Genomic DNA, 56966 nt, shown 5'->3' with positions numbered 1-56966 from the left:
GTCTCGAGCAGGCCCAGGGTGGCGCGGGGATCGTTGTCGGCGGTTCGGGCGGCCAGCCAGCCCAGCGCGTTGAGGGCTTCGCGGCGCGCGGCTTCGCGCAGTGGTTCGACCCACGTGTCGGTGAGGTCGGTGGCCAAGACAGTGGTCGCGAGACCGGCGATCCGCTCGCACGCGGCGACCTGGTCCTCCTCGCCGCCGGCGCGGCGGCGTTCGGCCACGGCCGCGGTGAACTCCCAATAGTCGACGGTGATCGCCAAGGGTGAGAGCCGGTAGTGCATGTGGTCATCGGCCAGCGGCGCGGTGACCTGGCCGCCGGTCGCGGTGGTGATACCGGTGCGCACGCGGCTCAAGGTGTTGGCCAGCGCGGCGGTGAGCTTGGCCGGAGGGTGCTCGCCCCAGAGCACATCGATCAGCTCTGTCCTACTCAGCCCGTCGGGATGCAGGGCGAGCACAGCTAGAACCTCCCGGCTGCGTGGCCGCAGCTGGCCCGTGATCTCCACACTCTCACCGCCTTCGGGTGCGCGCCACAGGATCCGGGTCGGCCCGAACAGCCGGATCGCCAGGACCGGTTCCTCGATACCTGGCGGCGAGCCGGTCGACGCCAGCGACGGCGGCTCAGGCCGGGATCTGGGATCGGGGGCGCGGACCTCGCCGCGGCGGCCATCCTCCTCGACAGCGTCGCTTACGCCGGGACGCGAGTCGGACGGCACCGGGACCGGCACGGGGCGGGGTTGTGTGTGGGCGGCAGCAGTATCCGGTTGCGAGCGCGCGGGTGTGGGCGTGGGTGTGGTGGTGGCTGGGTCGAGCCGGTACACCGTGGGCGGCGGGGCCGAGCGACGGCGAGCGACGGCGGCGGGGCGGGTCGGCGGGCGAGTGCGCCGTTGCTGGCCAATCGTGGCCGGTCGCGTCGGACGGAGCTGCTCGCGCACGGCCGCCGCGATGGTGCGGGCGGCCGGGAGCAGACGAGGACCGCGACGCGGCTGGCGAGTCCCGTGCACCAGCGCAGCGGCCGAGGCCCGCGCGGCGGGCAGGACTCCCAACACCGGTAGGGCGAGGGCGGTGGCGAAGTCGTTGTGCGGGGTCTGTCCGATGAGCAGCACTCCACGGTGACGGCACCCCTCGGTGAGCGCCAGGATGCGGCGGGCGGCGCGTGCGGGGTCGATGTAGTCGGCGCGCACGACGACCAGGCAGGCGTCGGCGGCGGCCAGGGCCGGGGCCAGAGCCGAATCCGGCTCGGGGGCACCGCAATCGGCGAACACGCTCGCCCCGAGGGCTCGCCAGCTCGCGTGCGCACCGGCCAGCAACGAGGCGGTCAACCCCGCGCGCGTCGCGTCTGGGCCTGGTGGTGCGGCCAATAGTGGCACGCCGTTGGGTAGGAACTGCACGTGCTCGAGCACTCGGTCGGCCTGCACGGGTGCGTTCGGGTCGATGGTGCGAGCCAGGCTCGCCAACCCCAGATACGGGTCACCGCCCACTAATTCGGCCAGCTGCCCGCCTGCGGGGTCGGCCTCCACCACCAGCGCAGGCTCGCGACCGGGCCAGGCTCGGGCCAGAGCCACCGCCGTGGTCGTGGCCCCGGCACGCGGCCCCAGACCCGCGACCGCGATCAGCAGCGGCGCCTGCGAGCCCGAGGCCGCCGGTGTCGCCGTCACGAGGACACGCTCGTGCCCGCCGCGACAGACAGTGTCGGATGGCGCTCAAAGTTCCGACGTAGCGGGCGGATTCGGCGGGCAGGGTTCTGTGCTGGTGTCGTTGTCATCCCTCCCCCTGGACGTTGCTGATCAGCAGTCGACCGCCCTCACCGGGGCGGGTGTTGATGACCTGGAGATAGTCCACTCGTTGGCGGTCCGGGTGCAGCTCGACTACGTGCACGTTCGCGGTCGTCTCCGAAATCGGGGTAATCGCCACGCAATGGGTGCTGCCTATCGGGATCGAGGCGATCCCAGCGGCGAGCCCCTCGGTGGTGATCCCGGACTCCGGTGCCAGCAGCCGCATCGCCGCCTCGGCGCTGCGATCGATGTAGTAGGCCGCCTCGAACGCCGCAATCACTCCGGAAACGGTCGCGGTGGTGTCTGCGGGGCGGTCGGTGACCACGGTGCCCGACAATCCGGTGCACGCCCCCTCCGCCGCCGCTGTCGCGCTCGGCGCCACCGCCGTGACACCCACCGGATCACCGTTCTCGCGTGCGTCGTCAGCCCATAGGGCCACCACGCCGATCATCACGGCCACAGTGGCCGCCAGCGCGGCCCACACACACCCCGGCACCCGATACCCGCCCCGGTTCCACAGTGGCCGTGCTATCTCTGTGTCTGCCGCGTCCCGAGTCTGCGGCAACGCCACCAGCCAGCGGCCCTGCTGCGGGGATGGTTCCGGACTCGCCTCGACCCCGGTCTCGGAATCGAGATCGGGGTCGGGGTCGGACACGAGGTACAGGGCCGGTGCCATTCGCGGCTGCTCGAGCAAGGCCCATGGGTCGGCCTCACTGGGCTTGGGCTTCTTGCGGAGGATCATTCACCTCGCCTCATTGGGAGTTGTTCTCGGAGTGGTTGATTCGCCGGGCCTGCCCGCACCCCAGGAGGGGGTGTTCGGGGTGCGGGCAGGGTTCCCCGGAGGGGTCTAGGAGCGAACCGCGTGCTCGGAGTCCGGCGTCCGGCGGCACACCGCCGGTGTTCGGCGGCCGGCGAGTGATGTCCTCGCTCAGCCTGGCCAGGACATCGCTGATGGCGGTGCTCGCGGTGTCGAGGTGGCCGGCGTCGTACTCGCGCCAGCTGACCTCGGTTCCGCGTTGCCGGTAAGCGATGAGCGTGCGGCGCCCGGCGTGCACCGGAACGATCGCGTCGCCACTGCCGTGATACAGATGCAGCGGCATCACGGGCCTGGTGTGGGCGAGGGTTTCCAACGCCAGCACACGCCGCCACCACGGATCGTTCCAGGGATCGGGGCGGCGGCACCAGTGCGCCAGCGGTTGCGGGAACCGTTGCAGCAGTTCGGTGCCGGTGAGGTGTTCGGCTTCGGCGACGGCCTGTAGTCCGTCCTCGTTCAGGATGTGGCGCAGTGGGATGTGTTCGTAGGCTCGTGAGAGTCCGATCAACGCGGCCAGCCCCACTGCCGCGCCTTCGCCTTGGCTGAACGCGGGTGCCAGCGCGGCGAGGTCGGAGGCGACGGCTCCGGCGCCGATGCCGCGCAGATCCACCTCCGGCGCGTACCAGGGGTGTAGCTCACTGGCTGCGGCGACTGCTCGCCCGCTGTCGGCGTATCCCCAGGCCAGCACCGGCGCGACCGGAGCACCGAGGTCCGCACCGCGGTAGACTGCGCGCGCGAGATCGAGCACGATCCGGGCCCCGGCGCGGGCGGCGAGGAAGGTATGCGGCCCGGCACCGGTGAGGCCGAGTCCCTCGCCGTCGGGTATCGCCACCACCCACCCCCGCCGCAAGGCCGCCTCGATCCCCGTGGTGTCGGGCTCTGCGCCGATCGCCAGCAGCTTCGAGGGCGCGCACACCCCGCCGAGTCCGCGAAATTCCGGGCAGTACACCAGGATCGCGGTGGCACCGGGGGCTGGGACCGCGTCGGGGATCAGCACGATCCCCGAAGCGGGGATGAGTTCGGAGCGGGAATTGGTGGAGATGTAGATGATCTGCCACGCTCCTGCCGCCGGAGCCAGTTGTGGCACGAACACCGGCCGCGTGCGCACCAGGTCCCCGGCGCGGTGGCCGTCGAGGGTCGGGGTGTCGTAGAAGTCGGCGGTCATGGGTGGCTCCCGGCGAGGTCGTGCGCGAGTGCGGTCATCCACGCGACCCCGCTGGCGAGTTGTCCGGCGGCGGCGTAACCGGTGTGGCGGCCGTGGATGTCGGCGTAGCGAAGCCAAACGCCCGGATTCGTCAGATCGGCGTTGTCGGTGACCAGCTGCCCCCACGCGTCCGAGAGCTGGGCGGCCAGCTTCGGTAACTGCCCGACCGGGTCCACGGCTACGACAGCGATGATCTGCGCCCACCGGGCCGTCGCGGCGGCCGTATCTTCCGGGGACGGTGGTGGGGTGCGGGGGTCGGCGGCGGCGGTGAGCCGCTGGGCCAGACTGGCCTCGGGCACATAGTCGACGACGCCGGGGCCGAGGCGGAAGTCGTGGTTCACCACGGTAGTCCAGGCGTCACCGAGCACGCCGGACAACAGTCCCTGGATCGAGGTGAGCGCTGCTAGGGGATCACGCAGGTCGGCTTGGGCGGCGATCTCGGCGGCCATCCGCAACAGGGCGGCGTGATCGGGTGCCGCGCAACTCAAGTCGCCCTCGACGCAGATATCGGCCACCCGGCCGGTCAGCGCGCCGTAGCTGACGCCGTCGCCAGTGGCGATCCCGCTGCCGGACGCGGGTGCGGTGGTGATCGCCACCTCCGACACCGTCGTCCCCGCTGTGCCGGGGGCCGGGTCGGGGGTGAGTTGGCCGGGGCGGCCGGGGATCACAGGCGATCCGGAGGCGCGATCGGGATCGGAGTAGAGCGCGATACCCGCGATCTTCTCGGGTCCCACCGGTCCCTCGCCCGCGCCGACAGCTCGCGCGAATTCCGACACCACCTGCGCGCCTTGGGAATACCCCACCGCGGCCAGCGCGGTGTCCGGGCACGCGGCGGCGATCCGCTCCGCGGTGGCCTCGAGCGCGGCCATGCCCTCGCGCACCGAGTCCGCGTAGGCGTCGGGGCCGCCGCCGGTGCCCACCGCACCCCCGAACCCGGCCGGATAGGCAATGTAGCTGCGCTGCACCAGATCCGGGACAGCGGCCACCACCGGGCCGAGCAACGCTCCCAGCATGCCGGTATCAGCGATCGGGGACGCGTCCGGAGAAGACTCCCCCGTGCCCTGCACCCCGAGCACCCACAGCACAGGGCAATCCGGCCCGGTCGCAACCGGCTGCGCCGACCCCGGCCCCGGCGCGCACAACACGCAGGCGCATGCCGTCAGCACGGCAGTGGTGAGGATACGGATCCCGGTCACAGTTGCCCCACCCCCACACCGGCACCGAACCCCGCGCCCACCGTGCCAGCGGCGACCGCGCCGACCACGGCGGCGGGAACCCCGGCCACGATCGCTCCCACGGCCGCGCCTACCGCCGCACCTAACGCGGTACCGGCCACACCGGAGGTGATCGTGCCGATCACCGGCACCGCCACCACCGTGCCCAGTGCGGCACCGGCGATTCCGCCGATGGTGCCGCCGACGAGACCGCCCACGACCGCGCCGAGGGCCGCGACCGGTGCTCCGGCAACGACCGCGCCACCAGCACCGCCCACCGCCGCCCCACCCAGCGTGGCTCCGCTGACCCGATCGGAGCGTCCGGCGGGAATACCGACCGAATCCAGGGCGGTCGCGACCTGTGCCTCAGCGCCTGCCGCGGTGTCGTTGATGGCGTCGGCGCACTCTGGGGGTAGCCAGTCTGGGCGCGGTGCTTCCCACTGCCCGATTCGAATTGTGTTCTCCGGCGGCTCGATCGGGGCTACCGGTGCGACCGGTTCGGGCAAATGCAAATCCTCGATCGCGATCGGCTCCACAGGTAGGTCCACCGACGGTGCCGGACGTAACCCGGATCCGTTGCGGATCTCGGGGGGCTGGGAGTAGTACACCGGCGGGGGCGGTACGGGTTCCGGCGGCGGAGCCGGGGTGGAGGTGCCGGGCTGCGCGGGGCTGGTGACACCGGGCTGATCCGTGATCGCCGCGGGTGCACCGGTCGCGCTCGCGGTCGCCGCCGACAGCAACAGCACGATAGGCACCGCACCAGCGACAACCGACCTGCCACCGCGAGACAGATTGGCGTGCACACTGTTTCGGTGCACATCGCCGATCACACAGCGCTGGACCAGACGTGAACGGGGAGATTTCCGTGATTTGGACATGCCGAATAAACCCTTCATCCGTCAGGGCGATAAATGAGAAAGAATGGTGAATACGCGGGAGCGGGATGCGCGTCCTCGGCGGCCTCCCAGAAGCGAAAGTGCTTCTGGGAGGCGGCTTCTCAGGTGCTCACGTCACACGAACATGAAGATGATCGACAGCGCCTGCCACACCACGTTCAAGGCGTTGGATGCCACGATCAGGCCGTCGTTCAGGATCTGCAGAGGATCCACATTGGTTCCTTTCACTTGGTTGGATTTGCAATTCCATCCAAACGTCGAAAACTGCTGCAGCACCAGGGTTTCGATGCACCTACATTGCGTTAACGCCGTCGAAGACAAACTGCGAAACCGCCAAAGTGCAGGAGATTTGCCACCCACTTCACGCAGTCAGCGTGAAGCACAGAAACTTCGAAGACTTACGTCAAATACGCTGTTCGGTGCGTCATCCTCCCCTGTCGACGCAGCGAGCCTCTCTTTGCGAGCTTCGGTTTGAAGGACCTTGCCGCGAGACACCGCCCCGTGGCTAATCCTCCTCCGCCGCAAAGCTTTTAGCGTGACTGACCGCTGACCGCGCTCTCGCGATCGGGTTGGGGCGCCGTGTAGTGTGGCCAGCAGTCGGCGAAATGGGCGGGAGCGATTCGTGCGAGTCCACCACTTGGATGGCGGAGGAATGCGCCCCTTTGGGGGCCGTCTGATCGACGGTCGACCGGGGGTGTTTCGTCGGGCCGAGGTCGCGTGCCACTGCTTGTTGATCGAGCATCCCGCGGGATTGGTCTTGGTGGATACCGGCTATGGGGAACAGGCAACCGTCCAGCCCGAACTCTGGGTTGGTCAGAAGGTCATCCGACGCACTAACCCTGTTTTCGACCAGGTGATCGCCCGGCAAGTCGAAGCACTCGGATTCTCACGCGCCGATGTTCGCGACATCATCACCACACATCTGGACCTGGATCACGCGGGCGGACTAGCAGATTTCCCGGACGCGCATGTGCATGTCTACCAGGACGAACTCGATGCCATGACCGGCCCGCACGGACCCAAGGAACGATTCAGATATCGGCCTGTGCAGATCGCCCACGGCCCCAAATGGATCACCTACAGCGAGTCAGACAGTAGTGACGACCAGTGGTTCGGCTTCACAGCGGTACGCGAGCTACAGGGCCTGTCCCCGGAGATCTTGATGGTTCCGCTGGCCGGACATACCCGGGGGCACGTCGGAGTCGCCGTTGACACCGGGAACGGTTGGCTGCTGCATGCCGGGGATGCGTACTCCTATCACGGCCAGATGGCGGCCCGACCGCGAATGCCGTTGGGAGCACGCATCTTCGAGCAGTCGGTGGACACGCAGCGCCCGAAACGAGCAGAAAACCAGCGCCGATTGCGCGAACTCGTGCACAATCACCGCGGCACCGTGACGGTGTTTTCGTCGCACTGCGCTACCGAGTTCCAGCAGTTACGTGACGGAAGGCCGACAGCTCCCGACAGCGCCGACTAGGGCTTTGACTGCACTGGCCGAAAGCGCCGCACCCGGGCACCCGGTTGCCGGAAGTCCTTGTACGCACTCGATTTCGGGACACAACAGTGTGCTGTTGACCAAGCCCGCTCGTATCGGCTGGTCCCGCTGTTGTCAGTTGTCACCGGACCTCGACCGTAGCCAGCGGACCATCGACTGGCGTCAGGTGGTAGGTCCACCACGGCCGGAACGGCACCTCGCTGACATCGATCGAGACCCACATCGGCTGCTCTTCGCCGGTGTCGATGTCGGTGATCACCGAGTACTCCAGGCTGCTGTCCATCGACGCCCAGCTCTGCGGGAAATCAGTGCTCCAAAGCTCATTCCATTCCGGCGCATGGCGGCACGCATCGACGACGGCGTCGACTTCGTGCTGTGCTACCAGACCGGGTGACATCAGTTTCAGCGCCTGTGTCATCAAGTGCACCTCGAGGCCCCAGCCGTCCAGTACTTTTCGCGCTGCGGGCTCGTTCACCAACCACTCGATGATGTTTCGACCAGGAACCAACCCCGGAAAGGCCCTCAGGTACTTACTGTTCGCCGCCCGTACCTTGAACAATGGCACTTCGTAGTAGCATGCAGGGCCTGGGTAGGCTTCCAGAATCCGCAGGTCACGGGTCCCGATGGGATGATCGGTGCCAACGTGGGAAGGGATGAGGCTTGTACGCGTCAGAGCGAGGACCATCCGCCCCCACCACATCGGCAGTGCGAGCGCCCCGACGATCGCCTCGAATGACTCGATGCTCAATGTGCGTGTGCCGTTCTCGGCCTTCTTGATCTGATCCGCGCTCAGACCCACCAACCTGCCAAGATCCTCGGGTCTTTCCAGCCCGACCTCGATCCGACGCATCCTCAACCATTGGCCGACGGCCTTGGTGATCTCTTCCAATGCTCGCCTCTCCCCTCCCCGGATCGCCGGGACACACTGTCCCCGAGTCGATCTTGACGATAACCGGCCAGTATATCGAGACTTTGTGCATACGCATCGTTGCGAACCCCAGGGCCACAAACGATGTCATCGATCACCAGCAGTCGAAAGAAGTGCCAATGAATGTCGCGCAACACCCCCGCAACGCACGAACCTGCGACATCTCTACCCACCGGCACCAGCAGACAAGGAGTAACTTGGCGTGAACCGCAATAGCCGCTCACACAGCGACCGCAGACGCAGACCTCAAGCCCGCATCCCAACCCTGCCCGACACACTACGGCTGAACCGAGACCACCTGCGTCTGTCACGAGTCGCGGCCTACAAACGCCACGGCGTCGCCCCCTCCTACCTGCGTCAACTCGAAGTCGGGGAGCGAGTCCCCAGCCCCGAGACCCTCGATAAGCTCATCACCGGCTACGGCCTCAGCCACGGACAGGCACGCCACATCCGCGAACTCCGTTACCCAGCAGAAGATCTCACCCCAACCGACAAGCTCCGCCAGTCCGTACACGAGAACGTCGCGCTAAGGAACCACATCCAAGACCTCGAGGGACGGGGAGTGCTCGCGGCCTATGTGGACCCCATGTGGAACGTACTACTAGCCACCACGGAATTCCGTGCGGGTATGCCTGGACTCGAAGAGTCCGAATGCATTCCGATATGGCTATTCAGCCCGATCGCCAAAACGGTCGTCATCGACTGGGAACGCGAAGCAGCCCACTCGGTAGCCACCATCAAAGCCGTACTCGGCCGATATCGCGACTCTGAACAAGCCCACCACCTGCTACGAAAGCTACGCCCCAACAACGCCTTTCATGACCTCTGGCTATCGAGCTGCAACGTCGCCTACGGCCGCGCCGCCAGCGACCCAGTCCACTGGATCCACCCCTCCTCCGGCGAACCGACCTCCTACAGCCTCACAGTCGCCGATGTCACCCAGCCCCAACATATCCAGCTCATCACTGCTCTACGCAAACCGTACAGCGGACCACGGCCGCGCTAACGCTGCCAAAGCGGCCCCAAGCCCGGGACGGTTCAGGGAGTTCAAACGATGAATCATCCAGTAGCGCAATCGTGCCCGGCGCGGTGCCACGAACACAGTAACCTGGAGGAGCCTGACGAGGGAACGAGCCACCGCGGCCAAGACATTCAAGTCGGCCTAGAACAGCATGGTCCGGTATCGGTGTTCGTGGAGCGCTACGACCACCACGCCGGTAACAGCGAGTACTTGGTGTTTCTGTATCCGAAGGAGGGGCTGGTGCAGCTATCGCTGGACGAAGCCCCCGAGCTGAACAGTGCATTGGCCGCGCGGATTGCCCAGGCGGACAACGACCGTCGCAGCTGACAGGTCAGGGCGGCACGCCGAAGCCCAGCAGTGAGAGCACACCTTCGGCGCCGCAAGCGTTTCGCTGCCGGTCAAAACCTCGCGACATACGCAGGATCAACCGACGACAATGCTGGACATGACTGACACCACCGGGCACGTCGAATGGTCACCGGCCGATTCGCCCTCGGCAATCGCCGTGTCGGAGGCGTCCTGGTGGTTCTACAGTGTGCGCCTCACTATCCAGCGCCTCAGCGACAACGACGACCCTCGTGTTCCGTTCAGCTCGCGCCAGATCGACGCGCGACACCTCGTCTTCGACCTTCGCCAGCTCCTTGCTGCCGAGGAGCTGCTGCAGCGGGCAGTGCGGGAGTCTGTTGCCGCTCAAGAGGTTTCAGCAGCACTGTCCCGCGCGAGGCAGCAGTTTGAGGATGCGCTGCCCGGCATCAAGCACATGCGCGACGCTCTGATGCACTTCGAGGACTGGTCGCGTGGAACAGGCCGTGGCCCGCAACGTGACCGCAACAAAGCAGGTGAGGAACTTCGCGACATCGCTCAGGCGTATTGGCGCTTCGCCTACGACCCGATTGCTGGCACTGTCTCTCTTGGCCCGTACGCCATCAATCTTGCTGCGGCAGCTCGGGCTGCCAGCGAACTGCGCCATGCGATCTTCTGGGCTGGCGGTGAGGTCGAGAAGCCCGAGGCCCTTTCTGCCGGGCACGACCGTCTACCGGGGTAGTGCCCCAAATAGGCGGCGAATACCCCCCCATTTGCCCAGGTATGCCCCGTAAAACGGCGTGGCCAGCCGGTTTGCCCTAGCCCTGCCCAGCGGGCGGCGGTACCGTGGCAGCCAGGGGCCGGGTACCGGGGGAACAGCGCCAAGGAGTTACGCCATGAACGACGTACCACCGAACGACGTCGGCCGTCGACTGCGAGAGATCCGGGCCTGGCGTGGTCAGAGCCTCGAAGTCGTCGCCGGGCTTGCTGGCATCAGCTTCGGCTACCTTGCCCGCCTGGAACGCGGCGAACAAGCCCTGACCAATCGGGCGACGCTTGAAGCGTTGGCACGGGCTTTGAAGGTGGCACCGTCCGAGTTCAACGCCTACCCTTGGCATACCGCAGCGCTGGAATCAAACGAACAAGGCCACGCCAGGCTCATCGCCATTGAAAATGCCCTCGACGTCTACGAATTCGGCGAAGATCCGGAAGTCGAGACAAGAGAGTGGCCGCTCGTCGCAGCCGATATCAAGCGCCTTGAGCATGTGCTCCAAGCCGCCGACTACGTCGCTCAAGGTGAGCTGGTTCCTGGGCTGCTGGGTGAGCTGCACGCGACGTACGTTCGTCACGCCGAACTTCGCCGCGAAGTTCTTCTCGGCATGATCGTTTGCTACAGCTCGGCAATGTGGACAACTAAGAGGCTCGGTGGCCGCGGGCTGCCGCTGCTCGCCGCCAAAGCAGCCCAGCAGTGTGCTGACCTGCTGGAATCCCCTGCGTGGCAGGGGTTCACGATGTGGCTTCGCGGTGATGCGGCGGGCGGTGTGTCACGGCCCGAGCAATACCGCCGCGCAATAAAGATGGCGGATCAGCTGACGGGGTACCTCGACGACCCAGAGGTCATCCAGGCTTACGGCATGCTGCATCTGTCAGCGGCGCTCGCTGCCGCAGTCCAAACTGATCGCGCCACTGCGGACACCCACCTCGATGAAGCCGCCGCCGTCGCTGAGCGCATGGATGACGAAGTCGGCACCTTTGGTCGGATGTGGTTTGGCCGCGCCAACGTTGGTATCTGGAAGGCCAGTATCGGACTGGAATTTGGCGACGGCGCACGAGTGGCCGAACAAGCCCGAAACGTCCACGTCGACGCCATCCCAAGCAAGAGCCGCCAAGCCGAGTTCTATATGGAAGTCGGTCGATCGCTCATGACCGACTCGAAACACCGTGACAACGGTGTGGCGGTGCTGCTGCGTGCTGAAGACCTTGCGCCCCAACGTGTTCACGCTGACGTCTTCGTCCGGGAAGCCGTTGCCGATCACCTGCGCGCGGCTCGACGTGACGCGGGCGGACGTAACCTGCGCGGGCTGGCCTGGCGACTGGGGATCGCCCCGGAACTGGCCCCAAACGCTTGACCGAACTCGGGGAAAATGGTTGAGGGTCACTAACTTTCGCACCTTTAGGGGTTTGTCCTTTTAGGACAAACCCTTTTTTGGTGTCGCTTTACGGTCGGTTTCGGTACCCGGCACCGGGCCGACGCCGTTATCCCCTCAGGCGGCGCATTGGCCCCTGCGAGCCGGGGCCGGTGGCGAAAGCCCCCGGTGCCGGGCACCGCTTCACCTTTGCCGACCGTTCTTCAACCGGAAAGAAGCGATGCCCGATGCCCACGAACTCCCTTGCCATGTACCAACTCATTGCTTTGTGCGACGCTGCCGCGCATGCCGCACCGATGGTGCCGTTCACCCCCGCCCAAGCCCACGAAGTCGCCCAGATCCATATCGCCTGCCGAGCAAAGACCTGCCCGCGTAAGAGTGCGGCGATCGACACGCTCGTCGAAGCTGGCCGGATGGTGTTGTCCACAACTAAGCCTCGGTGACCGGCGATGACCATCAGCCGCACCAGCGGCACACCGGACGATCGCTCATCAGCTGCAACTGTTGATGCTTCAGATGATTCGAATGAGAGCCCGAAATGGGTATCAGATGACTTGCCATCCAGCGAGTTGTTGCTGGCGTCCTTCGCTGGGATACGACAGCTGCGCGAAGGCGACATCGTGGACGCGGCGGTCGACCTGGTGGTCCGCCAGCGACAACACCGACAGGCGCTGCAGGCCCTGGCCGAGGAGCGGACTAGCGCTCGCATCCTGAAACAGGCTGCCGCCGAACTGGTTTCAGCCCGTAAGGACGTCGAGGTCCTGACCGCCGTCATCAACGATGCAGTCGGCCACCGCCAACGACAACGGGCAATAGCACCGTCGTCGGCATCCCCAGCAGTCCCGCTCACCGGCGTTCCCGAGGGCACGCCGGTCATGTTCGTGCAGACCGAAAGCATTGGGGCGATGGTCGCCCGGATGGCCGATCTCTGGATACAGGTGCTCGCCGCAGTAGCGACCGATGAGGAGCCGCCCGAGTCAACCCAGTTGGCGCAGCTGTGCCAAGGCTACGACTGCCTTGGGGCTGCGATCGAATCCGGCCAGCATCTGGTACTCGGACGGTGATCGACAATGACATCCATTCGGCCCGTCCGAGCGCCGCACCCGCCGCGCCGCATCCGGCACATCCACATCGAATCCGGCGCGTTGAAGATGGATTTCGCTGCCTCAGCCGAACAAGCCGCCAGCGTCGCCGACGAACTGGCCCACGGCTTTCCGGAGTTCACCGTCACGGTCGATGACGACGTCGATGCGGATCTCCCGCCGCTTCCATGCGCCCAGCTCTGGGACTGACCCGAGGCCATAGTCCGCGCGCTCGTTGGTTCGACCGCTTCGTTACCAAGACCGAAGGAATCCAACCACCATGCCGTCCGATCGTCCTGAGTGTGTCGTGTATGGGCTCACTCCAGACAAGCCGCTCGCCTTCACGGTTCCACCCATCGAAGCCGAACCTGACCAGCCCTTGCCAAATGCCGGATCCTTCCTTCGGGTCTTTTCGGGTGCGGAAGAACCAACAACGGTCATGCTGCGCTGCGCCCAGCAGTTCATCGGCATCCAGCGCCTGCTCTACGACCATGGCCGGGAGGCGCCTGATGTTATCCACGAGCAGTTGTCTGTTCTGACGTTCCTCATCAACCGCGAAGCCGAAGGGCATACGAAGGAGATCGCCGTCGCGGCCGGCGCCCCGACGAATCCGACGTCGTATGGCGAGATGGTCTTTTGGTTGTCGTGGAAGTACCTACTCTATGGCCTGCAGCAACACGACCCTGAACACAGTGACCGTGATGCGGCGGCATTACTCGAGCACTGCCAGGCATTCGACCAGTTGGTCGAGGACGTCAGGGCTGGCGGAGTTCGGCTGCCGGACCAGGCGACTGACGTGCTGCCGCCGAAGACAATACGACCCGACGGCACCGAATTTGTTCACGGGCAAGCCCATACCTCGGCCGCGAATAGCGGCGGGGCCGCCGATGTCGGCCACACAGCACCATGACGATGCCGGATCCGCCGCAGCGCAAGGAATTCGTCCCGGCGGACGGGAAGTTGGCCGAGCGCTGGTGCCACGCCCATCTGATGGAGCTGACGGTCGTGCGGGCGCGTGAGCTGCAACGCATCCACGGAAAGCACCGGCCGGATGACTGCTTCGTGCATCTTCAGGTGGCGATGTTCCTGCTAGAAGCGAACGACATCTGAACTTCGCCCTGCCGCCATCCCGCTTGTCCACCGCCTTCGCAGCGCGCGTTCTGCCTGTGTGATGTGCCCCCCTTTCACTTGCCGTGCTTTCCTTCACCTTGGAGCCGATTCATCCGTGCCAGCTACATCTCAACGCCTCAGCCGCACCGAACAACGACAGCGGACGCATGAGCGCCTGCTCGCCGCCGCGACCGTTTTGTTCCTCGAAAATGGCTACACCGCAACATCTGTCGAACAGATCGTCGAAGTCGCCGGGTATACCCGAGGCGCGGTGCAAGGCCAGTTCGGAACCAAGGCCGAACTGGCGGACGCGGTCCTGGACAGGCTGTGTAGTCGCGCCATCGCCCAGGCGAGCATGCAGTTGGTACGACAGATGCGCTCAGCCGAGGAGATCGCCGTCGGCGAATGGATGATCGAGCTGGTTACTGGGTGGTGCGAAACGGCAGTCATCGAGCGCCGGGGATGGATACGGCTGGAGCTCGAAGTGATGGCCGAAAGATGGCACGACGGCGATGCGGATATCCGGAGAGATGCACGTCTGGCACTCGTCCGAGCCGCCGTCCATGACCACTTGGCCACTGCGGGTACCGGCACGGGCATCGACCTGGCGGTCGATGCCGACACGATCGTGATGGGGTTGCTATCGGTGGTCTACGGATTGGTCATCCAGAACGAAGAACGAGCGGCAGTGACCGCCAGTGTCCGACCATTGGTGCGGCACCTGCTGCGGCGAAATAGCCCAGTCCACAGCCGAATCGGGCAAGGCTAAAGGCGCGGTGCCGCTGGTGTTGGTTGCCAATTCCGTGGATCTCGGGTCGGTGATCTTTTCGGCTGTGCTGGCATTCAGGCTGGGCTACTGGTGCAGACGACGGAGCTTCAGGGGCGGCATGCGGTAGGGAATGTGTCGAGGCAGGACGATCCGCGGGAATCAGTCGACGAGATGGTAGCGGACGCTGTCGACGATGCGCCTGAGGAGCCGAAGGCTCGATCGGGGTGGCGGGCACAGTGGTCGTGGTATGGCGACATGGATGATGACACTGAAGTGCTGCCGGTGCTGAAGTCTCGGACGTCCCGGATTCGACGGATGGCACCGCCGGACGATCCCGGGGTGTGACCACCCTCCAACGAGAGTTCTCGCCTCGCTGGTCATGGTCCTAACCAGTTCATGGATGGCCTGGCGGTGGTGGCGCTTCGGGGCCACTCGCTGCCTCCGACTGGAACTTGTGGCTGCGAACCGGTCGAAGCGGGCGGCAGTCGCGCAGTGTCTGGATTACGTCCGTCGTGTCGCCCTTCTTGTCTCCGGGCAGCTCCGCATAGACAGCCAGGCGGTGGAACTGCTCGAAGTACCTGCGGGTCTGTTTCTCGTTCTGTTCGTACTCAAAGCAATTCAGCCGCTGGAAGCTCACGGTGTCGGACAGATCGCCGTCAGTGTAGACCAGATAGGTGAAGCCGTGATCGAGCTGCGCGGGCCCGATTGCTTCCTCCCGAACCACCTGCAGGGAGATGGCGTGAAGTCGGCTCAATTCGATGAGGTGATCGAGCTGGCGGCGCCAGACGTCGTCTCCGCCGATTCGGGCGCGCATAGCGGCTGCTTCGACGAGGAACCACGCTCGCGGCCAAGTTGACTGCACCAGTCGCTCTTTGCGGCGCTGGTGAAGTGCCACTAACTGTTCAAGCTCTGCAAACGGGCGATCCGGGTAGGCCATTCGAAGAGCGGCGCGGCTGTACTCCTCGGTCTGAAGCAGCTCAGGAATCAGGCGCTGCTCGTAGCAGAGGATTCGCCAGGCGACCGGTTCCAGGCTGAGCAGCCTATCGAGCCCCTCAGGCAGCCACGTACTTGTAAGTTCCCACCAGCCGGGGAGATTGGCCTGGTGTGCCAACTCGCGCAGCGTCGACCGAACTTGGTCATCTGTCAGCTGGTAGTACGTGAAGAGCTTGGTCAGATCGTCCTGCTTCGTCGGGACCTTGCCCAACTCGATCCGGGACAGCTTGAAACGCGAGATCCCGGTTGCCTGTGCAGCCGTGTTGATTTCGAGACCGCGGTGTTCGCGTAGTCGGCGTAGCTGACCGCCCAAGATCAGTCGCGGGGCGAGGGGCCGCCCCGGATGTGCGACATGACCAGCAGTGCTGGCCGAATACTCCGGCTGGTTGCCGTCGGGCTCGTGCAGTGTTGGCACACAACGAGTGTGGCACGAGGCAAGACCAATACGCATGCGCCGAGTCGGGATTCAAGCGCAAATGTACTTGCATCTGTACTTACATTCGGGGACGGGCAATAATGTCGACGTGACTCCACCTGCGCCGCAGTGCATTCGGATGGTCGCCCGCGGCCGAGCGGAGGGCAGCGGCAAGATCACGCTAAGGCAACGGCACCTCGGCGCCGGGCCGGACGTCGAGCGTGGAGGCGCAACGCGACAGAAATGAACAAGAGCGGATCAGCTTGACGAGCCTAGGGTTTCGCGCCCGCGGTCGGATAACCAGGACATAACCAACGCCGAGAACGGAAGCCGGTTGCCGTCACCGGCTCGGTCCCCGCAGGGCCGTTTGGTTGATGTCCGCAAGTCGGCATAGACGGAGGGCGAACTAGAGGTCTAGCCTTCCCTTGGCCATCTCCGTTCGAGGGGTTCGCCCAGCTCCGAAAGTCGGAGTTCTGGACGCGCGCCCAGAACGGAGGGGCTCGTGGGGAACCACGAGAAGAAGGATCGGAAACACCGGAAGACCCCGAGCGACTGGACTGTAGTGAAGTCTGCGATCTCAGTCGTCGGGGCCGTCATCTGGGTAATCCGGGAGGTGCTCGACAAATAGTCGTCACCACGGGCGGGTCGTCGTTCGAGGACGGCCCGCTTTCCCTTTACCTTTCTTACCTTCCCGCAGCAAAACAAACCTGAAGTTTGTTACGACGCGGTGACCTGAGCGTACTCGCTTATCCCGGGGTTTGTAATCCCCTGCCCGACACGGCCCCTCGGTTGCTCAAGATGCGCTCGGGTTGCTGCCATGCACGTGCACGGCCAGCATAGTCGCAGGCCAGCTGCTCCGTAACCGAAAGGTAGATGGCGATTCAGCAAACAAAAGCTGTCGGCGATTCGTTATTGAACAGCAATCTTCCTAGCTGGATACCGACCGTCATGAGAGCGGAATCACTGCGCCTATGGCCACCCGTGTGCAGCCGCATGCCGCCGAAACCTGCTGCAGCAGTTTAGATTTGCTTGACATTGCACCTCTGCCGACTTCGTCACAGCTGTTCACGAGGAACCGTCTGGAGACATACCCCATGGTGGGCCGCACCACCGAGGCAGCGGCCGTTAAGGCGTACCGCGGTTGATCCGCCAGCTTTCCTGCCGCCGGATCGCAAGTCGAAGTCGCCACTTCCCAATGGCTTTGGGGCCTGACGACCGACTGGCAAGGCTATGACCCTTTGGTATCGCTGAACAGCAGTGTCGGCTCGGTGAGGATGTTCCGGCCAGTTTCGCTCTTATAGATTTCATCGACGCTGCCGAAGCGTGCCTCGGCGTAGTCGAGGCCAAGTTGGTCCGCTGCGTGGCGCACCGCTGCTTCGTCCGGTCCCTCGATCTCCAAGAAAGTTGGCAGGTCCGGCCAGGTATCGAGGTCGAACACCACGTCGCCCAGCTGCCATTCTTCGCGGTAGTTCTCCTGATAGCGGAGCTCTTGCAGGCCAAGCTTGGTCAGGATTTCGGCCATGGCGTGTAGGTCACCGATGGTCGTTTCGATCTCGGTGGTGCCGTCGATTGTGCTGGCATCGGTGACTTGCTTGAGGGTGAGTGTCGAGCGTGAGCCCTCGTTCCGAAGCCGCACCCACGCGCCGTGGGCGAGTGCATCGTTTTCGAATATCTTGCGGGTCAATAGTGTTTGCGGGAACGACTGGGTAGCGGCGAGGGCGGCGAGCTTGGTTCGCACGGCGTCGACGTCGATGGCCAGGAACTTGGCTTCGTACTCATGCTTCATCGAGGCTGGATCCGCCTTTCGTGTGGTTGTCCGGGTGCTTCGTCGCGAAGAGAACGCCCATTCGGTGAGTGTGGTCGCGGGGCTGGCCGACATGGGCCCGTTCGAGGAACGGGTCGGTCTGCAACGTGAGTAGCACGTTCCATGTGTTAGGCGCGAAGTGGCCTGCGAGTCGATCTGGCGTGGTGTAGTGCTCCACCGAATGATGCCGCTCCTCCACCGCCATCATGAACTCCGCGCCGAACAACCCTCCCGGCCGAACGAGTTGCTGCATGCGGTTGACGAATTCGCTGAGGGGGCGCCGTTGGTTGGCGCTGTAGTGCCAGGAGCAGCTGGTCCACACGGCCTCGGCTTGTAGGGCGGTCGGATCGGCGTCGAGAAGGTCCGCGGCTTCGATACGAACACGGTGGCGCAGGTTGGCCTCTTGCAGACGCTCGACCAAGCCGGGGGCGTAGGCGAACCCGGCGACCGGCAGAAGCACTTCACCGCCATAGAGCGCCTGCGGGTCTTTTTCGATGGCGATGACGTCGTATCCGGACTGAGCGAGCGGCAGTACGAATTTGCCGTCGCTGGCACCGACCACCGCGATCGTGGCATCTGGTCGGCAGCATTCGGCGAGGACGCGCAGGAATTGAGGAAAGAAGGTCAGCGTGTCTTCCCAAAGACTAATTGTGGGCACGGTCCACCTCGAACGCGTTGAGGGACAGGATCTCTCGGACTACCTCGTCCGGTGTCTGGGCGGTGGTGTCGATCTGGTGTAGCGGGAACTGGCGGTAGGCCGCCAGGAGCTGGTCGATGCGCTCCTCAGCCAGGACGTCCCATTGGGTCATGGGCTTGTCCCGCTCGGCAAGGCGCCGCAGTCGTTCGTGCGGCTCGCAGAGCAGTTGGTAGGTAACGGGCTGCGGCAGATCCGCTGGCAAGACGACTTCGAGTTGGGCGCCGAAGACTCGGTGGGTGGTCAGGCAGCGGGCGAAGTAGCTTTCGACGACGACGGGGATTCCGGCGTCGAGGTAGCGGCGAATCTGATCGGTTGCGGTGAACAGCGCCGAGAGGAACAGGCACATACGCGCGTTGGTATTGTCACCCTGGTCCAGCTCCCGTCGCAGTGGTTGGAACTGCGGCGGAACGGTGGATACCAGCACCGCTTGGCGGGCGGCAGCCAACAGCGGTGCGACGGTCGTTTTCCCGGTGCCGGGCAGACCCTCGACGCTCTCGAACAGGTGGTTAGGCATGGCCGTACACCACGTCCGGAATGGCCAGTGTTAGTTCGTCGTTCGCCGATGGGCGGTATTCGATCTGGTCGGCGTCCTTGTCGTACCAGAAGGCATGCGAATCCTTGCCGACTGCTTTGCACGACATAGTGAGTGCACCCCGCGGGTCTGATTCGATCCGATCGATGTCGCCCCGCACCTGCGGCACCGCGCACACAGGCGCGCCGTCTTCGGACAGATCCTCGTCCAGAACCACCTCGATGCCCAGCTGGGCGTCCCGCACCTGCAGGCGCAGTCGCGCATAATCTGCGGGGTCGGTCACCAGCATGTCCGGATGCAGCACCGCGTTACCGACCGGCCGCAGCTGATGCAGTTTGAGCTGCGTCACTCCGAGTGATTCGAGAATGCCGGCCAGCTCCACCACCTCGCCGATGTTGTACCGGTTCACCGTTAACGTGGCACCGGTCGGTACGCCGAGATCCTTCGCCAGTTCCAGGGATTCCAATGCGGCCACGTAACTTCCGGCGCGACGGATGTGATCGTTGGTGGTACCGACGCCTTCCAGGGAGATGCGCAGCAGATCGACGCAGGGGGCGATCGCGCGCAGCGTCCGGCCAACGCGGTAGCCGTTGCTGCAGATCTCGACGTCAAGCCCGAGGGTGTGCTTGGCGTAGCGGACGACTTGCGGCAGATCCTTGTGGGCGAACGGTTCGCCGCCGAGCAAGGTCACCACCTCGGTGCCGTACTGGTGCTGCATCAATCGCATCAGGTTGCATGCCTGTTCGGCAGTAAAGGCGTCGGCGTGCTGTAGCCGCTCGCCGTGGAAGCAGTGTTTGCAGGCGAAATTGCAGCGGTAGAGCAGCTGCAGGTAAAGCATCTTGATCTTGTGAATACCTGTGGTTTCCCGGATCACGTTGGCCCCCTGGGGTTTTAGACGAGGAAGATCATCGTGGCTGTTGACCGTGGGACCGCGTAACCGCGTATGGGACGCCGTGCGGGACGTCCTGGAACGTTTTGAGGCGCCGGGATGGTGTGCTTGCTCGGCGCACCGCAGTTGGGTTCTATTGAAGGCGTGAATGTCCGGCTTCAGTCCGTGCTCCACCAGCGGGGGATCGTGCCCGAGTCGTTGGCTGTTGTCTGCCAGGTCGACCCGAAGACGGTGAGCCGCTGGCTCGGTGGCCGCGTACCGCATCCCCGGCACCGCCGACGGGTGGCTGACCACCTGCGCGTGGAAGAGACCTTCTTGTGGCCACCCGACCCGACCACGCCACCGGTGCCGAAAAACATCGAACTAGTTGCCACCTACCTCAACCGAGCCGAAGTGCCGCGGGAGACCTGGCTGTCACTGCTGCGCGAAGCCACTGAACAGATCGACGTACTCGTGTTCTCCGGAACGTTCTTCGCCCAGTCGAATCCGCACGTCGCGAAAATGTTGATCGAGCGGGCAACCCGGGGAGCCCGCGTCCGACTGTGTTTTGGTGACCCCGATGGCCAGGCCGCTGCCGCTCGTGGCGAGGAAGAGGGCATCGGCGGCGACACGCTGGCTGCGAAGATCCGGGCTTCGCTCAGCTATTACCGCGCACTGCTATCTCATGAGCGCTGCGAGGTACGGCTCCATGACACGACCCTGTACAACTCGTTGTTCCGTTACGACGACGTCTTGCTGGTCAACCCGCATATCTGGGGGCAGCCAGCCAGTGCCAACCCGGTCCTCCAGCTGAGGCGCATCGGTGAGACAGGGTGGTTCGACAACTACACCGAAAGCTTCGATGCAATCTGGGCTGACGCGCAGCCCTGGAACCCCTAAAGCGAGAGGCCGATCATGGGCAGGATCGAGTACTACCACGACCCGAAGGCACCGAAGCCCAATTCGCTTGTGGTGGCTTGCAATCTGCTGGTCACCGACGATGCCGGGGCAATCCTGCTGCAGCGCCGCCGCGACACTGGTCAATGGGCGCTCCCCGGTGGTGCCATGGACTTCGGTGAAACTGCCGGCCAGTGCGCGATACGCGAATGCGAGGAAGAGACCGGCATCATCGCGGAGATCACGGGATTCCTTGGCGTTTACAGCAATCCGAACCACATCGTCGCCTATACCGACGGCGAGATCCGCCAGCAGTACGAGAACACCTATATCGGGCGGCCGGTATCCGGGGAGCCGACGATCAACGACGAAGCCGATGGTGTCACCTGGGTCGCTCCGGAGGATCTGGACCAGTACGACATTCATCCGAGTATGCGCCAGCAGATCGCGGACTTCCTGTCCGGCAACTACCCCTACCTTGGCTGAGCTGCCAGCGCCCGTTCCACACGGGCCGCGGTGGCCAGGATCTCCGGCTCGGCCCGCTGAATGAACCTGCCCACCACTGTGTCTGGACCGTAGCGGCTCACAATCTCAGCAATCCGTGCAAGTGCCATGGTCGGCGTGCCGTCCGGGGTGGTGGTTATGTCGCAGTAGGTCAAGGCATCTACAAGAAGCTGATCGTCGAGGATCGGGAACTCGGCTTCAAGTTGTGTACGTAGGTCACGCTCTTCGGCCTCGAGCAGCGCGAAGGTGTGGTTGGCAACCAACCGCACTAGTCGCTCATCGGCTTGGTGTTCATCGCGCAGGAACCGAGCGCCATCGAGTGGATGGAAACCGGTCACGGCGAGCCGCGGTGCATAGCCCACGTCATGCAGGATAGCGGCGGCGAAAAGAAGGTCATGGTCACTTCCTGTCAGAGTTGCCAGCTTTGTGGCGGCTCGCGCGACGCCCTGGGAGTGCGCCCAACGACGAGGCAAAGGCGTCTCCAGTTCGGTCTGAGCGGTTTGACGGGCCCAAATAGAGAAGTGATCAACCACCTTGTAAGGCTATGGGATTTCCGCGGCCCTTCGGACTGGGAACTGCGAGCCAAGACGTGGGGCACCACTCCGGCGCTGGCCTTGGCCGCCCTCGAGCGGATGCGCCTGGTCGACGATACTCAGTCGCCTGGCTGATCATGGCGACGGCAGCCGAGCATCCCATAATGCCCATTTTTTGTGTTTGCACAACTGCGGCCCGTGTAGGCTCCACACGCAAGGCTCACGGCTTCGGACTGGACCGTAGGAAGCGCCAAACCATCCGTACCGCCGAATCGCCGCCGAACAACGCGGCGATCTCATTCATCAGCGCGATCACTCCGATAACGGTGAGCGCCATTACGGTCCAGAAGTACCACCATGGCCGGATCTGGCCGTCCCAGCCGACCTGCCCCAGCTTGTACACCCACATGACCGAGAAGACCCACAACACCAGTAGGGTCCCCAGAAATCGAAATATTCCCCACCGAAACCCTTGGCGCACAAGGCGTTCGGCCTCTTTGCTGCCGGGCTGGGTGCTCGTGATGTCATTGGCGACGCGAATCCGGACGAGCTGAGTTTGGATCGCGGCCTCGATATCGGTACGCCCCTCTACCTGATCTGGCCAATCCTTGGCGATGGCGATCAAGGATTTCGAGATCCCGATACGGTGCCTTACGTTCATTCCACAGCGCCACACCGGCCGCTATGACAGCGGCGACGATCACACCAAGGGGCACGAAGAGCCCCATGTAGTCAACGAACAGGGTCCGCGGTCAGGGTCGGCCGCGAGGAGCTGAGCATCCATGCCGTCGATAGTTCCAAACGAGTTCCGGTCCTGGCGGCCTTCGGCGATAGTCGATGGTACTCGTCATCACTGTTGATAACATCCGCCATTGCCGCTGGGCACGCGTCAACCCCGATGCGGCCGGTGGGACGACGCGCCTCTGTGCGAGATCCGTGGCACAACGAATTCTGCGTGCTGCAAACCGAATTCCCCCACCTGCTGGCGCAGCGACCTTCCTGAGACTAACGCTTCGACCACGTTTGCTCCGCGCCACATGCGGCACCGCAAATTCATGGTTGTCCGTGTGCAAGTGCGCAAGTCGGCTTCCGGATCCGTTGCGGGGCCGACTTCTCGCTGTCGGACCTACCTACGGCTCGTCGGGTTCCAGGACTTGCGCTCGCCGGAGGTATTCGATCCAGGCGGACGGGTCCTCCTCCTCAGTGGCGCGGATTGTGCGCGGCACGTAGGGCTGCAGTGGTGGCTCGTATCGGGGTGGGTGACTCGGCTCAGTGGTCATATCGTTTTAGACGGCCCAGCTTGTGGCGGGGTTCCACCTGTTTCGGGCTTGTGGATAAGCCGCTCGTCGAATGCGTGGTGTCGGCAGTCGGGCCGAATGGGTGGCGTATAGATCGTGTAGTCGCACGCGACACAGGTGTGTGTGCGGTGCCCGCCGACGGTTTGGCACGATTGCCAGCCGACCAGCACCGCCCATGGCCCGAGCCGGTGGCCGCGTGGGCACGCTACGGGGCCCGGTGCCGCGCACCCGCCACGGACTTCATAGAGCCGGTCCGGGTCGACCGGGACGCCGTCGAGTTCGTACTGCGGCGACCACTCATCGAATTCATTCGAACCCACGTTCGAACAATACCGTCTGGTCTAGTCGGTGTCCGCTTCCGGCGCAAGCTCGGACTCAAGGCCGTCCGCTGCGGCCTCCAGGGCATCCAGGAATCGTGAGAGAATCACCGTCCTGCGTGCCTCGCCTCGGCCGGTATCCCATGGCCTCGACAATTGAGGAACCACCTAGGTGAACAACAGGCTGCGGTCTCCGATCACGACAGGCTCACCAATCGTGTGCTGCCCGCGTTGCGCGTCTCGGATACGGGCTTCCTTCGGATACCCGAGCGTGCACTGTTCCCCGACAATGACGGATTCGCCGAGCCGGATCGACGCATACAGCTGCGAGAGCTTCACGCCCCTCACGACATCGACTGTTCGACCAGCCAGTCGACGGTCGTGCCGATCGCTTGGTCTTCACGTTCCCGCGAGTCGAATCCGTGGTCCGACCCGGCAATCGCGTGCAGCGTGGTGTGCGGTCGTGATCGCGCGGCCTGCGCCGCGACGTCATACGACACTGCCGTGTCGTGGTCGCCGTGCACGATCAGCGTCGGCACGTCTGCGGCATGGAAGTCATCCAGCGGCTGGTAACGCGCGAACTCGGTGAACAGGACACGACCGAGCTGGAACTCACCATCGACTAGCAGAAAACCGTTCTCGGCCAGACATTTCTGCCCAACAGCACTGAAATTCTCCTCACGCCAAGCCAACTCCGGAACCAGAAAAGTCCGCCGCAGATCCAACACCGGATTCCACAGAACCAGCCGATACAGATCATCAAGCCACGACAACGACAGCGCCGTCGACACAGCACCGAAGCTCGCCGCCACAATCGACATTCGCTGCCCAGCGAATCGCTCGCGAACCGCGGTCACTACGGCCTGCAGATCCAGGCATTCACCGGCGATCGTCACCCCCTGCTGAGTTCCACCGCTGCTCCCGTGCCCTCGGAAAGAGAACCGCACCACATCGAACCCCTGCGACACCAACTGCTGCGCCAACCGGACGAACATGCCCCCACCCTCGTCCATGTCCACCATGATGCCGTGCACCAACAGCACCACTCCCAGTGCGGGCTCCACCGTGCAGTGGTGGACCGCGAAGTCCAGCCGGATACCGTCCACAGAACCCAATTCGAGGCGTTGCACCGGTCAGCTCCCCTTCACTCGGCCCCTGGCCTCGACCACAGGCTGGCCATCATCTCGTGCGACACCACCGCGTCCAGCTCTCCCGCCGACGCGAATGCCATGTTCGCAATTGCCGCCGAGCCTGGCAATACGGCTACGGTCTTCGTTTGCGTGTTCTGGTAGTCAACTGGCTACCGCGTGTCCGCGCGGCAACGGCTGATGCGAGATGGAATTCATTCGATCCAGTAGCGGCGGATGATGGTGCCGTCGATGTTTGGTTCGACCGATTCCAGTACGCCGCCGCAGGATTCGATGATTCGTCGTGAACCGAGGTTTTCGTCGTCGCACGTGATGAGCGCGCGGTCGATGCCGAGTGCGCGGGCGATCGTGAGACTGTGACGCAGGATTGCCGTGCCGTAGCCGCAACGTCGATACTGCGCCAGGACGCCATAGCCGATGTGACCACCCCTGCGGCGTAACGAGTCGTTAAGGGTGTGTCGGATCGACGTGCGACCTACCACTTGGTCGCGTGCCGTGGCCACCAGATATGTCGCGGCGACGATACTGTCAGGCAGATTCAGCCCCTGCCGCTGGTCCTCGAGCCTGGACACATATTGCGGCCATGCCACGTCCTGGGCCAGTCCCGAGGCGAACGAAAAGCCCTCATCGGACATCGCCTGGTGCGCCGCGCGGACGACCTGCTCATCCGATATCCGCAATGGACGCAGCCGAACCGCCTCCCGGGGGATCGGTGTTCGCGAAACAGGCGCCATGAGTCCGAACCGTAGTCATCGATGTATTTGTCGTCGACGGATTTTCGCGGTCCGCGCCTACTACCCCGGTGTCGTAATTCGCTTGGCGAGCCATTCTCGGGCGATGCGGGCCTTTTCGGCTTGGTGAACGCGGAGGTTCGGTGATCGCGGCGGTGCGGGCAGTCGACTGTTGCGGGCCCAGTAGCCCGACAGCGCACACACGAACGCGGTGATAGCGGCGGGGTTGATGTCAGCGGTGACTGGATGGGTGGCGAGGAGGGGTTCGGGATCGATACCTCTGGCGACAAGCGATGGCATCAGTGAGACGAGGTCGACCCACGCAACGCCGCTGCATGGCCAGGCCCAGTCCACCACGACCACGCTGCCATCGTCGCGGTACAGCATGTTGTCGGGGCGAAGGTCGGTATGCAGCAACGTGTCACCGGCAGCCAGATCCGACCAAGTCGCTTCCAGCTCGGCCAGCCGGTCCAGGTTGCGTAGCGACCACGGGTCGAGATCGACGGGCGGACCGTGTTCGGCGAACTGGCGCCAACCGGTCAGCTCCGCGCCGTAGGACTGTTCGATTGTGGGCAGGTCGGCGACCGGGTTAGGCGTCAACACCACCGCCAGCTGCTGGACTGCGTCCAAGACGGCAGCTAGTTCGTTCGGGCGATCGAGGCGAGGATGACGACCGGGCACAGCTTCGAACACGGCGACCACCCAACCGGCCGTCTCGATCGAGAACAGCACCGCAGGTGTCGGAACCACAGCAGGTAGACGGGACACGGTATCTGCTTCGATCCGATACCGGACGGCGAGGGCGTCATCGCCAGGGATAGCCTTCACGAAAACCGTTCGGCCGTTGTCCAATTCGACAAGCGCGGCCATGCCGTGGCTGAACCCGCCAGACGGAACCGTCACCATATGAGCTCGACCATCTAAGCGGCGCTCGATCGCCGCGCGCACTGGACTGGGCAGCTGATCCCATCCAATCCGATACGCGGCCTGCTCGTATGTCATCACACCATCGTGGGTTTCACACCACTGCAGATCCACTCTTTTCCGGATGGCGTCGAAGTCATTCCTGAACGCATTCGCTATCCCTTTTGAAGGCCGGACCATTCCGGCCAGCAACCCATGCTCAGATCCGTCGTCAACTCATGTGACAGACCGTCGTGACGTGATCATGTGCTCCACCCGCGTTGGTTCATGCGTTCGAAGTAGGCGTCGTCGGCTGCCTGTATTTCGTCTTCTGTCATCGCTTTTGGTGGCTGTGACTCTGGGGCGACCTGTCCAAATGCTTCGCGGATCGCGTTGGTCCCGGCTTGGACGCGTGGGTCGTGGGTGAGCGGGCGCATGGCTTTGTTGACCTTTGCCGCTGCGTCCTGTTCGGCGTCGGCGGTCGCTTGCAAGATCATGCTTGCTAGCCGGTCTCCCCACCGGGTTGCGTCGCGGGTGAGTTTCAGATCGCGCAGGTGTCCGGCCGAGTCGACGATCGCGGTGATGGTGCCGTTGCCCGCGGTGCCGGTGCCGCGGATTTTGGCGATCGCGGCCTGTACTTGGCTGGTTTTGCCCTTGATCTCGGCGATGGCGGCGTCGAGGTCCGGATTGTCATTCATTGAGCAGATCCGCGAATTCGGCCCGCATGGCGGGGTCGTTGCCGATTTCCTTCACGGTGTCCAGGGGACTCTTCGGCCCGAAGTACGACTTCATCGTCGCTTTGGTCGGGTCGGCTCCACGAGCTCGCAGTAAGCGGACGGTAGCGATCGGGTCCGCGCCCGAGGACATGATCGCCCAGTAGATCGCCGGCATCCCTTTGTCGGTCACGGCGTCGATGTCGGCTCCCGCGTCGAGTAACAGCGCCACCAGTTGCGGCGCGGCAGCCTGCGCCGCGAAATGCAGTGGCGTCCAGTCGTGGTTGTCGCGGGCGTTGACGTCCTCGGCGCCGAGCAAACGCCGCACAGCATCGAGATCGGCGTCAGCTGCGGCGTAATGCAGTGCGGTACGGCCGAATTCATCGCGTTGTGTCATCTACTTGTCTTCCCGTCTGTGGCTTCGGTTCCCGTACTGGTCCTCGATATGGAACCAGTCGGGATGGCTGTTGACGCGTTGATCCAACTGCTGTTGTGTCAGTCCCTCGGCTTGAGCGTCAGCAAGCAGCCTGCGGTTCTCGAACCCTGAATTGTGGCCGAACTCCCACTTCGGATTGACCGGGTACAGCGAGTTGTTTGCCGAGTCGACGTAGTACTTGCCATCGGGCGTCTTCTCCAGCTGGGTCACCCAGGGCTTGTCGTCGTAGGACTTGTTGATCGGCACCTTGACTTCGGTCTCGGAGGCCACGATGTAGAAGTCGTCATCGCCGGTATCGCCGGGACGCTTCCATGTCTTGGTCTTGGCGACGATCTTGTCCTTGGTCTCCTGCGTCAGGTTCGGTCGACGCAGCTTCGAAAAGCTGGTGAACGGTCCCGGCGCCACCGCACCGTCCGCGGCGGCCAGCGCTGGACGCGCTCGCAGGAGCGGGATCAGCGCTTCGCTGCCACGGGCGATGGCTTGGGACACCGCAACCGGCACGCGCACCGTCTCGACCACGGTGACCAGGGCGCGAATCATCGCCGCGATACGGGCGCCGTAGATGCTGAGCGCGATCGCCATACCGCCCTGGGCGGCGGCCGCTGATCCGCCACCGGTAAACGGGGCAGCGACCCAGCCGAAGACCTGGTCGACAGCAACCAGCGCGGCAAGCTCGATCAACGCTCGTTTAATCGCGTTCTTGGTCTGCTCCACCGAATTCGCGTACGAGTCACAGGATGTCGCGAGCTGATCACACACACCCGCCAGCGACTCGAACTGGCCTTTGACGATGTCGGCCTGCTCCAACGCTTGGGGTGTCTCAGTGCTTTGCTGCGCCTCGATCAGCTCCCGAGCCGTCGGCAGCGGCGCCACCACGGTGCGCAGTCCATTGGCCATCGTCCGCCACGCCGCGCCAGCCTTGCGCAGAACATCCGGGTGCCCGTTCGGCCAGACCTCGCCCTCGATATAGCCCTTGATCGCCGACCAGCCGGTCGGTTCCGCGTCGTGACCGCCGTAGGCGGCCGGAGGTTCGGGCGGGTTGTAAACCTTCAGTGCCCCGGCCGGGAATACCAGATCGTTCGGGTTGGGTTCGGGCGCGGACTGTGAGTTCGCGTTGGCGTGGTTGGCGGCGGTGTATTGCAGCAGATCGTGCATCTGCCCGACCGCGAGGGCCAGATCACCGAGCGCGTCGACGGTGTCCCAGGCGGCCGGGTCGTAGTCGTTGCTCCATTTCCGTCCAGCGTTGTCCGAACCCGCGCTGCCACCGCAGGTGGCCAGCACCTTGCTCAACGTGTCGATGTTGTAGGTCAGCGCGTTGTGCACGCCCTCGTACACGTCGGCGGCCTTGGTGAATCCCTGCGGATCGACCTGGATAACCGGTGGTGCCATCAGGGCCACATCTTGGTATTGGTTTCGATTGCGGCACTGTAGTTTTGGTGCGCGTTCCTCGCGACATCACGTAGTTCGTCGAGGATTGCACGCATCTCGTCGACCCCGGCCACCCACTTGTCGTGCGCCACCCGCTGCGCCGTCGCTGCCTGGCTCGACCACGTCAAATGCAGATCGGCGATATGCCCGTCGACCTCGCCTAGCCAGTCCTCGACCGTGCGACCGAACTTGTCCATCGTGTCGATCGCGGCATCCAATTGTTCGAGATCGACCTTGTAGCTGTCTTCACTGGTCACGGCAGATCCAACCCCTGCAGCCCGGTGATCGCATCACGATTCGTTGCGTCACGCAGCTCGTACTGAGTGGCTGCCTCAGCCAGGCTCGCCGCGGAATCCTCCAATGCCGCGATCACGGTCTCGGCACCGTGCTTCCACTCCACCCACGACTCGTCATAGGCACTGGCCGCTTTGCCCTGCCACCCGTCGGCAAGAAGTTCTTTGCCGGTCGTGTTATCGAGCTTCGTCAGCTCATCTCGGATGGATTGCGCTTTACCAGCAGTAAAGCGCGCAGCCTCCCGTAATCGGTCGATCTTGACCTGGAGTTCTCCCGACACCCCGCTCCCCTCCATCGTGCAGAACGCCTTCGAACTATAGGACGCGGAGCGAACCCGGCAGGAACCCGCAAATCGGAAAGCTGGACTGACCTGCCAACGGCCGCACGGGAATCCAACTCTTGTAGCCCACGGAGAAAATCATCGAGAGTCGTTCGCCGCTGCGTTGACATGCGTTCGGATGCCCGCCAGGCTGTCGTCCGCCTGATCGTGGCATCTCGAGCGGTAAGCCAGTCGGAGGACGACTCGCCGCGGGCGGCAAAAGATTCTTCGAACATCTGCCGACGGCGTCCACCCCTGAGTGAATCCGGCAGTCCGACCGTCTTCGTGCCCCACTCCGCATTCCGGCGTCTGCATCGGCGTCGACCTGGCGGCGGTACTGCGCACAACCAGACTGAAGCAACTGGTCATCTTCGAGCCCGCTGATATCACGTCAGCGGAGGATTGTCCGGCCAGAGTTCTTCCCTGCCCCCTTCTTATCACCTGACGAAGATCTCGTGCACCAGTTTCGTGCCCATCGCTGTTTGCGCTCCCGGTCGCGAGCGATCCAGTTCCGGCCCTCAGTGGCCACCGCCTCCAGGATCTGCAGGGCGCTGTCGAACCCAGAGGTCTGCACATATGCCGCGTCCCCCGCCCTGTCATCCTCTCCGGTCGTCTGGTCATCGCCTGTCGCTCGGGGGTTTTCCTTGACCTCGGCGATACACGTGCCGTTGAGCAAGGTCAGCCGAAACATTCGTTCACTGAGGTTGTCGACCGAAGGGCGGCCATCGGCCAGGAAGGTGCGGACGCCTTTCTCCATCACGGAGGCCGATGCCACAGCATCGTAAGTGCACATCTGGCGTTGCTCGTTGCGCACATCCCCGGTAGCGAGACTCAGATACGTTCGCGTGGTGCGCATTCCGTATGCGGTGAGCAGGAAGACGTTGACCAGATAAGCCTCGTATCGGGGCGGCCCGTCGGTGACTCTTCCCTTGCGCGCGTAGGGAGCTCGTTCGGTCAGCACTACGTGCGTCACCAGATCACGCTCGCGAAGATTCGCTCGCCGCAGCGCGTCGTCTTTGAGGTAGGCCTTGTCCAGGGCCAGCCAATGCGCCATCTCGGCATCGTTTGGGCGGTCGGCCAGAACCTGGACCCATCGGTGATACTGTGCCGATTCTTCGGCAAGCAGTACCTCGGCATCATGATCGAGCAGACTTTGCGTCCGGGATACGGAGACGATGCAGGCGACGCCGCGGATACCCCACCAGCCGCCTGCCGCAAGGAGAAACGCCACGAAATGGCTGACCGCCAATGGGGCAAGTCCGGTGGCCCACACCATTACGCCGATGATCCGCAGGTTTGATGCCCGTTGCGATCCGGCTGGTTGCACCGGTGGGTAGTCGCACTGTCGGCGGGCTCGCACGCCATGCCACATGATCAGCCATTTCAGCTCACTGGGGTGAACTTCGTCGTCGCTGTACTGCTGTTGCAGCCTGCGTTTGAGATGGGCTCGATAGCCCGCTGTGGTTTCCCACAGGCCGCCGGGAGTCACCTCTCGAAAGCACTGGTCGACCAGTTTGTCGAACTTCGTTTCCTGCTGATAAGGCAGCGGCGGCTGGAAATTCGCCCACACGCTCTCGGCATGGCGCACATCGGTCTGCAACACGGTCGTGTAGCGCAACATCATGTAACCGCCAGCCGTGATCACCCCCAGGCCGACCACGGTGCTGGCGTTGATCGCATCGACCAGCGCGCACACGATGGCCAATGCCGTTGCCATGGAGCCGAGGACGGCGTCGCGCCAGTCGGTGGCGGTGGAACGAGTCGCCGACGTCAGCCATTTCATCGGCTGTCGAGGATGGGCTTCGAAGAACTTCCATGCCCGCTCGACGCGGTTACCGCTCATCCGTTTCACCGCGACCTGATACTTGCGCTCACCGGTAAGTCGTTCCTGCACAGCACCGCTGAGAATCAGATTCAGGTGCCTGTCGATCTCGTCCTGTCGATCCACTGTCAGCATGCCGAACACCTCCAGCGCGGCTGTAAGTTCCCGCGCGGCGGTCCCGTCGCCGAATTCCGTATGGGCGTAGCGCAGTAGCGTGTCGACGACGTCGAGTGCATCCCGCCATTCGTCTCTCGGGAGTTCGGACGCCGCCCGCATGGCGTTGTGGATCTCGTTCGATAGCTCAGCGGTGATCTCGGTGAACGAGCGGTCGCTGAGCACCGAAAGTACGTATTGGTAGGCGCGTTCGGTGGTGGTGTGGCCATTCGCGAGCAGACTGCCGAGGAATTCCTCGGCACGGCGCGGGTTATCGCCTTTCAGGTGCGCCTTAGCCACCTCATGCTGTCGCTCTGGAGGATCGCCGGGCAGGGTGGTATAGAACATCGAATTGTGCAGGACCGAATCGACGAATTGCGTGCCGACCTGCTGCTCCACACGCGCGTCGCCGGTCGCGGTGACCTGACTGTTCACCGATACTTCGGTCGGTGTGGTGTTGGAGTCCGCAATCATCTCTGTCCCCAGTTGAACTGGACGCCGATCTGCTTGTCGACCTTGGCGTGGTCGCGGGCAGTCACCTTGTTGTTGATCGTGGGCAAGGTCGGAGCCGGTGGTGTGGGAGTCGATGCCGTTGGGTTGGGTTCCGGATCGAGGGAGGCTGCCAGTGCAATGGCAAACGCAGCGGCATTGCGCGCAGCGATGGACTGGCCGCCAGCATGTTCCGAGCTTGCCTTCATTCCGTCCGCGTGGTCACTAATGCCGCGGATGACCACGGCAGGCACTTGATCGGCGAGGGCCGCCGCGTGTGCAAACCCGGAACCCTCCATTTCCACGGCGATCGCGTCGTTGTAGGACGCGTGGATTCGGCGAGCGAGCTCCGACCTGGTGGAGTTCAGCACCACGTCTCCCACTGCGATCGGTTCGAAGTACACCTGCGGTGAGGCCGTGTTCGCATCCTTGGACAGCAAGCTGTGCCAACCATTGCCCCTGCATAGACGGCGGGCCAGCTGGTCGAGTCGGTGTGAAAGCTCCCAGGAACGTGGCCGCACCAGAAACCCGTCATCTTCGCTGCGTCCGCCCTGGTAGGAGTGGACCTTGGTAGCCACAACGACGTCGCCGATTGCCAGCTTGTCACGCAAGCCACCAGCTATGCCGACGAATATCATTGCGTTGGGCGAGAACTCGGCTCGGGCCCGTTCGGTGAGCGCGGCAGCGGTGGTGGTACCCGCGCCGGTGACGCCCACGGCAACACGATGCCCGGGGTACCCGGCGATGGTGCCCACATCGAACAACGTGCCTTTGTCGTGCTCGTGCATCTTGATGTCGACCAGATGCTCCAGCACGGCGTCCTGCTCGACGCCAAGAGCAGTCAGAATCACGATCATTGTTTCTCCCCAACGTGATCGGAACGGAGCGTCAGTCGAGACCTCCGTTCAGTGACGCTAGCCACCGATTCAGTTTACGTCAATATGACGTAAACTTCGTCCGGAGAGGAGACGAACATGGCCGAACGCATCTGGCGAACAACCGAAGTCGCCATCGCGGTAGACCTCGTGGTGCTCACCGTACGGGACGATTCCCTGCAAATCCTTCTGGTGGAACGCGGAACCCCGCCGTGGCAGGGTTTCCAGGCCCTGCCCGGCGGATTCCTCGACGACAACCGCGAGGACCTGGACGCGGCGGCAGAACGCGAACTGGCCGAGGAGACCGGCCTGGACCTCGGCCGGGCACATTTGGAGCAGCTCCGCACCTATGGCTCCCCGACCCGCGATCCACGCAGACGTGTGGTGACCGTCTGCTACCTCGCATTCGTTCCTGACCTTCCAGCACCCGAAGCGGGTGGTGATGCGCAAAGTGCAGCGTGGACACCCGTCGAATCCGCGCTGAACGCACACACCGAACTGGCCTTCGACCACAAGCGAATCGTCGCCGACGCGGTCGAGCGAGCCAGAAGCAAACTGGAGTACACCACGCTCGCCACCCGGTTCTGCCCACCGGAATTCACTGTCGCCGAGTTACGCAAAGTGTACGAGATCGTCTGGGGTGAGCCTCTTGACCAGCGGAATTTCCACCGCAAAATTACCGGCACGGAGGGTGTACTGATCCCCACCGGGGAGCAGACCAACCGCCACGGTGGCCGTCCCGCTGCGCTTTACCGCTGCGGATCAGCAACGGTCCTACACCCCGCGATATTGCGCACGGCCACCCAATCCAGCTTGAACAAAGAAAGTCTATGATCTGCGCTGTCCGTGCCGTCACGGCTACGGCACGGAAACCGTGCGCACAATCTCACGATTGTCCGGGCACTCGATATCGACTGTGCGCTCGTCACCTGTGACAACAACTCGGCTCTCGACGAATCATTGAATCCTTTGGCAGCGTATTGGAATCGGTCGAACCAAACACCGACGGCACCAGCCTCCGCCGCTACTGGCTCACGATCTCAACGGGCAGCAACTGCTGCCATAGTTTCGGACAAGCGACTGTGGCACAACCGATTTCGGAATGTTCCTGTCGTGCTTTATCGCCCGCCACCGAGTCCAGGTAGTTCGATCGTGCAGGGCCCGCCATCATTGACGTGGAATCACTCTCTGCGATCATGTCGGATCTGGCGCTGACGTTGCGAGCTCGTCCTGCACCACGCAAGCCACCGCATGAAGGAGCGGCCACCACTCGGCATGGTCAAGAACCAATCGCCGAAGTGCAGGGCTCGATGCAAGTAGGTACCGGGAGTAGTGCCGCCAGTCGTCTTCCGATGTGGTGCTTGGGTGTCTTTCTGTGGTAAACAGCCCGACGTCCAGCGAATCGGCGAGCATCTCGGCAACAGTCTCCAACCGTGCCCTCTGCTCGGCGTTCAGAGCGGATCCGTCCGCGCCTCCGTAGAAACATTCGCGAAGCTCGGGATACTCCAGAAGATGAGCCAGAACCTGGCGTAGGTCGCCCATGATCGCACGTACCTCTGATGTCGCGACCAGAGCGTTTGCTGTCTGAGTCTGTTGCGCAAGAGCTTTCGTCTGTTCAGCCACGTAGCGAAGTTGCCAGGCGGCGAACCCTGCAGAAGCTGCTGCGACGGCCAAAGCAACGATAGTGAGTGTTGTCTGCATCTACCGTTTCCATCGCAATCCGAAAACCATTCGCAGTCAAGGGTATCCCGCTAGAAAGGCGTGCAGTACTGAGTTGACGAAAGAGCTCCAGCAGGGCCGAGTGCAGTAGCTAGGTTCGATGCCGGTCCCCGCATCGGTATGGGGGCGCAATGACTTCGGATCCGCTACCGCTTCTCGACCGAATGTATGGCCGGGCGGGTCTGGACCTGCTGCGAAAGCGGGTCCTGCATCCCAACTGAACTCGCCAACACTCATATCGCCTGAGCTTCAACGCGTTTCACGGAATCTGCGACCGAGCCCATGCTCATGGCAAAAACAGCTCCGAAGTGGTCCCTTCCTCCTGGCAGCCGACACGGCGTGTCGTGTGAGGACCCAGGACCTCGGTAGCGCGAGGCACTCAAGACTTTGCTTAAGCATCTCACCTGATGGCTATCTCGACCGTTCCCAGACGAGCCCTGGTGCACGCCACATAGAGGACCCGGTGAGATTCTTGGTGCGGGCGCAGTCCGCGCTGCAGCAACCGTCGCTCAGTGGTGCCCAGACAGACACCGACGCGATCCCATTCGCGACCTTTGGCCTGATGGGCCGTCACGCCCGGCACGCAGGTAGTGCCTATTCGGAGCCGTTCACCGATCATCCACAATCTTTCGAGCGTTATGCTGTTCGGTTCCGCGGGCAGTGCGTTGCCCGATTCCGAGCACCGGAACATCTCGGCGAGATAGTCGTACACCTCGAAGAGATCGCCGGAGTCCGCTGAGTCGGCGATTCCCTGCATTGCTTTCGTAAAGCCTGGTTGCATCGCCTCGAACCCGGCGTCTGTGAGCCCCAATGCAAGAAGGGCTTCCGCTTTGAAAACGGCGCCCATCCCGGTGAGCTGGCGAGCGGACAGGTCCAAGAGCACGGTCGCGAGTCCATAGGATATGTCGTCACTGGCGGCACCCCATGCGAGCGGAACGATCTCTGGGCGACCGGTATCCCACAAGTTCTTCCAATTGGGGGCGATGACGATTTCACAGTCGGTTCCCGCAATACCGGACCGTAGTTCGACTCCGACACCAGTTCGAAGGTCTCTAGCCAGTTCTTGCTGCTCACTCGAGCGGAAACGGAAGGATTTCGACAAGTACAGGGTCTCCATGGCCAAGCTCTCCGAGAGGCCGGGGACCTTCTCGGGGCTGGCGCCGCGGAATCCATACAACGCTTGCCATGGGTCACCGATAATGGTGATCTCGCAGCCGGACTCTGCAGCCAGCTCGACAAGAAGCAGATCCAGCTCGTTGGCGTCATACACCTCGTCGACGATCAGGCATCGGATGGTTTCACTCAGCCTGCGCCCGACGTGATCTCGGATTTGTTCTTTGGCGAGCGCGGTATGGAGGACCGAGCGGATATCGTCATGCGTGCAGTGTCCATTCGCTATCTGGGCGTTCACATCGGCTTCGCTGGGCACCGGTCGCAAGTCGATGCTTTGGCGGGTCACCGCGATGCCGTCGTCTTGGTAGGTTGCCACCCAGGTCCTGTAGCCCTGGGTGTGGGGAATCAGTGGTTTCCACGACTCGTGGACGGTCAGCGTGGTATGACCGCCGGGCCATTTGATTACTCTGCTGTGGAGAAGGTCCTGCACCACTGTCTGGACGAAGGCGTCGATCGTGCTGATTCGGTGTGGCCATTGCAGCACTGAGGGACCCCAGGTCGATTCTGTCCGCACTCGCAATTCGCGAGTGGCGGATTTGGTGAAACTCACCGCAACGACGGCTCGGTGGTCACGCGAACCACCATCGGTGAGCTGGATCCGATATCGGAGACAGCCAAACCGCTGAGCGGCGACGGTTGTCTTGCCCGATCCCGGCGCGGCCTCGATGACGACGAGTGGCAATCGCGTGCCCGCAGCGACGATCTGCTCCGCGGTCAGTGAACGCAGGAGCAGACCGTTCGGAGAGACAGTCAAGCCGGCTCCGAGAACGTGTCAGCCAGGAGCGATTCCGTCTGGTCACCCGCGCCTTCTTGTCCGTTGCCATTGTCGGTGCCGTACAGAAAATCCAGCATGTCTGCGATGCGTTCGGGCACAGTTACCAGAGTCCCGTTTTCGACTGCCTGTGTGATCTGTTCGGCGACAGCCAATGCGAACTCGCCCTTTTTCTTGGCTCCTTTTCCGGCCGACCTGACCTGAACCTTGTTCTCCACCTTTGCACTCTGGAAAAGGCAGAGTATTGAGTCGACGGTCACGGGACCTTCGGGGTCCACATTGATGTCGATAATGGCTTTTTCGATGAGGGGCTCGTTGCCAGGGACCAACGTGGGTTCCAGAGTCGGGTGACTCAGAAAGACTCGAACAATTTCGGTGTCGTGTTGGTTCACCCAGGCCGGGGGTGTTGGTTGTTCATGAAGTTCTTTGTCACTGTCTGTCAGGATGGCCAGGCGGTCACAGAGTTCGTGTTCCCGGGTTGCCAGCAACCGGACCGGCCAAGATCCGACCTTGGTCCCCATTGCCGTGATGGTCAGCGCCTCCACGAACGCCTGTTTGCCGAGGTTTTCCCCTGCCCATACTCGGGCGAGCTCACGGATGAGCACCACCTCGGTAACGCCCTCGACCAAGAGCACGCGTTCGGCGAAGATCGAGGCTGTACGAGTGGCATCCAGGTGCAGCCGCGCCTTCCGCATCACTTCCTCTCTCCCGGTCATAGGGATGGTGGCAATAGCGCGACTGACACGGCTCCCGTCGGTACGCTTGCGCATGACGACGACATCTTCGGGCCGGGCAGCGGTAATCACCTCTGGGGCATGACTCGACAGAATTATCTGTAGCTCTGGCCGTTCCTGCACAGTTCTGCGGAGATGCCGAACCAGTCGATATTGCAGCTGCGGATGTAGATGCGCTTCGGGCTCTTCGATGACCAATGTCGCGTGAAAGGGACTCTCTTGGAAGAAGGAGTCCTCCGTCAGCCTCGCTTCCTCCAGGGCCTGCGCCAGTTCACCTTCGGCTCCGGCGCGCGCATCATCGGACCAGTCACGTCGATCCGCGTCAACCTCCGCCGACGTATCCAAGTCGAGAACCGATTCGCTGCCTACGGCTGGAGGTTCAGTAGGCGATGATGGATTACCCGCTGTCGAGTCCGGAATCGCTGCGAGGACGACTGCCATGTGTAGAAGATTGACGTAGCCGAGCCCCGAAACGTCGAGCGGTCGAGCGTAGGCGCGTCCCTCCATTACAGCCAGCATCATTTCCAGCACACGTGCAAGGTAGCCATCATCGACCCGCTGTCCACGCACGTAGGGCCAGTGCGTCGAGACTCCTGCAGTAAGCGATGTGAGATGCGCTGTAATGCGCTCCTCCACCGCCTCGATGACAGGATCTTCACTGAGGTCCTCGAGAAGCCTCCATGCGCGCGTGCGGAGGCCGGTCAAATTCCTTGTGTTGTTCAGACGCTGCTGCTGCGCGCGAAGAAGCTCCACCAGAATCCGTGCCTCGCGCCGCGCGAGTTCATCCAACGGGTTGCGATGCGCCGGAAGGTAGAGCAGCTTGATCGCCTTGCTGGTTTCCGGGGGCAAACCGAACCATTGAGCTCGGATAGAACCGAGACTCCCGGAGAGCGTCCTGGTCCAGGAAGCGACCGTATCCCCAGGGGCCATGCCGACATACTGGGTCAGGATTTGCCGCCCGAGCGGACCTTCTTTGCCGAAAAGTTCTAGATCGTAGTCAATTTCGATCTCCCGAGTACCGTTGCCCAGCCCTGCTGAGCTGAACCGACCCAAGCTCGGAAAGACTTCACCGTGTCCCAGATAGGCGGCATCGCTGAACGTCGTCTTGCCAGCATTGTTCGCGCCCACCAACACCGTGAACCGCCCCGGTAGGCGCACCTCAAGCGGAACTTCGGCACTCGCTCGCAGCCCTTGAACTCGCAAACGGCTCAAATGCACTCTTGGCACTCCCCCTGGTTGTTTGCCGGACGCACGCATAGCCTACTCGCGGACCTATCACCTTTGTGCGACACTGCAATCCGTTGCCGTAGCGGGTCAATTCACCGTGAAGTCAGAGTAGTGTCCATCGTTCGTGGCCGTCGTCGGCGCGGTGTCGACGGCGCAGCCCGGACGCGGTTTGCTTAGCCGGGCAGCCCGCCTTTGAGGGGTGCGCACGCTCACCGAGCGTGTATCTTCACGCCCAGTCCGCACCACTACCCCGGACTCCGAAACGAAGGTCGCCCGTAGAGGCGGCGCGACGCTTTCCTGGGACTTCCGCTCGGCCAAATCCCGCGCAATCTCTTCCGGTTCCAACCTCCTTCGTCGGGAGGCTGCATACCGGTTGCCGACTCCGGGCAGATCGATGTGCTCCCTGGAACGTTGTGGGAGTACAGTATTCCGGTGCGACGCAGAACTTTTGGGTTGCGCCCACAACTAGAGCAACGATATCGCCGGGTCGGTGAGATGTCCTCGCGTGCGGGTGGACGTTGAGCAGCCGCCTGCTCATCAGGTTCCAACACCTGCCAACCGGATGCCGGACACCCATGGTGCGAGCCTGGTTTCGAGTGGCCGTTGAGCAGCCCAGTCTTCCGGCTCGCGGCCGTCACCTTCCCGCAGTCCTCGCACACGTGCTCCACGCTGAACGGACTGCGCCCATAGAACGGCATGTTCACATCATGCCTGTCAGTCCTGTTGAAGGCAGCGAAATCGATTTGATCTGCTGATTACCGTAGTTACCACAGGGATTCAGTCGTAGCCACGATGCATGAAGGAGATCGCGGAATGGCAAGCCGGGACGCCGACCCTACGGTTGGTCGACGAGCAGACCGACACGCAGCCAGGCGAGCCAACCGCGAGATTGGAAATCAGGCCGAACAACGAGGCCGTGGTGTTCCACCGACGGTCGAAGGGTTCGAGCGCGAATTCCACGAGCGCGGTCATGATGGTATCGCCGAAGCTCTGCTCTCACGGCACAACCAACGGATGGAGCGCATCGTCGCGGTGGGTGTGATGACACAGCAAATCGTCTTGCCGGTGTTGTCTAGCTCCATGGCGTTGGGCTTCGTCGCCGAACAACTCGGCGCCCACGAACTGCGCCCGACGATCATTGCAGGTCCGACGTGGGCGGATCATCTGGCCTGGGGGCTGGACAGCGTCAGCGCAGCAGTCCGCCTCCTGCTCGGTCTGCAACCGATCGGCGCCGCGATCATCGCACGAACCCAGCTCGAACGCTGGTCGGCCAATATGGCATTCAACACCGATCTCAACCAAGAACCAGGCGAAGACACCGCAACGTGGATGAATCGCCTCTGGAACCACTGCGGCGTCTGGTTACCGAAACACAAGCGGCAGATCGGAGACTTGTTCGCCGAGCTGAGCGAGCTCATGCATGCCCGCGGCCCGCTGATGCCATTGGTATGGCTCGACGCCGTCGAAATCGCCGACGCTCCCACCAGCGATCACGTCAAATTGATGGAGAAAACCTGCGAGGCGCTCGTCTTGAGCCTCGGTCACTTGCGACTGTGCCTGGCCACTGCTGTGGAGGATCAGGGTGCCCCTGAGTACGCGGAAGCTGTAGCTGGCGTTCGACTTGTAGCACCTGCCCAGAGTTGGGTGCCCAACCTGGGACCCTGGGTATGGCCGATGACGCCGGGCCACTTCGACATTCCTGTCGTTCAGGACTTCATCAACGGTATGCAGGGCTACTTCCACATGGTCTCAGCCGCGCTCCATGCTGACCATGAACCCGAACCCCCACGTGAAGGATGGCCCCTCTACAGCTTCGGCCACCACCGATTCCGAGCAATGGTCATGGCGGTGACGGCCTCCGATCAGGACCGAAAAGTGATGGGCGAGAACCCTGGCCACACGATTCAGGACACGATGATCAACGCAGACCTCGCCGGTGAGATGGCCGCCATGCTGGCTTCTTGGCTGCGGAACGATCCCGGCCGCAAGCCGGTGGCCGACGCACTGGCCGTCTGTAGCTCAGCACTGCGCTCGGCAGTCTGGCTCTGGCTCGAGGACGACTCCCGTGCGATGGGCTGCCTACGAGTTGTGGTCGAACAAATCGCCCGTACACGCGCATGGCGCGTGAAACCCAACCGCGCAGCAAAGATCGAAACCAGCCAGAACTCCACTCCCCGCGACTGGATCGAAGCCGCCGGATGGCGACGGCTGAATCTGTTCAACCGAGCCCTCGGAGAGTTCGCCCACGGTGCGACCACCGCGGACTGGGCTCTCGCTCGCGACGCACTGGTCATCCTCCAGCACAACGCGGACACCAACGAGCACGCCAACTTTACAGGACGAAGCCACGCTATACGGGCATCGATCTTCATCGTCAGCCGAGAATGCGCCGCGTGGGCAGACAGCTTCGGAAGCCCCCTGGGAAAGGCTTACCGCAAAGTCATCGACATGGACGACAACCAAGCAGACGCTGTGATTGAGGGACTGATGAACAGAGCATGGGAAAGGCGCGGTACATCCTTGCGGTAATTCCCTCATAGGCTTGCGCAGGGCGGCCGACCTCGACGACCCCGACGGATGCGCGCCAGGTCGAATCGGGGAATGGGAGTGTCGGAGCTTCGGCGGATCTGATCTCGGTCCGATGAGCCGAAGCTGATCGTTCGGCAGGAAGGACCGACTCATGTCGGACACTGACCGCCGTGGCGAAGAAGGATGCGGCGGAGACGAAGAAGCTGCCCGAGCAGCTGCTGGCCCGGGCCAAGGAGGTCGGGCCGTGTGGGCTGCTCAACCAGCTGACCAAGACCGTGCTCGAAACCGCTCTGGAAGCGGAGATGACCGAGCACGTCGGCTATGAGAAGCACGATCCGGCTGGGCGGGGAACGGGTAACTCCCGCAACGGAACTCGTTCGAAGACGGTGATCACAGAGATTGGTCCGGTCGAGATCGATGTGCCGCGTGACACGGCATCGTCGTTCGAGCCGCAGATCGTGAAGAAGCGTCAGCGGCGCCTGACCGGGGGGCGATGAGATCGTGTTGTCGCTGACCGCGAAAGGCCTGACCACCGGTGAGATTTCGGCGCATTTCGCCGAGATCTATGGTGCGTCGATCTCGAAGGACACGGTTTCGGCGATCACGGACATTGATGGTCGCGGAAATGACCGACTACTTGGATGCGGGTAGTTCCGCGATCAGCACATCGGCGCATTCGGTGCTGTCCGCGCGAGTGCTCACCCGCTGGTCGCAGCGGGTGGCCATCACGTAGAACACATCGCGTTCGGTCAGCCAGTCACGCAGGTAACCGGCTTGGCTGTAGGCTTCGTCGGCGGTGAACCACTAACGGCACTTCCGCGGCCAGGACCCGCTCCAGCAGGGCTATCACCTGCCGGGGGTTTGGTGGCAAAGGCCACCTCATCGGGGCCCGCCGCCCGGCAGCGGTCCCGGTCATCGGTCCAGGACTGAGGAACATACAGCTCCCGGGCGAGCAGCGCATGCCCGCGCCGGGATGCATACGCCAGAAACACGCCGATCTGGCAGTTTTCCGCCCGTCCCGCGGTTCCCGAATACTGGCGTTGCGCCCCGGCCGATTTCACGCCCTTCTTCAGGAAACCGGTCTCATCGGCGGCCACCACCGTGTCGGGATCGCCCAGGTGGGCGACCACATATGCGCGCACATCATCGCGGACCCCGTCGACGTCCCAGTCCGCCTGACCCAGCAGCCGCTGTATCCCCTCCGGCCCGCCTCACCAGCACGCTCGGCCAGTGTCCACCCGTTCTTACGTTCCAAACCCACCAACAGCCGCGATACATATTCACGCACCCGAGCCCGCGGTTCCGAACGCGCGAACCGGTCCCCCAACCCGCAACATCAACGAATCCAACTCCGCCACAACACGATCCAACACCACACACCAGATCTACCAGCACCAACTCGCATAGGTGTCGTTGGAGTACTAACCGACTCCTCTTTTCGTGACATTACTCGGCGGCGCAGCGTCGATCAGCTGTGGTCATCGCCGTCACGAGTGTTCGTCTCCCAGGTCCATCCTGGTACCGCTTCAAGCTGGGTCTTCAGCTCCGCGGTCAGCAGATCTCGAAATCGTCGTTGCTGATGGACCCACTCGCCCAGTTTCACCGCGTTCTCCCGATGCTCACGCGGAACCCGCGAATGTCCTTCCCGCGCCATGAAATTCAGCAGCGCCGCGTACGCTTCGGCCCACGCTGGCGCGATCTGCCCGGTCCCGAACGCCTCGCCGACTCGGTCGATACGCCTCCAGCGCTGCAGCAGTCGCCGCGCGGCGTCGCGGCCGGTGCGGCTGCCCGCGCCCGCGGCGCGCCAGTACCAGGTCTCGGCCTTGCCGAGCTCGCCGAGCTGTTCCAGCACCGCGCCCACCCGCGCCAATTCCTCGGCGTCCAGCGGTGTCGCCGACACCCACCGACGTGTGCGACGAATCAGCGACTGCTGGTCATGGGTGAAAAGCGCTGTGTCCCAGTCCGAGAGCAGGTCATCGTCAAGCAGAACGACCGGCACGGGATCGAGCAGAAACGAGGTATCCACCGCGAGCCAGCTCACCGGGCTCGGCCGCCCGATAGCGGCGTCAATCTGCGCGCGGTAGGCCTCCTCGAGGTCGGTCAGGACTGACCAAGCCGCATGCAGCAACGCTGAGGCAGACAGGCGGGCCACTGACCCACCGAAGACAGTGCCGGTGACGAAGTCGGCCGTCACCGGTTTGGTGTCTTCGAGCAGCGTGCCCGCACGGTTGACAACGTAGCCCTCGCCGAGTGTCGCTGCAAGCGGCACGATTTCCGCGCGGATGTCGGTGTGGCCGTCGGCCAATGACAGCGCCCGCCCCGCACGCATCATCTGCACCGACACGATCGGCAACCGCGCGCGCTCGAAACGGTCGAGCAGCTGTTGCGGTGAGGGCCGCGCCGTCGACGCGGTCTCGTCCGCGCGGGGAAGATCATCGTTTTTCTGCCCGAGCCAGGCCTCACGGTCGGTGCCGGACAGGTAGAGCTGCCCGTCGCCGACCTGCCACCGCACCGGTGTACGGGCATGTCGGTCGCTGTGCACGATACGGCAGGTACGCACCGCCAGGTTCGGCAGCGCGGTATGCATGATCTGCTGCAGGGCGGGCTGGGTGCCCCGCAGAGTCAGTCCGGCGAAGGTCTCGATCCCGACATTGGTGCCGACGCGATGCCAGAACTCGGTGAAGTCTCCCGGTATCTGCTCGATGAGCAGCTTCAGCCGATCCGGCGACAGACTTGCCCCACCGTCGCCCAGGCGGCGCGGGAACAGCTGCGGTGCACCACCGCCGGCGATCCATAGGGTCTCGAGCACCGCCGACACCTCCGCGGCCTGCGTCCCGGTGAGCAGATCCTCGATCGTGGCCAACGCCGCGGCCGTCGATTCCGGGTCCGAGACCATCGCACCGGCGAACCCGTCACTGACCAACCGTGCGGTGTGGCGGGCGTCGTCGGGCTCGAGCAGACCGCGCCCACCCCGCAACACCGACGACGGGAACAACGCCGCCCCCGGCGCCCGAGAATGGGTGGTCAGCTCTTCGAAGGAGACGGCGTCGGTCACCAGCGACTGCGCTGAGCGCGCGGCGGTCGCCAATGCGGTCAACTCACCGGTGGCAGTGATGATTTGGTCGGGGTCCGGGTGCAGTGCCGACAGGTGCACGAACACCGGGCTCGCGTCGGCGTGGTCTCGCACATCGACTACGAGTCGTCCCGGGTCCTGGGTCGAGCGCAGATAGATCTCTCGATGCGCCTGCGCGCCCGCAGTCGGCCATTCCACTACCAGGTCCGGGATGTAGGTATGGTTAAAGTACTCGGTGACCACCACACGTGCCGCGGGGTCGGCAGTGCACAGTGTTTCGCGGACGAGGTCTTTGACTCTGCGCACCGATGCCACGCCGTCGTCGATCCCGAACGCGTCCGCCAACTTTTCCGCGATTCCGGCGTTCATCGCGAGACCTCCGCCCCAACCTTGTAGCGGGCGATGACACCGAGATGTTCACGCGTCATCGTAAGGTGGTCGATCTGCTTGCGCGAGAGCACCAGAATCCACAACCGGTCGGCAACCTCGGCCAACGTCGCGGGATCCGGTGGCGCACAGGCTGCTTCGTCAAGGCTGGTGTAGTTGTAGTACCAGTGTTCGACTACGGAGTCGGCCACCATTTCCGGACTGTCGAGTTTGGACCATTCGGTGGTACAGAACGCCGACCAGGTGATCCACATGAACTGGTCACAGCGCTGCGGGCTCAGGCTGTAGGCACGGAAGCATTTGGCCAGGTACTCCCGATACATCTTGCGTTGATTGCTGGCGTCCTTGTAATGCTTGACCTCGGCATGGAAGAACTGGTTGTGGAACTCGCCGCCGGAGAGGATCCCGCCCATGTCGAAGGAGAACGACCCGCCCGGCCGCGCGAATGTCAACTTGCGGACATCATTGGGATTGGGCTGTTCCCACCACACCTGCGCGCGAGTCGTGTGCTCAAGCCACTTCTTCGCCAACGCCGTGCCGTCCGCCCCCTTGGCGTGCGCGGTCTCCCCATGCATGGATCGCGAGATTACGCCAAGATCGAGCTCTGCGCGTGGAGACCATTGGGTCCGTTACTTGCTCGGGTCCGGCAACGGTGTCTTCCCGGCGTCGATCCCCGCCCAAATCCTGCCCATGCTGCTCCCGAAGTCCGTCGCACGTAACCGGTTTCCCACAGACGACCTCGCCGACGTTGTCCTACACAGCGATTCGCTCGCACATCCCAATTAGCAGCCGAGTCGTCAGGGGCGCCGGAGGGCCAAGTGTCTCCAGCCACGAACGGCAACGGTCCTACAGCCACATCCGGCGCCCAGGGTCAGCTGAACCCTACGAGGAGCTCTCGCCAACCACTTCAGAAGGTAGGACGGTCTTAACGCATTAGCGTTTCCGTCTGCTTCACTGGTTGAAGACTCGCGTCCCGTTACTGTTTCGAAGCGAGGCATGCAGTTCCCCCCAATATGGTCCTACATCGAAGGTTGGTGATGCCGATTTCCGGTCACGGTTTTGGACGAACGTGAACTGGCCATTGTCGACCAAGAAAAGAGGAGAGTACGGCGCGGTTTCGCAGTATAGGTTCGCTGCAACATTTTCCCGAACCCTGACTACACCCGGTGGCGCCCCAGCTATCCAGCCTTTGTATTCTCCCGAGCGAAATATATCAGGATATTTCCAGGTGGCTATGCATGCAGAAGATATGCCGACATAAGTCCCCCGACCACCCATGGAATTCGCGCCATTGCTCGGGTCCGCTTCAAGATACGAGTCAGGACTACTGACGGTTCGTCCTGGCCAGTACGACAGATATCGGGCGTTATTGATTTCTTCACTTGTTATTTGACGAATCTCCCCATGGGGCAGGCGGACTTTGTTGTATGATGTGGACTTTTGGGAATGCGCGAGTGGCGCGGAATTCAGGGTTACCTGCGACCTGTCTGGGGCATTAAAGGTCGGCCTGAAGCTGAGGTTGCACGTCACGACTGAATATGCTTCAACTCGACCGCTCTCACTAACGATGACGTTGACGAAGTATTCACGGCGGACGAATGTAAGCTGACGCCAGTCGGGTGCGTCTTGATGCCTCATATCGGTTATCGTTGGCTTGCCGAGCTTCGATTCGAAGTACTCGATATCGTAGCCAGCATGCAGCTCGTTCAAAATGGAGTATTCGACGGGACGCCAATTGATATTGCGCCAAACACCCGGGGTGAACTGGAGTATTAAAGTTATTGCGGCAATTAGCGCTGAGGTCATGAGTATGGATTTGAGTATTGATTGAAATGGGCTCCAAATCCGCTTGGCGAGCTTTTTTGTCTGCTTAGCAAACTGCGCCGCCTTCTCTCTCGCTCCGGTTTTTGGCGAGATTGAGTTCGGTTTACCCATCCTTTCCCCGTTTCCGAGTCGATGAAGATTGGCTGGATCTCCGGCGACATTAGAGTTTAGACCGCGTCGCGCGTCACCGGCTTCGCTTTCGTCGGATTCCTGTGACAGGTGAGCGCGGCACTATTCTCGACGACACCGCCGCTGCTGCAGACCAAGTGAACGATCCGCACTCGGCGGCAAATCTACGCAACTGGTGCACAGTCGGCCGCGAGTTCGCGGATCGACTCGACCCCACGACAGGCCCAGCCTCACTGGGCAACATACCGTTCGACATCGAGCCCGGTGTCGGCGACTTGCGTCTCTATCTCGGGGGTGGAGTCCAGACGGTCCGCACCAGGACTACCAACGGAAATCCGTTGAGCAACTGGAGCTGAGCAAACCATGGCCATCAGACTGGGAACTCGGAATGCTCCCCTAATGGTGATATCGGCTGCGCCCTGGATGAGCTGGTCGCGAACGGTGTTCACCGCGGGTGTGACCTGCGATGGCCGGGCTCGAAGCCTGGGGTTTCGGCGAATCGACAAAATAAGGGACCGGCGATCCCGGAAGACACACGAAAAGTTTCGGTTAATGGCTCATAGGCGCGGTCGTCACCATGATCTACTGAGATATTTGAGGCTGATTATTGGATTTTCAGCCTGTGCCTTCGACGTAAGAAAACTGGCGAGCGTGCCTCTGATTGTCGCTTCTTGTTCTACCGGGTATCCACGAGCGAGGCAGGCGCTGCCGACCCTCCAGCCACGCGTAGTACGTCGTTCGCGAGATCCCCGCTCGTGCGCATGTTTCGGTGACGGTGCCAGCTTGTCCCGCCGAATCGCGTAGGGACCTCAGTTCGGCGGCAAAGGCATGAAGGGGTAGACCGGGGTCAAGCATCTTCGGGCGCCGTCCCACGGCAACCTCCTTAATACTGCGTAATCCTGAGAACTGCCCGGCGGATGGATCAATCGCCTACGGTCTCCATCACTGCGCGACCGCGAGCCGCCACGGTGCCATCGAGGGCCCCATATTGTTGCAGGTCAGGCAGGGTCCAATCGGCGTTCCCCTGCCGTTCCTTTTGGCGTCCCATGTCGGAGCCGTGAGCCGACTGGCGTAACGATTCCGTCGCTCCCCTTGCCCGCCTTTTCGAATCGGATCATGATCGGATTTGGAGGTCGTAGAGGACGACTGATGCCAATCAGGCAAGCGACCAGCGCGTTCCACCCAACTCCGGCATCAGACCGCCTGCTTCGGCCCGACCCGGATCGCATCGCAGTCACTCGGGCGCTCACCACGGACTCCAGGGGGCAAACGATGTCAAACCAGCAGCCGCCGAATCCGCCGCAGGATCCCGGTCAACAGCCACCACAGCGACATCCGCAGGGCCAACCGCCAGGCGGCTACCAACAGCCGTACCAGGGCGCGGTTCCCCCGCCAGCGTATTGCCAGCAGCCTGCCAAGAAGAAGAAGTGGCCGTGGATTCTCGGTGGCCTCGTCTTGGTCTTCGTCTTGTCCATCGGCGGGTGCCTCGCGTTCCTGGCCAACATCGCGACTGACATCGACAAAGAAAGCACCAAAGAGGTCACCGTCAAGTACGAGGTGACCAGCGATGGACCCATCGCGGGCAACATCACCTACAGCAGTGGCGGCGATGCTGGTCAAATAGCACAGGCGAACGAGCAGCCGCTGCCGTGGTCGAGGGACGTCACCGTCACTGGCTTCGTGAAAGCAGTGTCTCTGAGCGCGCAGGCAGATGAAGGAGCGACCAAGATCACGTGCAGGATCACCGAGGGCGGGAAGGTCATCGCGGAACAAACATCAACTGGCCCCTTCGCCATCGCTTCGTGCAGCGGAGAAGCAGGCAAGTAGTCGCGGCGGGGTCGGGCGTGGATTTCGCATAGCCACGGTCGGACCCTACGTTTGGTTCCGAGCCTGCTATGGGGTTGGCGGGCGGGCCGTGATCCCCGCGACGATGAGGTCGATGCCGTCCATGAACTGCAGGCGATTGTCGTGATCGAGCCCTCGGTCTGCCAAGGCGCGGATGATGGGGAACTCCTCGCGGCTGAGCCCACGCCATGACTGGGCCACGGATTTGAGGTAGGCGCTGGGATCGGGCTCGGGACCGAGGGCTTGGGCGCGTTCGTGGTTTGCGGCGTTCTGGCTGGCGGCACCGAGAACGTAGTGCAGAAGAGCGGTCGTCGCGGTAAACCACCTGTCAGCGGAAATGTCGAGCGCGGATACCTGCTGGCCGATGGTTGACCAACGCCCGCAGGGCATCGCGATCCCTCAGACGGGATACGTACCCACAATGACCAGGCGTTTTCAGTTGCCCGTGTTTTGCGTGCCCTGCCCAGGGCACGAACCTACGACAGGGCTAACTGCAGGGTCGACGCCCATGGGATGGCAAAACTGCACTCTTGTCCGATCGCTCATGTCCGGCATGGTTGCTGGCCAGCCGTCGTGGCTTGACATCAAACCCGTAACGTACTATTCGCGAATTCCCTTGACGTTGCGAGCTTTCGACATCCGCTGTGGCAGCGCACGCCGACGAAGTACACCACGACCAGCCCGCCAGCACCAGCGAATGGCGAAGGCCCTCGAACAAAGGGGCAGTTCGAGGGCCTCGACAGCAAACTACACCGTGATCTGGCTGCGGCGAGGTCGATGCACGGGACTCTGGGGCACCTCGTGCGTGCTCACGCCACCCGAGCCGACGAACACCCTGCCCTCGCCACCCCTGGCTGATCCCCGCCCACGGCGACACCAGTGTCATCGCGAGCTGGTCGCTGCTGGCGGCCCTGCACCCTTGTGGTGTTCACGTCGGCATCGCCTGCTACTCCTGGCGCCCATCGGCACATTCGGGATGTTTGCGTCCGCGGCGCAGCTGTTCGGCGGCGGTATCGAGTCTGGCGGCGTCGAGGTAGGCCTCGGTGGAGATCTCCAGCAGCCGCTGCCAGCGGTCCACGCGGGCCTGCCAATCGATCGGGACGACAGCGGCTTGATCCGGGTCGCCGGGCGGTGTAATCGAGGTTGGGGTCTCGGTGGGGGCGGTGGCGAAAGCGTCTTGCATGGTGGCGAGTTGTTGCCGACAGTACTCGGGGTTGTGTACCTCGGCCCGCAGTTCTGCGGCGGCGGCCCGCAGCGCCCGCAGCCTTTGTCGCCGCTCGTTGTTGACGGCCGCACCGGCCCGGACGGTGTCGCGGGTGCCAGCGTCAAGGCGCGGCTCGGCATCGAGGTCAAGAACTGGCGGGAGCAGGTCATGGTGGCTGATGTCGCGCGGGTCGCGAAGGTGGTCGATGCGCTGGCGCGCGTCGGCGACAGCGGTCTGGCCCAACGTGACCGCGGCGTCGGCGACCTCGTCCTCGGTGACCGGCCGATGATGCAGACGACCGGTCAGGATCGCAACCGCAGTGTCGTGGGCGTCGTGGACTGTGGTGGTGACCATGATGGGCGGAATCGGGTCGGGTTGGCCGTCCAGGCGGGCATCGAGCACCGCGTCTCGGTGGTATTCGACCATCTCGCCGCACACCTCTGCGAACACCGCCGCAGCCAGGCCGGTGTGGCTTTCGTGCACGCGCGCGGTGTAGGAGTCCTCGGTGTCGAACCGGCCCTGGCCGCGCAAAGTCGGCCGTTGATGACCGGCCGCGTCGGTCACGATAGTGAGCCATCGGTAGTCCACTGGTTCGGCATCATCGGCCCACGTCCCGGTAACAGTCGCGCTCGTCTCCAACATCGGTACCCCCACGATCCCTCGGCAGCATTTCCGCATGTGACCCCACTATGGTCGCAGTCCGCGCACCCGGCCGCCGCGTTTCGCGACTCCATCATGCGCGGACGCTCCAGCAGACCCGGTCTACGACCGGCGTGTCCCTGGCGCACGCATCCATCACCTCGACAGCTAGTCTCTGCCGGTGGCGCATCTCCTTTCGATTGTGCAGGGTTCCGAAAAGGGTTGCCGTTGCGAACTTTTCGCGGTATTGCAGGATTCGATTCACGTATGCCCATCGACGACCAGGATTTTGCAAGGACCCATCCAGCCATCAGTTGCCCAACAGCCAGGAACCATACGGAAGCCGGCCAGAATGGTTTATTTCGAAGGATGCTCTGTCAGTCGTGACGGCTTCGGCGCCAGCTAGTCACGCTTCAAAGATATGGCTCATGCCGGGCACCACTGCCTGGTCTCGACACGGCCCCGCTTGTTGCCTGTGCGGATAGCGAAACAGCACAGACCCAGCCAGGTTCCATCGGTCGCACGCGCCCACGTGCATGGGCTTTCGGCAACCCGTGCTCACGCTCGGCGATAAAACGCAAAGCGCGCCATCTACACGGGACGGAGGTAGTCGACCGATGTGGACTCTCCGGCATGCATACGCAGGTGATGGGCCGCGGCTGCGTGCACTGCGAATACAAGCGCTCAGTGATGCTGGTACGCGTTCCGGGAAACAATCGACGAGGCGGGCAGCCCTCGATGCTGCCGAAGGAAACGCCTTGGCGCACAACTTCATCAAGCCGCACGACGACGACCGGGTAACCATCAACACGGCAGACGGCACCGTCGGCGAGAGGCTGGGCACCCGCCCGTCGTATACGAAGCATTCGCCGCACACGTGCAGCACGGCGCGCCGCTGCCGCTGGACACCGCCGATGCAGTCGGGAACATGGCCTACGTCGACGCCGCGTACCGCGCGGCGGGCATGCTGGCGCGCTAGCGCTGTCGTTCCAACATCAGGTAGTGCACTACGCGTGTTCCGACGGAGATCGCGCGCAAACATACACACACTAGAAGGAGTTGCAGCAAACCTGACACGGGAGTGGGTCAACGATGACGATCGAATCGGTAGTCCAACTCCGTGTCCACGGTGTCTCGGGAACTCCGCCCGAAGCGATGCTGCATTACCCGACCGAACTCATCGACCAGATCAGCGGCGACTCCTCGGCAGGCACCTATCGGCGACGAGACAACTCCGCCACTGACGCGGCGATCGACCCGCGCCGCAACGTAGAGGCGTATTCGTGGGGCGCACTCACGTCAGGGAAGGCTAGTCGAGGGCTTTGGCTGTTGTTTCTGCCTTTCATCCTGATCAACTTGGCTCACTGGATGGTGCCGCCTGCCAAGGCGGGTTCTTGGACGGCCACGACTGCCACCAGAACGTCCGTGCGTCTTCTGCGATTGATCGGGCTAACGCTCACGCTCACGCTGATGCTCGCGTCCGTCCTTCTAGCAGTCGACCTGGTGGGCTGGCAGTGCGCGGCGATGCCGCACTGCGGCGCGCGCCTCGGCCCGCTGCGTTTTCTTGTCGATCGGTCAGTGGGCATGCGCTTGTTCTGGACGTCACTGCCTGTCGCGGCGTTGGTGGGCCTGCTGCTGTGGTTCGGTAGAGGCAATCCTGCAGCCGGCGGCAACCCTCCGCCTGCAGCCGAGGTTCCCAGCGACGCTGTCCCCCTCGAGGATCACCTCTTCTGGGAGCCGGATGCGTCGGTAGCCCGCTTGCGGCGGTGCCACGTCACGGTGTGGCTGTCCGGTCTGGCATGCGTGGTCCTATTGGGGGCCAGACCGCAAGTCGACGCCGACGGGGGCCCTCCTCTGACGTGCTTGCTCGTACTCAACGCGGCGATATTCGTCCCAGCCGCGGGGGCGGTGTGCAGCTCATACGTCACGGGTCGGGGCGGCAAAGGCGCACCCCCCGAAGTAGGGGTCATTCTCAGAGGGCTGCAATGGCTGTCGGTCGCCTCCCTCGCGGCCGCGCTCGTCGCCGTCGGTCGCGCGAAGGTCAAATACGATGTCGCACAGCCTAGGTCGTTTCCCTATCTGTACAGCGCCATCTATCTGCTGCTGCTCGTTCAGGCAGCGTTCATCGCCTTGTTGTTTATCTCAACCGCGGTGTCGCGGGGGTGGCCCGCACCGGCCCCGGCGGCTCCAACCGACGCGTCAGAGACCACTGTCAAAGGGTTTCGGCCCACCCTGAGGGGGTTCACATCATTTTTTGTTGCCGCCATCGCGTGGCTCGTCGGGGGCGGATTCAGTGCCGGCGTCGGATTGGTCCTTGCCCAGTTCCTCGGCAACCCTGTCTCCTCCACCGAACTGGCTCTGTGCGAGACGCAAATCGTCGAGGCCCTCGTGGCCGGGAAAACGAACCCGCCAACGGTGTGCGACGGGCTTTCGCATTCGGAATGGCCTTCCCCGGTAGGGTTCCAGGAGCAAGTGGACGCCACCTCGGCCGATGCAGCTCTGATCATTCCTCCCGCCTACATCTGGGCAGCCAGTGTCTTTTTCGGCCTCCTCTTGGTGTTGCTCTTCATCGTGATTCCCGTCGTGTGGGTGATCCGGCGGTCCCGAACGGCGGCTGCACTGAAAGTGGTATCGAACGATTACAACCTTCCACCTGCTGAGCCCGAAAAGGCGAAATGCCGTCAGAAAGATGCGGGAGCGATCGCGAAGGCGCGAGCAATAGCGTCTCTGGCCGACCTGCTGCCCGCGATACTCGCGGTGATGACCGGACTTGCGCTTCTGGCGTTCGCCGCCGTGTTGGTCATGTTTTGCGTCGACGGTGAGGCCGCGCTGCAGCGGAGGCTGCCTGGCACGACTGTCGCCGTCTTGCTCTTCTCGGGCATCGCTGCGGGACTTGTCGGAGTGGCAGTGATGGCATACCGCAGCCGGAAAACGCGTCGGACCGTCGGAATCATTTGGGACGTGGCCACATTCTGGCCGCGCGCCAACCACCCGTTGACGCCGCCCTGTTACGCGGAGCGAGCAGTCCCCGAGCTTCGTCTGCAGCTGTGCCAGCACATGGCGGCCACAGACAAGCAGCGGGTCATCGCCGCCACCCACAGTCAGGGCACCATCATCGGCGCGGCAACCATGCTGCAACTGTCCGACGAGGTCCGGCAGCGGACTGCGCTGCTGACCTTCGGGTCGCCGTTGCGGCGGCTCTACGCCCGAAACTTCCCGGCCTACTTCGGCCTGGGGGCGATGACCCGGCTGCGCACCGTGCAACCCCGCTGGATCAACATGTGGGTTTTCAGCGACCCCATCGGTGGGTGGATCTTCAACAACACCAACGACGAGTTGGCAGATGCACTACGGCTCGTGGACTATCGCATCCCAGATGCAGAAACGCTCGATCCTGGCCCTCGCGACCAAAAGCCAGCGATCTGCGCGCATTCCGGATTCGCCGACCGGCCCGAATACCGGGAGGTCATTGAGGCCCTCGACAACCAGTTGGTGGATCCTGGCGATTGATGCGGTTCATGAAACAGCCGTACCGAAGGAACGCCAAGACCTCGTCGCGCTTTTTACGCGTCTTGCGCCTGGATGATCAACGGATCTCGTTCGGGCTGCTGCACAGGGGGCCAGTGCGACGGACTCGTCCCAGGTGACCGGCACCTCATAGGATCCGTCTCCGCAGTCTTCGACCTTACCGCGGACCTTGACACCCGGTAACGGAGACGGCGAAGATATGGCCGCGCCCACAGCTGCCGTGCATGCGGCGGACAAAAGCTTTGCTGAGGGTGCCTCCAGTACCGGTACGCTGCGGCCCATGTTGCGGGTCGGCCTCGCCGAACCGGCGGGACCGACGCACGCGCCCGGTTGCTCACCGAGTTTCTTGCCCGCCTGTCGGCGCTCAAGTATTTCCGCAGGTTGCCGCGGTTTTTCCCCGTCATCCTGGCATCGATCTCCACGTCGGCCATGACGGCTCCGAACAGATGAATGATCAAGTCCGCGCGGCCGGACCAGAATCGTCACGCCACCGCTATTTGCCGATGACCAGCAGTTTTCGGTGTTGCAGGAGGTTGGCGTACTGGTCGATACCCCCTACCGACATGAACCCCTGGCCCCACCTCGGTGAGTCAGCAGCCGAGCGGACGTTCCAAGTGCAGGCGAATCGCGTGGCAGACTGCTCGGATCAATATTTCGAGGCCGAAACTAACCCGGTGTCAGCGCTCTTCGAAACGCGGCCACTATGTTCAACAGCTATCCGCGGATGACGATTTCGATGGAATCGACCCCGACACCGTAGTTGAGCGCCAGCCCGGCCTTTGCCTGGGCAATCGTCAGTCCGACCGGCACCGTAGGAGAGGCTTCAACCATCGCATTGGCGTCACGTTCGGCCTTCTGGAACTCCAGGCCGTCGAGGCTGATACCCAAAGCAGCCAATTGGGTGTAGCGGACAGGGTTCCGATCGCCAGCCCACACCTCGGGAACGCTGACACGGGCATACTCGCTGAACTGAATCTTCCAACGTCCCGGAATCTCATCCGGCTTCGTGGACGGGCTGATACGAGAAATCCGGCCGATAAGGAAGGCGCTCCCATGGGGTTCATTGCCGTCGGCAAAGGGTTCGAAGTTATGGGCGTTCTGAGTGCAGACGAGCCATTCGCACTTCTTGGCCCGGGCAGCGTCTAGCTTCCATGCCTGGGAGCCGCCCTCATGGAGGATCTTCTCGGCACTCTTGCCGGTGAACACGACGACGGCATCTTCGATCTCAGGCATAAGACTATATTATCAACTATCAACGAAGTATCAGTCTTTTATTTGAAAAGTATAGCGGTGCATGCTTGGGGCGTGTGCCTCTGAGCTCAAACCAGCGGCACTAAATCCGCATGTGCGCGCGTTGAGTTGCGATGCGCCCGAGGTCATCTAGGCAGCGAGTATGTAGTTCGAATGCCGATCGAGATTGGTTCAATACGGTCACAGCGCATGGTCGTGCGAGGGTCGGCATGACGAGCGGCAATCTGAACATCGCGCAGGTTGACACGCCGACCATCGTCGTAACGAATGTGGCGCAGCATGTGCGGGGTAGGCGTGCTGTTATGGGCCGCTGTGGATGAGTGCTGCCCAGAGGTCGGGTCTGGCCGGGTGCGCCGCACGTAGTTCACAGGTGGTGCGATGTAGCGCTGTCGCTGCTCTTTCTGCGGTTGGCGATGGTGGCAGGGATCGGCGCGACGCCGGTGACAGAACGTGTGATTCCCAAGTCCGGTCGGAATTCCGGACGTCGAGAGTGTAGAGGCGCACCTTGCCCAGAACGATCCGCGAAAGTTTCGCTGCCAGATCGTCTTCGGTGCCAAGCTGGTGTCGAGGTTGGCCTCCAGTAGTTCAACGACATGAGACGCGACGTCGGTACTGGTCAGATCCGCCGCACGGCGACCGGTTCTGCAGCTGGTCGCCCAACTGCTCGGCGCCAGCCCGGATGAGACCCGGCAGTTAACCTCAGCTGGGTTGCCCGGCTTCGGGCCTGGTCGCGCGGACGAGGAGACTTTCGGCTGTCCGGACAGGGCCTGCGATCACGCGCAGGGTTGGGACATAGGAGGACACCATGGCGTCGAGGGCGCCAGGACAGAGACTGCACAGCAGGTGAGTAAGCGCAGTAACAACTTCGTCGAGCTCATGCGGCAATAACCGCGGGCCGTCCGCGTTCCCATGTTCGATCTGGCGCTGTCCTTCCTCGCGGGGACGGCTTTGCCGACGTAGCGCACGCGGTGACACTGGGATAAAATCCAACTTCGCTTCAGTCAAGTTCTCTACCGGCCCGTCAGCTATGGACGGTACTGGGCCAAAGTGGGACCCGCGGAGGTCGCAATGATATATAGTGACCCCCTCACATTCGACAATGAGAGGATTACACCCACAACCTTGCTGTGTTCAAAAATCACGCCACTCAAGTCAGTTTTGATGATCTTCGATAGTATGACATTAGCGTTGCGAAATACTGCGCCACGCAGGTCGGCGTCCGCAAAGTTGGCATAACCAATTGAGACACTCTCAAAGTTTACTGGTCCTCCATCAGTATGAGCACCGTCGAATATGGTGTGGCTCAAGTTTGATCTATAGAAATTAACATTCCGAAGGTTCGCTCCTCGCAAATTCGCCCCGGCTAGGCACGTGTCAGTGAGGTCGACCGAAGGTGGGACGTCAAAATCGCGACGCATAATCACTGTTAGGGCTGACTGAACGTCGAGGGCTAGCTTCGCGCTTGCGTCGAAGCCGCACGGGGAAGCGTTCGGTTGCGCATGTAATCGCACGAACGCGGCGAGAATTTCGATAATGTTTCGGCGATCGCTGATTGAGTCACTGGAAATCCTTTCTAGAGAGTAGATGCCGCCGAGTCGCACATCTAGATTTGGCGAGCCTATTTGAGTGATCGCAGCTGTGAATCGGTTCGAAAGCTCCGTCCTTTCCGATATCCTGCGCTGATTGTTGGCGGCATCCAATGTTCTTGCGGTAAAGATAAGTCCGACAAGGACACCTGTAGCCGTAGCTATCGCGCCGACTTTCAGCCATCCGTCCCATGTCACCCCCTTCTTGATGTTTTCGCCGACCTTGCGAGCGCGGCTGGGAGTAGGGCGAGTCAAACTTGTGACCCGCGAAAGTCTGTGTCTCCGTGTCGAAGGTCCGGCGGCTAGTCTCACGACCTCATGATCCAACAAGAACACGACAGGTGTACCTCAAAAGCGCAGCCAGCCAAGATGATTTGAATCGCTCCGGTGAGTCCGGAGACCTACTTGTGTGACAGCCCGGCCGG

General features: G+C 63.0%; 54 protein-coding genes and 4 pseudogenes (2 of these 58 running past the window's edge). 20 read left to right on the top strand and 38 right to left on the bottom strand.

Features of this window, described 5'->3' with window-relative positions; translation table 11 throughout:
- From ACQP1T_RS20720 to ACQP1T_RS20700, 5 genes are all read right to left on the bottom strand, one after another.
- Positions 1 to 1652 carry the 5' portion of a BTAD domain-containing putative transcriptional regulator gene (locus ACQP1T_RS20720; RefSeq protein WP_433754702.1) on the bottom strand. It extends 190 nt beyond the left edge of the window, so only the first 1652 of its 1842 coding nucleotides appear in the window; the start codon lies at positions 1650 to 1652; its stop codon lies off the left edge, out of view.
- 103 nt (positions 1653 to 1755) lie between these two features.
- Positions 1756 to 2511, bottom strand: a complete 756-nt coding sequence (locus tag ACQP1T_RS20715) for a hypothetical protein (protein ID WP_433754701.1) — start codon at positions 2509 to 2511, stop codon at positions 1756 to 1758.
- Positions 2512 to 2521: 10 nt separating this feature from the next.
- Positions 2522 to 3748 (bottom strand): lipase family protein, encoded by a 1227-nt coding sequence (locus tag ACQP1T_RS20710; RefSeq protein ID WP_433754700.1) that lies wholly within the window; start codon positions 3746 to 3748, stop codon positions 2522 to 2524.
- On the bottom strand, positions 3745 to 4983 hold the full coding sequence (locus ACQP1T_RS20705; protein WP_433754699.1) for a cutinase family protein: 1239 nt from the start codon (positions 4981 to 4983) through the stop codon (positions 3745 to 3747). The genes ACQP1T_RS20710 and ACQP1T_RS20705 overlap by 4 nt, the downstream gene beginning before the upstream one ends.
- Positions 4980 to 5747, bottom strand: coding sequence for a hypothetical protein (locus ACQP1T_RS20700; RefSeq protein ID WP_433754698.1), 768 nt, complete (start codon positions 5745 to 5747; stop codon positions 4980 to 4982). Before ACQP1T_RS20700 ends, ACQP1T_RS20705 begins: the two co-directional genes overlap by 4 nt.
- An 802-nt stretch (positions 5748 to 6549) precedes the next feature.
- Between ACQP1T_RS20700 and ACQP1T_RS20695 the strand changes: the two genes are divergently transcribed.
- On the top strand, positions 6550 to 7374 hold the full coding sequence (locus ACQP1T_RS20695; protein WP_433754697.1) for an MBL fold metallo-hydrolase: 825 nt from the start codon (positions 6550 to 6552) through the stop codon (positions 7372 to 7374).
- Positions 7375 to 7513: 139 nt separating this feature from the next.
- Here the strand turns inward: ACQP1T_RS20695 and ACQP1T_RS20690 are convergent, their stop codons facing one another.
- On the bottom strand, positions 7514 to 8281 hold the full coding sequence (locus ACQP1T_RS20690; protein WP_433754696.1) for a helix-turn-helix domain-containing protein: 768 nt from the start codon (positions 8279 to 8281) through the stop codon (positions 7514 to 7516).
- 241 nt (positions 8282 to 8522) lie between these two features.
- Between ACQP1T_RS20690 and ACQP1T_RS20685 the strand changes: the two genes are divergently transcribed.
- From ACQP1T_RS20685 to ACQP1T_RS20640, 10 genes are all read left to right on the top strand, one after another.
- Positions 8523 to 9326 carry a helix-turn-helix domain-containing protein gene (locus tag ACQP1T_RS20685; protein ID WP_433754695.1) on the top strand — a complete coding sequence of 268 codons (804 nt, stop codon included), beginning with the start codon at positions 8523 to 8525 and terminating at the stop codon, positions 9324 to 9326.
- A gap of 48 nt (positions 9327 to 9374) precedes the next feature.
- A complete protein-coding gene (locus ACQP1T_RS20680; protein WP_433754694.1) occupies positions 9375 to 9668 on the top strand; it encodes a hypothetical protein in 294 nt (97 codons plus the stop codon).
- Between the two features lie 118 nt (positions 9669 to 9786).
- Positions 9787 to 10386 carry a hypothetical protein gene (locus ACQP1T_RS20675; protein ID WP_433754693.1) on the top strand — a complete coding sequence of 200 codons (600 nt, stop codon included), beginning with the start codon at positions 9787 to 9789 and terminating at the stop codon, positions 10384 to 10386.
- A gap of 154 nt (positions 10387 to 10540) precedes the next feature.
- Complete coding sequence (locus tag ACQP1T_RS20670) at positions 10541 to 11773, top strand: helix-turn-helix domain-containing protein (RefSeq protein WP_433754692.1); 1233 nt, start codon at positions 10541 to 10543, stop codon at positions 11771 to 11773.
- 245 nt (positions 11774 to 12018) lie between these two features.
- The gene (locus tag ACQP1T_RS20665) at positions 12019 to 12234 is read left to right on the top strand and encodes a hypothetical protein (protein WP_433754691.1); all 216 of its coding nucleotides are present in this window, start codon (positions 12019 to 12021) and stop codon (positions 12232 to 12234) included.
- A gap of 6 nt (positions 12235 to 12240) precedes the next feature.
- The gene (locus ACQP1T_RS20660) at positions 12241 to 12855 is read left to right on the top strand and encodes a hypothetical protein (RefSeq protein WP_433754690.1); all 615 of its coding nucleotides are present in this window, start codon (positions 12241 to 12243) and stop codon (positions 12853 to 12855) included.
- Between the two features lie 6 nt (positions 12856 to 12861).
- On the top strand, positions 12862 to 13083 hold the full coding sequence (locus tag ACQP1T_RS20655) for a hypothetical protein (protein WP_433754689.1): 222 nt from the start codon (positions 12862 to 12864) through the stop codon (positions 13081 to 13083).
- Positions 13084 to 13153: 70 nt separating this feature from the next.
- Complete coding sequence (locus ACQP1T_RS20650; protein ID WP_433754688.1) at positions 13154 to 13783, top strand: hypothetical protein; 630 nt, start codon at positions 13154 to 13156, stop codon at positions 13781 to 13783.
- A 2-nt stretch (positions 13784 to 13785) separates the two neighbouring features.
- On the top strand, positions 13786 to 13983 hold the full coding sequence (locus tag ACQP1T_RS20645; RefSeq protein ID WP_433754687.1) for a hypothetical protein: 198 nt from the start codon (positions 13786 to 13788) through the stop codon (positions 13981 to 13983).
- Between the two features lie 115 nt (positions 13984 to 14098).
- A complete protein-coding gene (locus ACQP1T_RS20640; protein WP_433754686.1) occupies positions 14099 to 14752 on the top strand; it encodes a TetR/AcrR family transcriptional regulator in 654 nt (217 codons plus the stop codon).
- A 394-nt stretch (positions 14753 to 15146) separates the two neighbouring features.
- On the opposite strand, the gene ACQP1T_RS20635 is transcribed toward ACQP1T_RS20640, so the two are convergent.
- From ACQP1T_RS20635 to ACQP1T_RS20615, 5 genes are all read right to left on the bottom strand, one after another.
- A complete protein-coding gene (locus tag ACQP1T_RS20635; protein WP_433754685.1) occupies positions 15147 to 16160 on the bottom strand; it encodes a helix-turn-helix domain-containing protein in 1014 nt (337 codons plus the stop codon).
- Between the two features lie 1228 nt (positions 16161 to 17388).
- Entirely contained in the window at positions 17389 to 17946 is a 558-nt protein-coding gene (locus ACQP1T_RS20630) for a class IV adenylate cyclase (RefSeq protein ID WP_433754684.1), read from the bottom strand.
- Positions 17936 to 18526 (bottom strand): class I SAM-dependent methyltransferase, encoded by a 591-nt coding sequence (locus ACQP1T_RS20625; RefSeq protein ID WP_433754683.1) that lies wholly within the window; start codon positions 18524 to 18526, stop codon positions 17936 to 17938. The genes ACQP1T_RS20630 and ACQP1T_RS20625 overlap by 11 nt, the downstream gene beginning before the upstream one ends.
- 82 nt (positions 18527 to 18608) lie before the next feature.
- The gene (locus tag ACQP1T_RS20620) at positions 18609 to 19175 is read right to left on the bottom strand and encodes an AAA family ATPase (RefSeq protein WP_433754682.1); all 567 of its coding nucleotides are present in this window, start codon (positions 19173 to 19175) and stop codon (positions 18609 to 18611) included.
- A complete protein-coding gene (locus ACQP1T_RS20615) occupies positions 19168 to 20346 on the bottom strand; it encodes a radical SAM protein (protein WP_433754681.1) in 1179 nt (392 codons plus the stop codon). The genes ACQP1T_RS20620 and ACQP1T_RS20615 overlap by 8 nt, the downstream gene beginning before the upstream one ends.
- An 18-nt stretch (positions 20347 to 20364) precedes the next feature.
- Here ACQP1T_RS20615 and ACQP1T_RS20610 point away from each other — a divergent pair, with 18 nt between their 5' ends.
- The gene (locus tag ACQP1T_RS20610) at positions 20365 to 20961 is read left to right on the top strand and encodes a DUF5919 domain-containing protein (protein WP_433754680.1); all 597 of its coding nucleotides are present in this window, start codon (positions 20365 to 20367) and stop codon (positions 20959 to 20961) included.
- A gap of 15 nt (positions 20962 to 20976) precedes the next feature.
- Positions 20977 to 21444 carry an NUDIX hydrolase gene (locus tag ACQP1T_RS20605; protein WP_433754679.1) on the top strand — a complete coding sequence of 156 codons (468 nt, stop codon included), beginning with the start codon at positions 20977 to 20979 and terminating at the stop codon, positions 21442 to 21444.
- Here ACQP1T_RS20605 and ACQP1T_RS20600 read toward each other — a convergent pair.
- Complete coding sequence (locus tag ACQP1T_RS20600; protein WP_433754678.1) at positions 21432 to 21995, bottom strand: HD domain-containing protein; 564 nt, start codon at positions 21993 to 21995, stop codon at positions 21432 to 21434. The genes ACQP1T_RS20605 and ACQP1T_RS20600 overlap by 13 nt on opposite strands.
- Here ACQP1T_RS20600 and ACQP1T_RS20595 point away from each other — a divergent pair.
- The gene (locus ACQP1T_RS20595) at positions 21984 to 22130 is read left to right on the top strand and encodes a hypothetical protein (RefSeq protein WP_433754677.1); all 147 of its coding nucleotides are present in this window, start codon (positions 21984 to 21986) and stop codon (positions 22128 to 22130) included. The genes ACQP1T_RS20600 and ACQP1T_RS20595 overlap by 12 nt on opposite strands.
- Before the next feature lie 85 nt (positions 22131 to 22215).
- Here ACQP1T_RS20595 and ACQP1T_RS20590 read toward each other — a convergent pair whose 3' ends face one another.
- The 12 genes from ACQP1T_RS20590 to ACQP1T_RS20535 form a co-directional block, all read right to left on the bottom strand.
- Positions 22216 to 22656, bottom strand: coding sequence for a hypothetical protein (locus ACQP1T_RS20590; RefSeq protein ID WP_433754676.1), 441 nt, complete (start codon positions 22654 to 22656; stop codon positions 22216 to 22218).
- A 1122-nt stretch (positions 22657 to 23778) separates the two neighbouring features.
- The gene (locus ACQP1T_RS20585; protein ID WP_433754675.1) at positions 23779 to 23949 is read right to left on the bottom strand and encodes a hypothetical protein; all 171 of its coding nucleotides are present in this window, start codon (positions 23947 to 23949) and stop codon (positions 23779 to 23781) included.
- Positions 23950 to 23954: 5 nt separating this feature from the next.
- Entirely contained in the window at positions 23955 to 24740 is a 786-nt protein-coding gene (locus ACQP1T_RS20580) for an alpha/beta hydrolase family protein (RefSeq protein WP_433754674.1), read from the bottom strand.
- A 212-nt stretch (positions 24741 to 24952) separates the two neighbouring features.
- A complete protein-coding gene (locus ACQP1T_RS20575; RefSeq protein ID WP_433754673.1) occupies positions 24953 to 25492 on the bottom strand; it encodes a GNAT family N-acetyltransferase in 540 nt (179 codons plus the stop codon).
- 60 nt (positions 25493 to 25552) lie between these two features.
- The gene (locus ACQP1T_RS20570) at positions 25553 to 26491 is read right to left on the bottom strand and encodes a phosphotransferase family protein (protein WP_433754672.1); all 939 of its coding nucleotides are present in this window, start codon (positions 26489 to 26491) and stop codon (positions 25553 to 25555) included.
- Between the two features lie 164 nt (positions 26492 to 26655).
- Complete coding sequence (locus ACQP1T_RS20565; protein WP_433754671.1) at positions 26656 to 27090, bottom strand: YbaB/EbfC family nucleoid-associated protein; 435 nt, start codon at positions 27088 to 27090, stop codon at positions 26656 to 26658.
- A complete protein-coding gene (locus ACQP1T_RS20560; protein ID WP_433754670.1) occupies positions 27083 to 27502 on the bottom strand; it encodes an ankyrin repeat domain-containing protein in 420 nt (139 codons plus the stop codon). The genes ACQP1T_RS20565 and ACQP1T_RS20560 overlap by 8 nt, the downstream gene beginning before the upstream one ends.
- Positions 27503 to 28930 (bottom strand): GH-E family nuclease, encoded by a 1428-nt coding sequence (locus ACQP1T_RS20555; RefSeq protein WP_433754669.1) that lies wholly within the window; start codon positions 28928 to 28930, stop codon positions 27503 to 27505.
- Positions 28930 to 29226, bottom strand: coding sequence for a WXG100 family type VII secretion target (locus ACQP1T_RS20550; protein ID WP_433754668.1), 297 nt, complete (start codon positions 29224 to 29226; stop codon positions 28930 to 28932). The genes ACQP1T_RS20555 and ACQP1T_RS20550 overlap by 1 nt, the downstream gene beginning before the upstream one ends.
- Positions 29223 to 29558: a WXG100 family type VII secretion target gene (locus ACQP1T_RS20545; protein WP_433754667.1), complete on the bottom strand. Its 336-nt coding sequence runs from the start codon at positions 29556 to 29558 to the stop codon at positions 29223 to 29225. Before ACQP1T_RS20545 ends, ACQP1T_RS20550 begins: the two co-directional genes overlap by 4 nt.
- Before the next feature lie 415 nt (positions 29559 to 29973).
- Positions 29974 to 32031: a hypothetical protein gene (locus tag ACQP1T_RS20540; protein WP_433754666.1), complete on the bottom strand. Its 2058-nt coding sequence runs from the start codon at positions 32029 to 32031 to the stop codon at positions 29974 to 29976.
- Positions 32028 to 32903 (bottom strand): hypothetical protein, encoded by an 876-nt coding sequence (locus ACQP1T_RS20535; RefSeq protein WP_433754665.1) that lies wholly within the window; start codon positions 32901 to 32903, stop codon positions 32028 to 32030. Before ACQP1T_RS20535 ends, ACQP1T_RS20540 begins: the two co-directional genes overlap by 4 nt.
- A gap of 117 nt (positions 32904 to 33020) precedes the next feature.
- Between ACQP1T_RS20535 and ACQP1T_RS20530 the strand changes: the two genes are divergently transcribed.
- Complete coding sequence (locus ACQP1T_RS20530) at positions 33021 to 33755, top strand: NUDIX hydrolase (protein WP_433754664.1); 735 nt, start codon at positions 33021 to 33023, stop codon at positions 33753 to 33755.
- A 360-nt stretch (positions 33756 to 34115) separates the two neighbouring features.
- Here ACQP1T_RS20530 and ACQP1T_RS20525 read toward each other — a convergent pair whose 3' ends face one another.
- The 4 genes from ACQP1T_RS20525 to ACQP1T_RS20510 form a co-directional block, all read right to left on the bottom strand.
- On the bottom strand, positions 34116 to 34622 hold the full coding sequence (locus ACQP1T_RS20525; protein WP_433754663.1) for a hypothetical protein: 507 nt from the start codon (positions 34620 to 34622) through the stop codon (positions 34116 to 34118).
- A 418-nt stretch (positions 34623 to 35040) separates the two neighbouring features.
- Positions 35041 to 36495 (bottom strand): UvrD-helicase domain-containing protein, encoded by a 1455-nt coding sequence (locus tag ACQP1T_RS20520; protein WP_433754662.1) that lies wholly within the window; start codon positions 36493 to 36495, stop codon positions 35041 to 35043.
- Between the two features lie 68 nt (positions 36496 to 36563).
- On the bottom strand, positions 36564 to 38537 hold the full coding sequence (locus ACQP1T_RS20515; protein ID WP_433754661.1) for an ATP-dependent nuclease: 1974 nt from the start codon (positions 38535 to 38537) through the stop codon (positions 36564 to 36566).
- A 786-nt stretch (positions 38538 to 39323) separates the two neighbouring features.
- Positions 39324 to 39518 carry a hypothetical protein gene (locus tag ACQP1T_RS20510; protein ID WP_433754660.1) on the bottom strand — a complete coding sequence of 65 codons (195 nt, stop codon included), beginning with the start codon at positions 39516 to 39518 and terminating at the stop codon, positions 39324 to 39326.
- Positions 39519 to 39560: 42 nt separating this feature from the next.
- Between ACQP1T_RS20510 and ACQP1T_RS20505 the strand changes: the two genes are divergently transcribed.
- Positions 39561 to 41075 carry a hypothetical protein gene (locus tag ACQP1T_RS20505; protein ID WP_433754659.1) on the top strand — a complete coding sequence of 505 codons (1515 nt, stop codon included), beginning with the start codon at positions 39561 to 39563 and terminating at the stop codon, positions 41073 to 41075.
- Between the two features lie 203 nt (positions 41076 to 41278).
- A pseudogene (locus ACQP1T_RS20500) lies at positions 41279 to 41684 on the top strand (transposase); the annotation flags it as partial.
- Between the two features lie 27 nt (positions 41685 to 41711).
- On the opposite strand, the pseudogene ACQP1T_RS20495 reads toward ACQP1T_RS20500, so the two are convergent.
- From ACQP1T_RS20495 to ACQP1T_RS20475, 5 genes and pseudogenes are all read right to left on the bottom strand, one after another.
- Positions 41712 to 42451 (bottom strand): annotated as a pseudogene (locus ACQP1T_RS20495) (IS701 family transposase); the annotation flags it as partial.
- A gap of 92 nt (positions 42452 to 42543) precedes the next feature.
- A complete protein-coding gene (locus ACQP1T_RS20490) occupies positions 42544 to 44517 on the bottom strand; it encodes a helicase associated domain-containing protein (RefSeq protein ID WP_433754658.1) in 1974 nt (657 codons plus the stop codon).
- Positions 44514 to 45110 (bottom strand): hypothetical protein, encoded by a 597-nt coding sequence (locus ACQP1T_RS20485; RefSeq protein ID WP_433754657.1) that lies wholly within the window; start codon positions 45108 to 45110, stop codon positions 44514 to 44516. The genes ACQP1T_RS20490 and ACQP1T_RS20485 overlap by 4 nt, the downstream gene beginning before the upstream one ends.
- A 376-nt stretch (positions 45111 to 45486) precedes the next feature.
- Entirely contained in the window at positions 45487 to 46470 is a 984-nt protein-coding gene (locus ACQP1T_RS20480; protein WP_433754656.1) for an ETEC_3214 domain-containing protein, read from the bottom strand.
- Between the two features lie 633 nt (positions 46471 to 47103).
- Complete coding sequence (locus ACQP1T_RS20475) at positions 47104 to 47343, bottom strand: helix-turn-helix domain-containing protein (RefSeq protein WP_433762277.1); 240 nt, start codon at positions 47341 to 47343, stop codon at positions 47104 to 47106.
- Between the two features lie 417 nt (positions 47344 to 47760).
- Between ACQP1T_RS20475 and ACQP1T_RS20470 the strand changes: the two genes are divergently transcribed.
- Entirely contained in the window at positions 47761 to 48315 is a 555-nt protein-coding gene (locus tag ACQP1T_RS20470) for an MmpS family transport accessory protein (RefSeq protein ID WP_433754655.1), read from the top strand.
- Between the two features lie 66 nt (positions 48316 to 48381).
- Here ACQP1T_RS20470 and ACQP1T_RS20465 read toward each other — a convergent pair whose 3' ends face one another.
- Together ACQP1T_RS20465 and ACQP1T_RS20460 are read right to left on the bottom strand one after the other, a co-directional pair.
- Positions 48382 to 48723, bottom strand: coding sequence for a hypothetical protein (locus tag ACQP1T_RS20465; RefSeq protein ID WP_433754654.1), 342 nt, complete (start codon positions 48721 to 48723; stop codon positions 48382 to 48384).
- A 556-nt stretch (positions 48724 to 49279) separates the two neighbouring features.
- Complete coding sequence (locus tag ACQP1T_RS20460) at positions 49280 to 50179, bottom strand: hypothetical protein (RefSeq protein WP_433754653.1); 900 nt, start codon at positions 50177 to 50179, stop codon at positions 49280 to 49282.
- 752 nt (positions 50180 to 50931) lie between these two features.
- Between ACQP1T_RS20460 and ACQP1T_RS20455 the strand changes: the two are divergent.
- Positions 50932 to 51155: pseudogene (locus ACQP1T_RS20455) on the top strand (Gfo/Idh/MocA family protein); the annotation flags it as partial.
- A 113-nt stretch (positions 51156 to 51268) separates the two neighbouring features.
- Positions 51269 to 53686 carry a hypothetical protein gene (locus ACQP1T_RS20450; protein WP_433754651.1) on the top strand — a complete coding sequence of 806 codons (2418 nt, stop codon included), beginning with the start codon at positions 51269 to 51271 and terminating at the stop codon, positions 53684 to 53686.
- Between the two features lie 732 nt (positions 53687 to 54418).
- On the opposite strand, the gene ACQP1T_RS20445 is transcribed toward ACQP1T_RS20450, so the two are convergent.
- The 3 genes and pseudogenes from ACQP1T_RS20445 to ACQP1T_RS20435 form a co-directional block, all read right to left on the bottom strand.
- A complete protein-coding gene (locus ACQP1T_RS20445) occupies positions 54419 to 54937 on the bottom strand; it encodes a hypothetical protein (RefSeq protein ID WP_433754650.1) in 519 nt (172 codons plus the stop codon).
- Positions 54938 to 55980: 1043 nt separating this feature from the next.
- On the bottom strand, positions 55981 to 56373 hold the full coding sequence (locus tag ACQP1T_RS20440; protein ID WP_433762276.1) for a pentapeptide repeat-containing protein: 393 nt from the start codon (positions 56371 to 56373) through the stop codon (positions 55981 to 55983).
- A 569-nt stretch (positions 56374 to 56942) separates the two neighbouring features.
- A pseudogene (locus tag ACQP1T_RS20435) lies at positions 56943 to 56966 on the bottom strand (IS3 family transposase); its annotated part runs 177 nt beyond the window's last position; the annotation flags it as partial.

Origin of the sequence: Nocardia sp. CA-135398, from assembly GCF_050955845.1 — a bacterium.
Classification (GTDB): Bacteria; Actinomycetota; Actinomycetes; order Mycobacteriales; family Mycobacteriaceae; genus Nocardia.
Note: the sequence above shows the minus strand (reverse complement) of the source record. Positions and strands in the feature narration are given on the sequence as shown.

Excerpts from the sequence above, each read along its gene's own strand:
- ACQP1T_RS20715 (WP_433754701.1), bottom strand. The coding sequence starts at position 2,511 with ATGATCCTCCGCAAGAAGCCCAAGCCCAGTGAGGCCGACCCATGGGCC.
- ACQP1T_RS20710 (WP_433754700.1), bottom strand. The coding sequence starts at position 3,748 with ATGACCGCCGACTTCTACGACACCCCGACCCTCGACGGCCACCGCGCC.
- ACQP1T_RS20695 (WP_433754697.1), top strand. The coding sequence starts at position 6,550 with ATGCGCCCCTTTGGGGGCCGTCTGATCGACGGTCGACCGGGGGTGTTT.
- ACQP1T_RS20680 (WP_433754694.1), top strand. The coding sequence starts at position 9,375 with ATGAATCATCCAGTAGCGCAATCGTGCCCGGCGCGGTGCCACGAACAC.
- ACQP1T_RS20675 (WP_433754693.1), top strand. The coding sequence starts at position 9,787 with ATGACTGACACCACCGGGCACGTCGAATGGTCACCGGCCGATTCGCCC.
- ACQP1T_RS20670 (WP_433754692.1), top strand. The coding sequence starts at position 10,541 with ATGAACGACGTACCACCGAACGACGTCGGCCGTCGACTGCGAGAGATC.
- ACQP1T_RS20665 (WP_433754691.1), top strand. The coding sequence starts at position 12,019 with ATGCCCACGAACTCCCTTGCCATGTACCAACTCATTGCTTTGTGCGAC.
- ACQP1T_RS20660 (WP_433754690.1), top strand. The coding sequence starts at position 12,241 with ATGACCATCAGCCGCACCAGCGGCACACCGGACGATCGCTCATCAGCT.
- ACQP1T_RS20655 (WP_433754689.1), top strand. The coding sequence starts at position 12,862 with ATGACATCCATTCGGCCCGTCCGAGCGCCGCACCCGCCGCGCCGCATC.
- ACQP1T_RS20650 (WP_433754688.1), top strand. The coding sequence starts at position 13,154 with ATGCCGTCCGATCGTCCTGAGTGTGTCGTGTATGGGCTCACTCCAGAC.
- ACQP1T_RS20645 (WP_433754687.1), top strand. The coding sequence starts at position 13,786 with ATGCCGGATCCGCCGCAGCGCAAGGAATTCGTCCCGGCGGACGGGAAG.
- ACQP1T_RS20630 (WP_433754684.1), bottom strand. The coding sequence starts at position 17,946 with ATGAAGCATGAGTACGAAGCCAAGTTCCTGGCCATCGACGTCGACGCC.
- ACQP1T_RS20620 (WP_433754682.1), bottom strand. The coding sequence starts at position 19,175 with ATGCCTAACCACCTGTTCGAGAGCGTCGAGGGTCTGCCCGGCACCGGG.
- ACQP1T_RS20615 (WP_433754681.1), bottom strand. The coding sequence starts at position 20,346 with ATGCGGTACGCGGCCACCGAGCCAGCGGCTCACCGTCTTCGGGTCGAC.
- ACQP1T_RS20605 (WP_433754679.1), top strand. The coding sequence starts at position 20,977 with ATGGGCAGGATCGAGTACTACCACGACCCGAAGGCACCGAAGCCCAAT.
- ACQP1T_RS20590 (WP_433754676.1), bottom strand. The coding sequence starts at position 22,656 with ATGAACGTAAGGCACCGTATCGGGATCTCGAAATCCTTGATCGCCATC.
- ACQP1T_RS20575 (WP_433754673.1), bottom strand. The coding sequence starts at position 25,492 with ATGGCGCCTGTTTCGCGAACACCGATCCCCCGGGAGGCGGTTCGGCTG.
- ACQP1T_RS20570 (WP_433754672.1), bottom strand. The coding sequence starts at position 26,491 with ATGACATACGAGCAGGCCGCGTATCGGATTGGATGGGATCAGCTGCCC.
- ACQP1T_RS20565 (WP_433754671.1), bottom strand. The coding sequence starts at position 27,090 with ATGAATGACAATCCGGACCTCGACGCCGCCATCGCCGAGATCAAGGGC.
- ACQP1T_RS20560 (WP_433754670.1), bottom strand. The coding sequence starts at position 27,502 with ATGACACAACGCGATGAATTCGGCCGTACCGCACTGCATTACGCCGCA.
- ACQP1T_RS20555 (WP_433754669.1), bottom strand. The coding sequence starts at position 28,930 with ATGGCACCACCGGTTATCCAGGTCGATCCGCAGGGATTCACCAAGGCC.
- ACQP1T_RS20545 (WP_433754667.1), bottom strand. The coding sequence starts at position 29,558 with ATGGAGGGGAGCGGGGTGTCGGGAGAACTCCAGGTCAAGATCGACCGA.
- ACQP1T_RS20540 (WP_433754666.1), bottom strand. The coding sequence starts at position 32,031 with ATGATTGCGGACTCCAACACCACACCGACCGAAGTATCGGTGAACAGT.
- ACQP1T_RS20535 (WP_433754665.1), bottom strand. The coding sequence starts at position 32,903 with ATGATCGTGATTCTGACTGCTCTTGGCGTCGAGCAGGACGCCGTGCTG.
- ACQP1T_RS20530 (WP_433754664.1), top strand. The coding sequence starts at position 33,021 with ATGGCCGAACGCATCTGGCGAACAACCGAAGTCGCCATCGCGGTAGAC.
- ACQP1T_RS20525 (WP_433754663.1), bottom strand. The coding sequence starts at position 34,622 with ATGCAGACAACACTCACTATCGTTGCTTTGGCCGTCGCAGCAGCTTCT.
- ACQP1T_RS20510 (WP_433754660.1), bottom strand. The coding sequence starts at position 39,518 with ATGACCGCGCTCGTGGAATTCGCGCTCGAACCCTTCGACCGTCGGTGG.
- ACQP1T_RS20505 (WP_433754659.1), top strand. The coding sequence starts at position 39,561 with ATGGAGCGCATCGTCGCGGTGGGTGTGATGACACAGCAAATCGTCTTG.
- ACQP1T_RS20490 (WP_433754658.1), bottom strand. The coding sequence starts at position 44,517 with ATGAACGCCGGAATCGCGGAAAAGTTGGCGGACGCGTTCGGGATCGAC.
- ACQP1T_RS20485 (WP_433754657.1), bottom strand. The coding sequence starts at position 45,110 with ATGCATGGGGAGACCGCGCACGCCAAGGGGGCGGACGGCACGGCGTTG.
- ACQP1T_RS20480 (WP_433754656.1), bottom strand. The coding sequence starts at position 46,470 with ATGGGTAAACCGAACTCAATCTCGCCAAAAACCGGAGCGAGAGAGAAG.
- ACQP1T_RS20475 (WP_433762277.1), bottom strand. The coding sequence starts at position 47,343 with ATGCTTGACCCCGGTCTACCCCTTCATGCCTTTGCCGCCGAACTGAGG.
- ACQP1T_RS20470 (WP_433754655.1), top strand. The coding sequence starts at position 47,761 with ATGTCAAACCAGCAGCCGCCGAATCCGCCGCAGGATCCCGGTCAACAG.
- ACQP1T_RS20465 (WP_433754654.1), bottom strand. The coding sequence starts at position 48,723 with ATGCCCTGCGGGCGTTGGTCAACCATCGGCCAGCAGGTATCCGCGCTC.
- ACQP1T_RS20460 (WP_433754653.1), bottom strand. The coding sequence starts at position 50,179 with ATGTTGGAGACGAGCGCGACTGTTACCGGGACGTGGGCCGATGATGCC.
- ACQP1T_RS20450 (WP_433754651.1), top strand. The coding sequence starts at position 51,269 with ATGACGATCGAATCGGTAGTCCAACTCCGTGTCCACGGTGTCTCGGGA.
- ACQP1T_RS20445 (WP_433754650.1), bottom strand. The coding sequence starts at position 54,937 with ATGCCTGAGATCGAAGATGCCGTCGTCGTGTTCACCGGCAAGAGTGCC.
- ACQP1T_RS20440 (WP_433762276.1), bottom strand. The coding sequence starts at position 56,373 with ATGCGTCGCGATTTTGACGTCCCACCTTCGGTCGACCTCACTGACACG.